The organism is Chromobacterium sp. FG89, assembly GCF_057808735.1.
This window is the reverse complement of sequence record NZ_JBMDIQ010000032.1, coordinates 1-51,871: the sequence shown is the minus strand read 5'-3', so window position 1 is coordinate 51,871 and position 51,871 is coordinate 1. Positions and strand designations below refer to the sequence as shown.

Here is a 51,871-nt window from a genome sequence, read left to right as displayed (position 1 = left end):
AGGCTACCGCGAAGACTACTTGCACCGGCGTGGAAATGTTCCGCAAGCTGCTGGACCAAGGTCAAGCTGGCGACAACGTGGGCGTGCTGCTGCGCGGTACCAAGCGTGAAGACGTTGAGCGTGGTCAGGTGCTGGCTAAGCCGGGTTCCATCACCCCGCACACCAAGTTCCAGGCTTCGGTATACGTACTGAGCAAAGACGAAGGTGGCCGTCACACCCCGTTCTTCGCGAACTACCGTCCGCAGTTCTACTTCCGTACCACCGACGTAACGGGCGCCGTTACCCTGTCGGAAGGCGTGGAAATGGTAATGCCGGGCGACAACGTGGAGATCACTGTTGAGCTGATCGCTCCGATCGCCATGGAAGATGGTCTGCGTTTCGCCATCCGCGAAGGCGGTCGTACCGTCGGCGCCGGCGTTGTTGCCAAGATCATTGCTTAAGGATCGGAGAATCTAATGTCTAGCCAGAAAATCCGCATCCGCCTGAAAGCTTTCGATTACAACCTGATCGATCGCTCCGCTCAGGAAATCGTTGAAACCGCCAAGCGCACCGGCGCCGTTGTTAAGGGCCCGGTTCCGCTGCCGACCAAAATCGAGCGTTTCAACGTTCTGCGTTCCCCGCACGTGAACAAGACTTCCCGCGACCAGCTGGAAATCCGCACTCACCTGCGTCTGATGGACATCGTGGATCCGACCGACAAGACCGTCGACGCTCTGATGAAGCTCGACCTGCCGGCCGGTGTTGATGTGGAAATCAAGCTGCAGTAATCGCTTAAGTTCAAGGGTTTGCGAGCTAAGTTCTTGCGATTCTTGAATTTTCTGTGATACATTAGCGGACTCGCCATTTTGGCGAGTCCGTTTTTGTTTTTTCTGTCGTGTTTTTTATGCCGGTCAATCGTAATCGGCGCCTGAAAAAGGAAATAAACATGAGTTTAGGTCTTGTCGGTCGCAAAGTCGGCATGACCCGCATTTTTGCCGAAGATGGCGCAACCATCCCGGTAACTGTGCTGGACATGTCCGCTAACCGCGTCACGCAAATCAAAACTGCTGAAACCGACGGCTACAATGCCGTGCAGGTTACCTATGGCTCCAAAAAGGCCAGCCGTGTTGTTAAGGCTGCCGCGGGCCACTTCGCCAAGGCTGGCGTTGAAGCAGGTCTGGGTCTGGTCGAGTTTCCGCTGACCGCCTCCGATCTGTCCAACTTCAAGCCGGGCGATGCCATCGCTGTTGAGATCTTCACCGTTGGTCAACTGGTTGATGTAACCGGCACCTCCAAAGGTAAAGGCTTCTCCGGCGTGATCAAGCGTCACAACTTCTCTTCCAACCGTGCTTCCCATGGTAACTCGCGTTCGCATAACACGCCGGGTTCCATCGGTCAGGCGCAAGATCCGGGCCGCGTTTTCCCGGGTAAGCGCATGGCGGGCCAATACGGTAACGTCAAGAGCACCGTGCAGTGCCTGGAAATCGTTCGTGTCGATGCCGAGCGTCAACTGATTCTGGTTAAAGGTGCTGTTCCTGGCGCCAAGAACGGTGACGTTGTCGTTCGTCCTAGCGTGAAGGCAGGTGCGTGATGGAATTGAATGTAATCAATACCCAAGGCAAGGCTGTTGGCAGCCTGCAAGTGTCCGACTCTTTGTTCGGCCGCGAGTACAACGAAGCTCTGGTGCACCAGGTTGTTACCGCATTCCTGGCGAATGCTCGTAGCGCCAACCGCGCCCAGCTGACCCGTGCTGAAGTGAAGCACTCGACCAAGAAGCCTTTCCGTCAGAAAGGTACTGGTAACGCTCGTGCCGGTATGACTTCCACCCCGAACCGTCGTGGTGGTGGCCGTGCCTTCCCGAACAAGCCGGACGAGAACTTCACCCAGAAAGTTAACCGCAAGATGTTCCGTGCAGGCATGGCCGCGATTCTGTCGCAGCTGGTCCGCGACGAGCGTCTGATCGTGGTTGACGAACTGAACGTTGAAAGCCCGAAGACCAAAGAATTCGTCGGCGCCGTTCAGCCCATGGGCCTGGAGCAAGCTTTGTTCATCACTAGCGAGCTGAGCGAAAACCTCTATCTCTCTTCGCGTAACCTGACGAACGTGCTGGTTATCGAAGCGGTTCAAGCTGACCCGTACAGCCTGTTGCGCTTCAAGAAGACCGTGATCACTCGCGACGCTGTGAAGCAACTTGAGGAGCAGTGGGCATGAATCAAGAACGTCTGTTGCAAGTAATTCTTGCTCCCATCGTTTCCGAAAAGAGCACCATGATTGCTGAGAAGAACCAGCAAATGGCGTTCCGCGTTGCTAAAGATGCGACCAAGCCGGAAATCAAGGCTGCTGTTGAAATGCTGTTCAATGTAAAAGTTGAAGGTGTTTCCACTGTCAATGTCAAGGGCAAGGTTAAGCGCTTTGGCCGTTCCATCGGTCGTCGCAGTGACTGGAAAAAGGCCTACGTTAGCCTGGTGGAAGGTCAAGAAATTGATCTGACCGCTACCCCGGCCGCAGCGGAGTAAGGAGATAGAGCATGCCTATCGTTAAGGTAAAACCGACTTCCGCGGGCCGCCGTGCCGTTGTCAAGGTAGTAAACCCTGACCTGCACAAAGGTGCTCCGCACGCCGCCCTGTTGGAAAAGAAATCTTCCACCGGTGGCCGTAACCACAATGGTCACATCACCACGCGTCATCGTGGCGGTGGCCATAAGAAGCACTACCGCATCATCGACTTCCGTCGCAACAAGGATGGCATCCCGGCGAAAGTGGAACGCATCGAATACGATCCGAACCGCACCGCCCACATCGCCCTCCTGTGCTACGCCGATGGCGAGCGTCGCTACATCATCGCCCCGCGCGGTGTGAAGGCCGGCGCCGAGCTGTTGTCCGGCGCGGAAGCTCCGATCAAGGCCGGTAACGCTCTGCCGATCCGCAATATCCCGGTGGGTACCACTATCCACTGCGTGGAAATGCAGCCTGGCAAGGGCGCCCAGATGGTTCGTTCCGCTGGCGCATCCGCGATGCTGCTGGCTCGCGAAGGCGCTTACGCTCAGTTGCGTCTGCGTTCGGGCGAAATTCGCCTGGTGCACGTTGATTGCCGAGCGACTGTTGGTGAAGTGGGTAACGAAGAGCACTCCCTGCGCAAGCTGGGCAAGGCTGGCGCTACTCGCTGGCGCGGTATCCGTCCGACCGTTCGTGGCGTTGCCATGAACCCGGTTGACCACCCGCATGGTGGTGGTGAAGGCCGTACTGGCGAAGGCCGCGTGCCGGTTAGCCCGTGGGGCACTCCGACTAAGGGCTTCCGTACCCGTCGCAACAAGCGTACCGACAATATGATCGTACGCCGTCGCTATTCCAAAAAAGGGTAATTGACAATGGCACGTTCGCAGAAAAAAGGCCCGTTCGTTGATCTGCATCTGCTGAAAAAAGTAGATGCGGTGCGGGCAACCAGCGACAAGCGTCCGATCAAGACTTGGTCCCGTCGTTCGACCATCCTGCCGGATTTCATTGGTCTGACCATCGCTGTGCACAACGGTCGCACCCATGTGCCTGTTTATGTTTCCGAAAACATGGTCGGCCATAAACTGGGCGAATTCTCCCTGACTCGTACCTTCAAAGGCCACGCGGCCGATAAGAAGGCGAAGAAGAGATAAGGTGAAGCGATGAGAGTATCTGCAAATCTGAAAAGCGTTCGCCTGTCGGCACAAAAATGCCGCCTGGTGGCCGATCTGATCCGCGGCAAGTCCGTTGATCAGGCTCTGAATATCTTGGCCTTCTCCCCGAAGAAGGGCGCGGTAATCATCAAGAAAGTGCTGGAATCTGCCATCGCTAACGCCGAGCACAATGAAGGCGCCGACATTGACACCCTGCGTGTCACCGGCATCTTCGTTGACAAAGGCGCTAGTCTGAAGCGTTTCACTGCCCGTGCTAAGGGTCGTGGTAATCGCATCGAAAAGCAGACCTGCCACATCTCGTTGACCGTTGGCAATTAAGGGGTAAGAAATGGGTCAGAAGATTCATCCGACGGGATTCCGTCTTGCCGTTAACAAAAACTGGTCTTCCAAGTGGTTCGCGAATTCGCAGAACTTCCCGGAAATGCTGAAGCAGGATATCGAAGTTCGCGAATTCCTGAAAAAGCGTCTGGGTCACGCTTCGGTTGGCCGTGTGACCATCGAGCGCCCGGCTAAGTCCGCCCGCATCACCATCCACAGCGCCCGTCCGGGTGTTGTGATCGGTAAAAAAGGCGAAGACATCGAGCTGCTCAAGCAAGAACTGCAAAAGCGCCTGGGCGTTCCTGTGCATGTGAACATCGAAGAAGTTCGCAAGCCGGAACTGGACGCTCAAATCATCGCCGACGGCATCGCTTCCCAGCTGGAGAAGCGCGTGATGTTCCGTCGCGCCATGAAACGCGCTATGCAAAACGCAATGCGCATGGGCGCTCAAGGCATCAAGATCATGAGCTCCGGCCGTCTGAACGGTATCGACATCGCTCGTAGCGAATGGTACCGCGAAGGCCGCGTGCCGCTGCATACCCTGCGCGCAGACGTAGACTACGCAACCTCCGAAGCCAAGACCACCTACGGGATCATCGGCATCAAGGTATGGGTATACAAGGGCGAGCTCAAGCCGGGTCAAGTTCAGCCGGCTCCGGTAGCGACCGAGAAGAAATCGAGAAAGGGTGCTCGAAATGCTGCAGCCAACTAGACTCAAGTACCGTAAACAGCATAAAGGCCGCAACACGGGTATCGCTACTCGTGGCAACAAAGTGAGCTTTGGTGATTTCGGTCTGAAGGCGGTTGGTCGTGGTCGTCTGACCGCGCGCCAGATCGAAGCTGCGCGTCGCGCGATGACCCGTCACATCAAACGTGGCGGCCGCATCTGGATCCGCATCTTCCCGGACAAGCCGATCACCTCCAAGCCTGCTGAAGTTCGTATGGGCGGGGGTAAAGGCTCTCCGGAGTACTACGTGGCCGAAATCCAGCCTGGCAAGATGCTGTATGAAATGGATGGTGTTTCCGAGGAACTCGCTCGTGAAGCTTTCCGTCTGGCCGCAGCCAAGTTGCCGATCGCCACTGTGTTTGTAACTAGACAGGTAGGTCAGTAATGAAAGCGTCCGAACTGAAAGCCAAAACTGTTGACGAGCTGAAGGCGGAACTGCTTAGCCTCTTGAAGGCCCAGTTTGCTCTGCGTATGCAGCACGCCACTCAGCAACTCGCCAAGACCTCTGAACTGAAGAAAGTACGTCGCGACATCGCTCGCGTGCGCACCGTTCTGAAAGAAAAGGCAGTTTAAGATGAGCGAAACCAAAGTGGTACGTACGCTGACCGGTACCGTAGTCAGCGACAAGATGGATAAGACCGTGACCGTACTGGTCGAGCGCAAAGTAAAGCACCCGATCTACGGCAAAATTATCCGTCGTTCTAAGAAGTTCCACGCGCACGACGAGAACAACGAGTTCAAGGCCGGCGATATCGTTGTTATCAGCGAGTCCCGTCCGCTCTCGAAGACCAAGACGTGGGTGGTAACTGCCCTGGTAGAGAAATCCCGCCAGGTGTAAAGACTTGCAGGGGGCGAAAGCTCCCTGTATAATGGCCATCTTCCTACTCCTATCGAGTAGGAGTTCCGCCCTTACGGGGTCCAAAACTGGCCGTTGGATACGCCACAGTTTCTGTGGCGTTTCGTCTGTTTGGTCTTGCTCTTATGCGAGAAACCGGCAGGTGAGAGTGACGGATAAAGTTGGATTAGAAAGGTAATCATCACATGATCCAAATGCAGACCATGCTTGAGGTCGCTGACAATACAGGTGCGCGTCACGTTATGTGCATCAAGGTATTGGGCGGTTCCAAGCGTCGCTATGCAAGCGTAGGCGACATCATCAAGGTGACCATCAAGGATGCTGCTCCGCGCGGACGCGTCAAAAAAGGCGACGTTTACAACGCGGTTGTGGTTCGCACTGCCAAAGGCGTGCGTCGTCCGGATGGCTCGTTGATCAAGTTCGACGGCAATGCCGCCGTCCTGCTCAACAACAAGCTTGAGCCTATCGGCACTCGTATCTTCGGGCCTGTTACGCGTGAACTGCGTACCGAGCGCTTCATGAAGATCGTTTCGCTGGCTCCTGAAGTACTGTAAGGAGATCGCATGCGCAAAATTCGCAAGGGTGATGAAGTCGTAGTAATCACCGGCAAAGACAAAGGTAAGCGCGGCACCGTTCTGCGCGTTCTGGACGAGAAACTGGTTGTTGAAGGCGTGAATGTCGCCAAGAAACACCAGAAGCCGAATCCGGTGCGTGGCGTGGCCGGCGGCATCGTTGAAAAGACCATGCCTGTTGACGCATCGAACGTCGCCATTTTCAATCCGGCAAGCCAAAAGGCTGACCGCGTAGGCTTCAAGGTTCTTGAAGACGGCCGCAAGGTACGCGTGTTCAAGTCCAACGGCGAAGTCATTGGCGCGTAAGGAACAAAACATGGCACGTCTCTACGATTTCTACAAAGACACCGTAGTGCCTGAACTGATGAAACAGTTCGGCTACAAGTCGATCATGCAAGTCCCGCGCATTGAGAAGATCACTGTGAACATGGGTGTGGGCGAAGCTGTTGCCGATAAAAAGGTAATGGATTTCGCCGTGGGCGACCTGGAAAAGATCGCCGGCCAGAAGCCGGTTGTCACCACCGCTCGCAAATCCATCGCAGGCTTCAAGATTCGCGATCACTACCCGGTAGGTTGCAAGGTAACTCTGCGTCGCGAACGCATGTACGAGTTCCTGGACCGCCTGGTGACGATCGCGCTGCCGCGCGTTCGCGACTTCCGTGGTGTTTCCGCCAAGTCTTTCGACGGCCGCGGCAACTACAACATGGGCGTTAAAGAACAGATCATCTTCCCGGAAATCGAGTACGACAAGATCGATGCTCTGCGTGGTATGAACATTACTGTTACCACCACCGCGAAGACTGACGAAGAGGCCCGCGCTTTGCTGGCCGCGTTCAAGTTCCCGTTCAAGGGTTAAGCACATGGCAAAACTTGCACTGATTCAGCGCGAAGAGAAGCGTGTCAAGCTGGCTGCAAAATTTGCTGCCAAGCGCGAAGCCCTTATCGCGACTATCAACAATCAAAGCCTCTCGGAAGAAGAGCGCTTTGCAGCTCGCCTGCAACTGCAGCAGCTGCCGCGCAATGCTTCCCCGGTTCGCCAGCGTCGTCGCTGCGCCATCACCGGTCGTCCGCGTGGCGTATTCCGCAAATTCGGTCTGGGTCGTAACAAACTCCGTGAAATCGCTCTGAAGGGCGAGATTCCGGGGGTTGTGAAGGCCAGCTGGTAATAGGAGACACATAAATGAGCATGCACGATCCTATTTCCGATATGTTGACCCGCATCCGCAACGGCCAAATGGCTTCCAAGGTGGCAGTTTCCATGCCGTCTTCCAAGCTGAAAATTGCGCTGGCGCAGGTGTTGAAAGAAGAAGGCTACATCGAAGACTTCGCCGTTGCCGGCGAAGAGAAGAAGCCTGTTCTCGATATCCAGCTCAAGTACTATGCTGGCCGTCCGGTGATTGAGCGCATTGACCGCGTCTCCCGCCCTGGCCTGCGTGTGTACAAGGGCTCCACCGAAATCCCGAAAGTCATGAATGGCTTGGGCGTGGCTATCCTGTCCACCTCCAAAGGCGTTATGACTGATCGCAAAGCGCGCGCGGCCGGCATCGGCGGCGAGTTGCTGTGCGTCGTGGCTTAAGGGGGTCAAATGTCTCGCGTAGCTAAGAATCCCGTAGTCATCCCGGCTGGCGTCGAAGTGAAGTTCGGCGCTGCAGAAGTGACTGTTAAGGGCGCCCTGGGCTCCCTGAGCACCGCTCTGTGCGAAGAGGTAGATGTCAAGCTGGACAACGGCCAACTGACATTCGCCGCCAAGAACGACAGCAAATTCGCTCGTGCCATGTCCGGCACCCTGCGCGCGCTGCTGAACAATATGGTGACCGGCGTGTCCAAAGGCTTCGAGAAGAAGCTGCAGCTGGTAGGCGTGGGCTATCGTGCCCAGGCTCAAGGCGACACCCTGAACCTGTCTCTGGGTTTCTCCCACCCGGTGGCTCATCAAATGCCTGAAGGCGTTAAAGCTGAGACCCCGAGTCAGACCGAGATCCTGATCAAAGGCGCTGACAAACAGCGCGTTGGCCAGGTGGCTGCCGAAATCCGCGCTTACCGCGCTCCTGAGCCGTACAAAGGCAAGGGCGTTCGTTACGCTGATGAGGTTGTGGTTCTGAAAGAAACCAAGAAGAAGTAACTGAGGCACTGATATGGACAAGAAACAAGCTCGACTCCGCCGCGCACGTAAAACCCGTGCCCGGATCGCGGAGCTCAAGATGGTGCGTCTCACTGTGTATCGCACCAATAGCCACATTTATGCCCAGATCGTTGATGAGACCGGCAGCAAAGTACTGGCCAGCGCTTCTTCGCTGGAAGCCGACGTGCGCGCTGATCTCAAAAATGGCGGCAACGTGGCAACTGCAGCCGTGATCGGCAAGCGCATTGCTGAAAAAGCAAAAGCTGCTGGCATCGAGAAAGTTGCTTTCGACCGCTCTGGTTTCAAATACCACGGTCGTATGAAAGCGCTGGCTGACGCCGCTCGCGAACACGGTCTCGTATTCTAATTCGGAGTGAAGAATGGCTAAACACGAAACGGAAGATCGTGGCGACGGTCTGGTCGAGAAAATGATCAGCGTCAACCGCGTCACCAAAGTGGTTAAAGGCGGCCGTATCATGGCTTTCTCCGCCTTGACCGTGGTTGGTGATGGCGATGGCGGAATCGGCATGGGTAAGGGCCGTTCCAAGGAAGTTCCGGTTGCCGTACAAAAGGCAATGGAACAAGCTCGCCACAACATGGTTAAGGTTCCGTTGAAAAACGGCACTTTCCACCACACTGTGGTTGGCAAGCACGGCGCTACTACTGTATTCATCCAGCCCGCTAAAGAAGGTACCGGTGTGAAAGCCGGCGGCCCGATGCGCGCTATCTTTGATGCTATGGGTGTTCATAACGTCTCGGCGAAAATTCATGGTTCCACCAACCCGTACAACGTGGTGCGTGCAACTCTGGATGGTCTGAGCAACATCAACACCCCGGCGCAAATCGCCTCCAAGCGTGGCCTGAGCGTCGAGGACATCCTGGGGGTGAGCCATGAGTAACGCCAAGACTGTAAAGGTCACTCTGGTAAAGAGCCTGATCGGTCGCCTGGAGTCTCACAAGGCTTGCGCCCGTGGTCTGGGTCTGAAGAAGATTCGCCAGACTGTTGAAGTGCTCGATACCCCTGAAAACCGTGGCATGATCAACAAGATCAGCTACTTGTTGAAATTCGAGGGCTAAGCGATGCTGCTGAACACTGTACAGCCGGGTGCCGGCGCCAAGCATGCCAAGCGCCGTGTAGGCCGTGGCATCGGCAGCGGCCTGGGCAAGACTTGTGGCCGCGGTCACAAAGGTCAGAAGAGCCGTGCAGGTGGTTTCCACAAGGTTGGTTTCGAAGGCGGTCAAATGCCGCTGCAACGTCGTCTGCCGAAGCGCGGCTTCAAGTCGCTGAACGCAGGCAAGGTTGCCGAGATTCGCCTGTCCGAACTGAACCTGCTGCCGGTTGATGAAATCGACCTGCTCTCTCTCAAGCAAGCTGGTCTGGCTTCCATCCAGGTGACTTCCGCCAAGGTGGTGCTGTCCGGCAAGATTGAGCGCGCAGTAAAACTGCGCGGCGTTGGCGTAACTGCCGGCGCTCGCGCCGCCATCGAAGCTGCCGGCGGCAGCGTAGAATAAGGCAATAATCTGTGGCGAATACTTCTCTAGTGGCAAATGCCAATAAGTTTGGTGATCTCAAGCGTCGAATCTGGTTCCTGATTGGTGCCCTGATCGTTTATCGCATCGGTGCCCACATTCCGGTTCCGGGTATCAACCCTGCCGAGCTAGCGAAGTTGTTCCACTCATCGCAGACGGGCCTGCTCGACATGTTCAACATGTTCTCGGGCGGCGCCCTCTCGAGGTTTACGGTGTTTGCCATCGGCATCATGCCGTACATCTCCGCCTCCATCATTCTTCAGCTTGCCTCCGAGGTTCTTCCGAGCCTCAAGCAGCTGAAGAAGGAGGGCGATGCGGGACGTCGTAAGATAACCCAGTACACACGTTACGCCACCGTTTTGCTCGCGACTTTCCAAAGTTTCGGCATTGCGGTAATGCTGTACAAGCAGCCTAACCTGGTGGTGACTCCGCAGTGGGAGTTCTACCTGACGACAGTCGTATCGCTGGTAACCGGCACCATGTTCCTCATGTGGCTGGGCGAGCAGATCACCGAGCGCGGAATTGGCAACGGTATTTCGTTGATCATCTGCGCGGGTATCGCCGCAGGCGTTCCGGCTGCGATCGGCAAGACCTTGACTCTGACCAGTCAGGGTTCTTTGCCCATCCTGTTTGCCGTCGTGTTGTTTGTCGGAGTGATCGTAGTGACTTATGTGGTGGTGTACGCCGAGCGCGGCCAACGCAAAGTCCTGGTGAACTACGCCAAGCGGCAGGTAGGCAATCGCGTCATGCAGGGCCAGAGCACGCATCTGCCGCTCAAGCTCAACATGGCGGGGGTGATTCCGCCGATTTTCGCGTCCAGCATCATCCTGTTCCCGGCCACCGTTCTCGGTTGGTTTGGCCAGGGCGAGCACATGGGCTGGTTGAAGGGCATTGCAGACAAACTGCATCCCGGTCAGCCGATCTACGTGCTGCTGTATGCGGCGGCCATCGTCTTCTTCTGCTATTTCTACACGGCGTTGGTATTCAACCCGAAGGAAACGGCTGACAACTTGAAGAAGAGCGGTGCTTTCATCCCGGGTATTCGTCCAGGTGAGCAGACTTCCCGATACATCGAGAAGATCATTCTGCGGCTGACGCTGATTGGTGCGATCTACATCACACTGGTCTGCTTGCTGCCGGAATTCCTGATCTTGAAGTGGAACGTACCGTTCTACTTCGGCGGCACCTCGCTGCTGATCATCGTGGTGGTTACCATGGATTTCATGGCGCAGGTACAGTCTTACGTGCTGTCGCATCAGTACGAGAGCTTGCTGAAGAAGGCCAACTTCAAAGGCAACGCGCTCACGCGCTGACAACTTGAGCTCACGCTGGGTTATTGGCTAAGGAAGACACCATCCAGATGCAGTGCGAAATTCCGAAGTTCGCTTCGGAGTTTTGCTTGTGAATGGACACGTGGTAACCGGGCACTTCAGACGGGGTGCGATTGCGAAGGCATTCGCATCCAATCTGACGGCGGTTTGGGGCGAGGGGAATCCCCCCGCGGTCCTGCCTGTCCCGGATAGTGTTCCGTGCGAAATAACGCACTTGCTCTTTTAGAGGATTGAAAGGAACTGACATGCGAGTACAGCCTTCGGTAAAGAAGATTTGCCGCAACTGCAAAATCATTCGTCGCAATCGCGTAGTTCGCGTGATTTGCACGGATCCGCGTCACAAGCAAAAACAAGGCTAACATTTGTTAGACCTGGATTTGCGTGTTACAATCGCAAACTTTTCAAGGTCTTAAGGCTTAAGGAAAGAGTATGGCCCGTATTGCAGGGGTAAACATCCCCAATCATGCGCATGCCGTTATCGGCCTGCAGGCAATTTTTGGCATCGGTCAGACTCGCGCCCAGCAGATTTGTGCTGCTGCCAGCGTGAACCCTTCCACGAAAGTGAAGGATCTGACGGACGCCGAGATGGAAACTCTGCGTGACGAAGTCGCCAAGTTCACCGTTGAAGGTGATCTGCGCCGCGAAGTCACCATGAGCATCAAGCGTCTGATGGACATGGGCTGCTATCGCGGCTTCCGCCATCGTCGTGGCCTGCCGTGCCGCGGTCAGCGCACTCGCACTAACGCTCGTACCCGCAAGGGACCGCGTAAGGCGATCGCCGGCAAGAAGTAATCAATAGGAACAACAGATAATGGCTAAAGCAAACACAGCAGTTCGTGTACGCAAGAAAGTGCGCAAGTCTGTTAGCGAAGGCATCGTGCACGTGCACGCTTCGTTCAACAACACCATCATCACGATCACCGACCGTCAAGGCAATGCATTGTCTTGGGCTACCTCTGGCGGCGCTGGTTTCAAGGGCTCGCGCAAGAGTACACCCTTTGCTGCTCAAGTAGCAGCAGAGCACGCTGGTAAAGTTGCCCAAGAATACGGTGTGAAGAACCTCGAAGTTCGTATCAAGGGCCCGGGTCCGGGTCGTGAATCCGCTGTTCGCGCACTCAACGCGCTGGGTTTCAAGATCACCAGCATCTCCGACGTGACGCCGGTACCGCACAACGGTTGCCGTCCGCCCAAAAAACGTCGTATCTAATTCGGAGAGTGTGAGAACATGGCACGTTATATCGGCCCTAAGTGCAAACTCGCTCGTCGTGAAGGCACCGACCTTTTCCTGAAGAGCGCACGTCGTGCACTGGATTCCAAGTGCAAACTGGATAGCCCTCCGGGCCAGCATGGCGCTCGTAAGAGCCGCCTGTCTGACTACGGTGTGCAACTGCGTGAAAAGCAGAAAATCCGTCGTATTTACGGTGTACTCGAGCGTCAGTTCCGCAATTACTTTGCGGAAGCTGTGCGTCGCAAAGGCTCCACGGGTGAAAACCTGCTGAAGCTGCTCGAGGCCCGCCTGGACAACGTTGTATATCGCATGGGCTTTGGCTCCACTCGCGCCGAAGCGCGCCAGCTGGTTAGCCACAAGGCTATCGTTGTGAACGGCCAGGTTGTGAACATTCCGTCCTACCAGGTTAAAGCCGGTGACGTAGTGTCCGTCCGTGAAAAAGCCAAGAAACAGGCCCGTATCGTAGAAGGTCTGGCTCTGGCCGAGCAGGGTGGTTTCCCGTCTTGGGTCCTGGTTGACTCCAAGAAAATGGAAGGCACTTTCAAATCCGCTCCGGAACGTTCCGAACTGTCTAGCGATATCAACGAACAACTCGTTGTGGAATTCTACTCCAAGTAATCGCTAGCTCTTAGGGAATGACTATGCAAAACAGCGCTTCGGAATTTCTGAAACCTCGTCTTATCGACGTTCAGCCGGTTTCCGCCACTCACGCTCGTGTGTCGATGGAGCCGTTCGAGCGCGGCTACGCTCATACTCTGGGTAACTCGCTGCGCCGGATTCTGCTGTCGTCGATGCCGGGCTATGCTCCGACCGAAGTGACTATCGCTGGCGTTTTGCATGAGTATTCCGCACTTGATGGCGTGCGCGAGGATGTCGTTGACATCCTCCTCAACCTCAAGGGCGTAGTGCTTAAGCTGCATGGTCGTGACAGTGTCGTTCTGTCCTTGAAAAAGGACGGCGAAGGCGCTGTCTTGGCTGGCGATATCGAACTGCCGCACGATGTGGAAGTGATCAATCCGGACCACGTGATTTGTCACATCTCCTCTGGCGGTAAGATCGACATGGAGATCAAGATCGAAAAAGGCCGCGGCTATCAGCCGGTGTCGGTTCGATCCAATCATGAAGACAACCGTTCCATCGGTACCATTCAACTGGACGCTTCCTTCTCGCCGGTTCGCCGCGTGAGCTTTGCTGTGGAAAGCGCCCGTGTTGAGCAGCGTACCGACCTCGACCGCCTGGTGCTCGATATCGAGACCAACGGCGTAATCGAGCCGGAACAGGCAGTGCGCAATGCTGCCCGTATTCTGATGGATCAACTGTCGATCTTTGCCGATCTCCAAGGCACAGCGGTTGAAGAAGTCGTTGAAAAGGCGCCGCCGATCGATCCGATCCTGCTGCGTCCGGTAGACGATCTTGAACTGACGGTTCGTTCGGCCAACTGCCTGAAAGCTGAGAACATTTATTACATCGGCGATCTGATCCAGCGTACTGAAACCGAGCTTCTGAAGACTCCGAACCTCGGCCGCAAGTCGCTGAACGAGATCAAGGAAGTTCTCGCTTCCAAAGGCCTGACTCTCGGGATGAAACTCGAGAACTGGCCGCCTGCTGGCCTCGAAAAGCCGTAAGGTTTGAGATAAAAGGACATTAACAATGCGTCATCGTTACAGTAATCGTAAACTGAACCGCACGACCAGCCATCGTCTGGCGATGCTGCGTAACATGGCCAACTCGCTGCTGAAGCACGAAGTGATCGTGACCACGCTGCCGAAAGCCAAGGAACTGCGTCGTGTGGCCGAGCCGTTGATCACGCTCGGCAAAAAGCCGTCTCTCGCCAACCGTCGTCTGGCGTTTGACCGCACTCGTGACCGCGATATCGTGGTTAAACTCTTCGACGTGCTCGGCCCGCGCTTCTCCGCCCGCAACGGCGGCTATGTGCGTATCCTGAAGTACGGTTTCCGCAAGGGCGACAACGCCCCGATGGCTCTGGTTGAGCTGGTGGACCGTCCGGAAGATGCCGTAGCGGTTGAAGACAACTCCGCCGAGTAATCGACGAAGTTGAGGAAAAAGCCAGGCGCAAGCCTGGCTTTTTTCATTGCCGTAAAAGAAAAGACCCGCCTAGAGCGGGTTTTTCTTTGTGGGCTTTTATAAAGGCGCGCGCTTAAAAAATCGATAAGCCGGTACGCGTGGTGAAGCGATCCAGCGCTTCCAGGCCCAGCACCGAGTTGCCCTTGCCGTCCAGTTCAGGGCTCCATACGGCGATGCTCATCTTGCCGGGGATGATGGCGAGCATGCCGCCGCCGACCCCGCTTTTCACCGGCAGGCCCACGCGGTAGGCGAATTCGCCGGCGGCGTCGTAAGTGCCGCAGGTCAGCATCACCGCGTTGATCTGCTTGGCCTGGCTGCGGCTCAGCGATTGCCGGCCGTCGCGGGTAATGCCGTGGTTGGCGAGAAAGAGCCCGGCATTGGCCAGTTCCACGCAGTTCATCGCGATGCTGCAGCTGTTGAAGTATTGCTGCAGCACGGTCTCCACCTCGTTGTCGAGGTTGTCGTAGCTTTTCATGAAGTGGGCCAGCGCCGCGTTGCGGTGGCCGTGGGCGCGTTCGGATTCGGCGACGCGGGCGTTGCCGCACAAGGTGGCGTTGCCGGACTCTTGCCGCAGGCGGGCCAGCAGCGCGCCGTGGGCGTCTTCAAAATGGCTGACGGCGCGGTCGGTCACCACGAGGGCGCCTGCGTTGATGAAGGGATTGCGCGGCACGCCGTCCTCGTACTCCAGCTGCACCAGCGAGTTGAACGGGTTGCCGGACGGCTCCTTGCCGACATGGCTCCACAGGGCGTCGCCGTCCGCCTCCAGCGTCAGCGCCAGCATGAAGGCCTTGGAAATGCTCTGGATGGAGAAGGGGACGGCGGCGTCTCCGCAGCGGTAGTGCCGGCCGTCCAGAGTGGTGACGGCCATGCCGAACTGGCGGGGCGGCACTTCGGCCAGCGCCGGGATGTAATCGGCGACGCGGCCCTGGCCGTAATAGGCGAGGACTTCGCCGTGGATTTGATCGAGTAGGTCTTGCAGATTCATTAATCTATTCAGCATAAGGCGGTAAAAACGCCGGCGGACCGGCGTCGGAAAATCAGAACTCGTAGCGGGTTTCCAGCACGCTGAACTCGGCGCCCAATTCCAGCAAGCCTTCATTGCGCGGCACCAGGTTGACGCCGAAGCAGACGCCTTCCGGCAAGGTGCGAATGCTGACCAGGGTGCGCAGCGGCTGTTGTTCCGGCGATTTGATCCCGGTATCCGGATCCACCGTGGTCAGCACGCAGCGCGAGCAGGGCTTGGCGACGTCGAACACCACCTCGCCGATCTGGACCACCTTCCAATCGTCCTCTTCCCAGGCGTAATCGCCGCTGACCACCAGATTGGGGCGGAAGTGGCGCAGCGATACCGGCTGGTCAAGCTCGTCGTTGAGCGCGTCCAGCGAGGCCTGGTTCACCAGCAGATAGGGGTAGCCGTCGGCGAAGGACATCGCGTGCTCGCTGTCCTTCAGCCGGCGATTGGAGCGCATGCCCAGCCACAGCAACTGGCAGGGCTCGCCCAACACCTCGCTGAACCAGAGATCGACGGCGGCGTCGCCGTGATAGGCGGCGAAGTTGTCCTTCCATACCGTAGCCGGCGCTTCTTGCTGGTATTGGGTGCTCATCGCCAGCACCGGCGCCTTGCCCGGAAATTTGAACAGGGCGCCGCCGGGAATCAGGTCCACCTCCACGCGCACCAGCTGCGGGTGGGAGCGGGCGGTGAAGAAGCGGCCGTTGTCGCCGGCCAGCAGCCATTCGCGGTCGTGCAGCAAGCCCTGCTTGGCGGCGAAGGCGCGGCTGTAGGACAGGCCGCGACAGGATTTCAACGGATGGACGAACATTTCGACAAGTTGCATGGAGGGCTCCGCTAAGCTGTGGTCAGGGCATGGTATCACTGCGGCGGGCAACTCAGAAAATCCCACAGCCTACGATCCTGGCTGAAAGCGACGTTGAAGCGCAGCCAATCCGAGGGCATGCCGTAGGCGCGGAACAGATGGCCGGGCGCGAGCAGGATTTTGTGTTGCTGGGCCTGCTCGGCCAAGCGTCTGGCGTCCCGCTCCCCGGGCGGGCGCGCCAGCAGGAACAGGCCGTTGGACGGCCGCGCGAACAACTGCCAGCCGTGTTCCAGAAACAGCTGCTGGCATTGGGCCTGAGCCTCGGACAAGCGCGCGCGCAGCCGTTCCAGCTGGCGGCGGTAGCGGCCCTCGGACACCAGTTCCAGCGCCAGCCTCTCGTTTAATTCCGGCGAGGTCAGCCCGGACATCATCTTGTAATGGACGATGCGTTCGAGCAGATCGGACGGGCCGCATAGATAGCCGACGCGCAGTCCCGGCGACAGCGATTTGGAGAAGCTGTCGATGTAGAGCACGCGTTTGAGGCCGTCCAGCGCCGCCAGCGCGGGTTGGCGGCCGCCGGCGAAGTCCGCGGACACATTGTCCTCCACGATCAGGAAATCGTGCTCCTCGGCCAGGCGCAGCACCTGGTGGGCGACCGACGGCGAGTAGCTGGCGCCGGTGGGGTTTTGCAGCCAGGGATTGGTGAAGAAGGCGCGCGGCCGATGCTGGAGCAGCAGCGCGCGCAGTTGTTCCAAGTCGGGGCCGTGCTCGGTCCAGGGCACCGGCACCAGCTTGAACTCGCGAAACGCCAGGCAGGACAGCAGATTGCAATAGCCGGGATCGTCCACCAGCACGGTGTCCCCGGCCTGCAGCAGCGCGCAGGCGGCCATGTCCAGCGCGCGGCTGGCGCCCTGGGTCAGCGCGATGTCGTCGGCTCGGGCGGGGATGCCGCGCTCGGCCAGCCGGTCCGCCAAATGCTCGCGCAAGGGCAGAAAGCCCTTGGGATCGCCGTAGCCGGGCGCGGCGACGGCGTCGCGGGCCAGCTGCCGCAGCGCTTTTTGCTGGGCCTCGGCGTCGTACCAGTGCGAGGGCAGCCAGCCGCAGCCCGCGAACAGGGTGTTGGCGTCCTGCTGGTAAATCTTGCGCAGCAGCCAGTATTCGTCCACCGGCCAGACGCGCGGTGCGGCGGGCAGATCGGGCGGCCGGCTTTCCCGCCTTCCCTCCACGTAAAAGCCGGAGCCCGGCCGCGCCGCCAGATAGCCCAAGGTCACCAGCCTATCGTAGGCCTCGACCACGGTGAAGGGACTGACGCCCAGCTCCCCGGCCATTCTGCGAATAGATGGGATTTTTGCGCCTTTGCGCCACTGACCGCATTGAATGGCGGAAATAGCTGAATTGACTATATTTTCCACCAGGGTAATGCCTTCCGCGGGCATAAGATTCAGGCTGGCCATTGCGCGTTAATTGAGCATCATTGATATTGGGCCTGTCCGTTGAGAACAGCTTGTGATAAATATCTCGTCATAAGCCGGATGGCATGTTGCAGCCGCCAATCTGTATGTTTTTTGTTGAGCTTTGCAGGCGAAACGGCTAAGACAAGAACAGAGCCTACCGGCATCGAGAATGATCATAACAGCGCTTTGTCGTGAATTGACAAGCAATCGCGGCAAGCCAAGTCGAATTGGGGATGGAGGACGGAAATGCGCTCTTTGCGTGTAAAGTTGATTGTATTCATTGCGGTGCTGCTGGTTCTGCTGGGCGCCATCATTACGACCCTGGTCTACACCCAGATGCGCAACGAGATTGTCCAGGGCGTGGATAACGAGTTGTCCAGCACCTCGCGCGGCTACGCCAACCTGGTCAAGGATTGGTACGGCAGCAAGGTCAAGGTGGTGATCGCCGGCAATCCGGTGGTGGGCACGCCCGAGCCCATGCCAATGCTGGCGCGCCTGAGCCAGGCCGGCGGCTACGACATGACCTATATCGGCACCGCCGATCACAAGATGATCCGTTCCGACTTCAAGCCGCAGCCGGCGGGCTACGACCCGGTGGCGCGGCCCTGGTATCAGCAGGCGCAGGCCAGCGGCAAGCCGGGGGTGTCCGATCCCTATGTCGATTTCGACACCAAGAAACTGGTGGTGACCTTCGTGTCGCCGGTGTTCGACGGCTCCACGCTGAAAGCGGTGGTGGGCGGCGACATCTTCATCGACGACTTGGTCAAAACCGTGCTGTCCGCCAAGCTGCGCGGCAACGGCTACGCCTTCCTGGTGGACAAGGCCGGCAAGGTGATCGCCCATCCGGACACCACGCTGACGCTGAAGCCTCTGGCGGAGAAAGTGCCGGCGCTGACCGGCGAGAAGCTGGTGCAGTTGTCCACCAGCAGCGCGATGGAGGAGATCGAAGTCAATGGCGAAACCAAGCTGGTGCAGGTGGACCCGGTGGAGGGCACCAACTGGCTGCTGGGCGTGATGATAGACAAGTCCGTGGTCAGCGAGCCGCTGGAAAAACTGCTGCTGACCGTGGTGGGCCTGGGCGCGCTGTGCGTGGTGGTGCTGATCCCGGTGGCCAGCGTGATGCTGAGCAAGATGTTGGCCGGCCTGGGCCGCTTGCGCAACGCGATGCTGGAGATCTCTAAGGGCGAGGGCGATTTGACCCGCCGCATCGAGGTGCAGGGCCAGGATGAGATCGCCGAAACCGCGACCGCGTTCAACAGCTTCATCCATCGCTTGCAAAGCATGTTCGTGGCGGTGCGCACCGAGGCGGAAAACGTCACCAACGGCGTGCAGAGCGTGGCCACCACGGTGGATCAGGTGGCGCGCGATTCCCGGCAGATTTCCGACGTGTCCAGCTCCAACGCCGCGACGCTGGAGGAAATCACCGTCAGCATCTCCCATATCGCCGACGCCGCGCGCGAGGCGGATTCGCTGGTCAACCACACCGGCACCGTGTCCAGCGAAAGCGCCGACGAAATGCAGCGCATCTCCCGCGAGATGAACAGCACGGTGGAGGCGGTGAAGGGCTTGTCCGGCATGTTGGTGTCGCTGGATCAACGCTCGCAGCAAATCAGCGGCATCACCAATGTGATCAAGGATATCGCCGATCAGACCAACCTCTTGGCCTTGAACGCGGCGATCGAAGCGGCGCGCGCCGGCGAAATGGGCCGCGGCTTCGCGGTGGTGGCGGACGAAGTGCGCAAACTGGCCGAGCGCACCGGCCAGGCCACGGTGGAGATTTCCAGCATGGTCAGCACCATCCGCGAGGAAACCAGCCAGGCGGTGACCAATATGCAGCGCACCGTCAGCTCGGTGGACGACGGCGTGGAACTGACCGACAGCGCGGTGCAGCGCATCGAGCAGATCCAGCAGGCGATGCAGGAAGTGATGGCCAAGATGAACGAGATCACCTTGTCCACCAGCGAGCAGCACAAGGCCACCACCTTGATCGCGCAGAGCACCGAGCAGATCAACGGCCGCATCGTCGACAGCGACGGCGCTCTGCAGACCGTGCACGACACCTTGAACGATTTGTCGCAGGCGGCCAAGGACATGCGCCAGTTGTTCTCCAGCTTCCGCGTTTAAGCGAGCTGACGCGACACAGAAAACCCGGCTGCGGCCGGGTTTTTTCATGGTCTTGGACTGTATTGGCGATTTGGCCGGTACGGGGTTGGGCAAATCCGCGCAAACTGTACCTGTAATTGTATTGGTGCAGCCGCTAGATTAGTTGTCATCATTCGGCCGAGAGCCAGGGGAGACAACGATGAATCAGCCGCAGATGGACGCGTTCTGGATGCCCTTCACCGCCAACCGCCAGTTCAAGAGCGCTCCGCGCATGCTGGTGAGCGCCGACGGCATGTATTACACCGACGACCAAGGCCGCCAGATCCTGGACGGCAGCGCCGGCCTGTGGTGCGTGACCGCCGGCCACAACCGCAAGCCCATCGTCGAGGCGGTGCAGCGCCAGGTGGCGACGCTGGATTACGCGCCGCCGTTCCAGATGGCGCACCCCAAGGCCTTCGAGGCCGCCGACAAGCTGGTGGCGATGGCGCCCAAGGGCTTGAGCAAGGCCTTCTTCGTCGGCTCCGGCTCGGAGGCGGTGGACACCGCGCTGAAGATGGCGGTGGCCTATCACCGCGTGCGTGGCGACGCCGCCCGCGTCAAGCTGATCGGCCGCGAGCGCGGCTATCACGGCGTCAACTTCGGCGGCGTCTCGGTGGGCGGCATGGCCGGCAACCGCAAACACTTTCCGGTGTCCCTGCCGGCGGTGGACCATTTGCGCAGCACCCATGATCTGGCGCGCAACGCCTTCAGCCGCGGCGAGCCGGAGCACGGCGCCGAGTTCGCCGACGAACTGGAAGCGCGTATTCTGACCCTGCACGACCCGTCCACCATCGCCGCCGTCATCGTCGAGCCGATGGCCGGCTCCACCGGCGTGCTGATCCCGCCCAAGGGCTATTTGCGGCGCCTGCGCGAAATCTGCGACCGCTACGGCATCCTGCTGATCTTCGACGAGGTGATCACCGGCTTCGGACGCCTGGGCGCGGATTGGGCGGCCAACAAGTTCGGCGTGCTGCCGGACATCATCACCTGCGCCAAGGGCCTGACCAACGGCGTGGTGCCTATGGGCGCGCTGCTGGTGAAGCCGGAGATCCACGACGCCTTCATGGCCGCCGCCGGCGAGCGCATGATCGAGTTCCCCCACGGCTACACCTATTCCGCCCATCCGCTGGCCTGCGCCGCGGCGATCGCCTCGCTGGACCTGTACCGCGAGGAGCAGTTGTTCGAGCGCGCCGCCGGGCTGTCCGCTTATTTCGAGGAGCGCGCGCACGCCTTGCGCGGCCAGCCCTACGTCAAGGACATCCGCAACCTGGGCCTGGTGGCCGGCATCGAAATGGACAGCCGCCCCGGCGCGGCCGGGCAGCGCGGTTTCGACGTCTTCCTCAAGTGCTGGGAACAAGGCGTGCTGGTGCGCTTTACCGGCGACATCCTGGCGGTGTCGCCGCCCTTGATCATCGAAAAGCACGAGATCGACCGGCTGTTCGACACCATCGCCTCCGCCTTGCGCGCCTGCGAGTAAGCGCGGCGCCGAATACTCAACTCATTCGAATCGGAACATAAGATGCAAACCATTCCTCATTACATCGGCGGCGAACGCTGCGAAGGCCGGAGCGGCCGCTTTGGCGATGTCTACAACCCGGCGCTGGGCAGCGTCGCCGCCCGCGTGCCGCTGGCGAGCCCGGACGAGGTGCAGGCCGCGGTGGCGGCGGCGCGCAAGGCCTTTCCGGCCTGGGCGGAAACCTCGCCGCTGAAACGGGCGCGGGTGATGTTCAAGTTCAAGGAGCTGCTGGAGCAGAATCAGCAGCGCTTGGCGGCGCTGATTTCCAGCGAGCACGGCAAGGTGGTGTCCGACGCCATCGGCGAAGTCGCCCGCGGCCTGGAAGTGGTGGAGTTCGCCTGCGGCATTCCGCAGCTGCTGAAGGGCGAGTTCACCGAACAGGTGGGCGGCGGCATCGACAGCCATTCCATGCGTCAGCCGCTGGGCGTGGTGGCCGGCATCACCCCGTTCAACTTCCCGGCCATGGTGCCGCTGTGGATGTTCCCGGTGGCCTTGGCCTGCGGCAACTGCTTCATTCTCAAGCCGTCCGAGCGCGACCCGTCCGCCGCGCTGCTGCTGGCCGATCTGTTGCAGCAGGCCGGCCTGCCGGCCGGCGTGTTCAGCGTGGTGCACGGCGACAAGCAGGCGGTGGACGCCTTGCTCGCCCATCCCGACATCGCCGCGCTCAGCTTCGTCGGCTCCACGCCGATTGCTCAGTACATCTACGAAACCGGCGCGCGCCACGGCAAGCGGGTGCAGGCGCTGGGCGGCGCCAAGAACCACCTGGTGGTGATGCCGGACGCGGATCTGGACGGCGCGGTGGAGGCCTTGATCGGGGCCGCTTACGGCTCGGCCGGCGAGCGTTGCATGGCGATCTCGGTGGTGCTGGCGGTGGGCGACATCGGCGACGCGCTGGTGGAGCGGCTGGCCGAGCGCGCGCGCAATCTGAAGATAGGCGTGGGCGACGACGCGGTGGCGGAAATGGGGCCGCTGGTGACGCGCCAGCACTTGGACAAGGTGACGGGCTATGTCGATCAGGGCGTGGCCGAAGGCGCGCAGCTGGTGGTGGACGGCCGCGGCTACCGCCATCCCGGTCACGAGGACGGATTTTTCCTGGGCGGCTGCCTGTTCGACCATGTGACGCCGGAGATGACCATCTACAAGGAGGAAATCTTCGGGCCGGTGCTGGCGGTGGTGCGGGTGCCGGACTTCGACAGCGCGGTCAGCCTGATCAACGCCCATCCCTTCGCCAACGGCACCAGCATCTTCACCCGCTCCGGCGGCGCCGCGCGCGAATTCAGCCACCGCATCCAGGTGGGCATGGTGGGCATCAATGTGCCGATCCCGGTACCGATGGCATTCCACAGCTTTGGCGGCTGGAAAGCCTCGCTGTTCGGCGACCATCATATGCACGGCCCGGAAGGCGTGCGCTTCTATACCCGGATGAAGACGGTGACCAGCCGCTGGCCGGCCAAGATGACCGCCGAATTCGTGATGCCGACGATGAAGTAAGGATGGAATGACGACTCTGGACGCGTGCTCGCGTTCAGTTGAAACCCGGAGCGATCCGGGTTTTTTTTATGCTGTTGATATTTTTCATCGAAATGTATCAAACTGGGATTAATCGCATAAAAAGAGCGATCAGCGCTGTCTAGAATAAGCTAACAAGGTGTGGGGAGATGGAAATGAATAAAACAACAATGAGCCTGCGCGGCCGTTTGCTGCTGCTTTTGGTGGCGATGGCCCTGCTGGTGACGGCGATAGGCGTGTTGTCGGTGATGCGCGAGCGGGACACCATGTTGCTGGACCGCAAGGACAAGACGCGCAATCTGGTGGAATCGGCGGCGGCCTTGGTGACGTCCTACGAGAAGATGGCGGCGGACGGCAAGATGAGCGAGCCGCAGGCCAAGCAACTGGCGGCGGCGGCACTGAGCAGCATGCGTTACGACGAGCGCGAGTATTTCTTCGCCTTCGACAAGGGCCTGACCTATGTCGCCCACGGCGTGAAGCCGGCCTTGATCGGCAAGAATCTGCACGGGGTTAAGGAGGGCAGCGGCCAGGACATGGGCCAGTTGTTCGACCAGGCGCTGAGCGCCGGCGGCGGCAAGGGTTATGCCGCTTATGTCTGGGACAAGCCGGGCTTCGACGCGCCGCAGCCCAAGATCTCCTATTTGATGACCTCGCCCGGCTGGGGCTGGGTGCTGGGCACCGGCATCTATCTGGACGATGTGGCTGCCGCCTATCACAAATCGCTGTTCAACCTGGCGCTGGAAGTCGGCGTGATCCTGCTGCTGCTGGCCGGTCTCGGCGGCTACATCATGCGCAGCGTGCTGGGCCAACTGGGCGGCGAGCCGGCGGTCACCGTGGACATCGTCAAACGCATCGCCGCCGGACAGCTGGATATGGACGTGCCGGTCAAAGCCGGCGACCGCGACAGCCTGCTGGCCAATGTGGCCGGCATGCAGGGGCAGTTGCGGCAACTGGTGGGCGACATCGCCGCCGCGGCCAGCCGGGTGTCGGAGATGAGCGCCGACGTCAGCAGCCACGCCAGCGAAGTGGCCAACGGTTCGGAGAAGCAAAGCGAGGCGGCCACCTCGATGGCGGCGTCAATCGAAGAACTGACCGTCAGCATCAACCATATTTCCGACCGCGCTCAGGACGCCCGCAATCTGTCCGAGCAATCCGGCGAATCGTCGCAGCAGGGCAGCGAGGTGATTTCGCGCGCGGTGGCGGAAATGCGCCGCATCAATGAATCGGTGGAATTGGCCGCCGGCACCATCAACGAGCTGGTGGACAAGGCGCAAGTGATCTCCGGCATCATGCAGGTGATCAAGGACATCGCCGATCAGACCAATCTTCTGGCGTTGAACGCGGCGATCGAGGCGGCGCGCGCCGGCGAGCAGGGCCGCGGCTTCGCCGTGGTGGCGGACGAGGTGCGCAAGCTGTCCGAACGCACCGCCCAGGCCACCGAGGAGATCGCCGGCATGATCGCCGAGATCCAACAAAGCTCCACCCAGTCTCACGGTTCGATGGAAGAGGCGGTGCGGCGCGCCAAGAACGGCCTGGAACTGGCCGAGCAGGGCGGCGAGGCGGTGGGCGAGATCCGTCAGAGCGCCGGCGGGGTGCTGGGCGTGGTCAACGATATTTCCCACGCGCTGAAGGAGCAGGGCACCGCCAGCCAGGACATCGCCCAGTACGTCGAACAGATCGCAATGAGCTCCAGCAAGAACGCGCAGGCGGCGTCCACCGCTTCGGCGGCGCTGGCGGACATGAACCAGCTGGCCGGCAATCTGCGCGGGCTGGTGTCGCGCTTCCGCTGTTGAGCCGGCGGCGCGCTAGGCGGTCTTAGAGCCGATTCGAAATCTCGCGGGCGAGAGCGAGACAAGGTGAAAACCGCTGAGAACGCCGAATGCAGGTTTACTGCATGAGCGTTTCGAAGCGGTACTCACCGTGCAACGCGTCACGACGCGCAGCCGATCGTAAGCAGGTTCTTAGCGGCCGATCTCGGTGCGCACGTCCAGCAACTCCGGGAAGAAAGTCAGCTCCAGCGCCTGCTTGAGGAAGCGCACGCCGCTGGAGCCGCCGGTGCCCTGCTTGAAGCCGATCACCCGCTCCACCGTTTTCATGTGCCGGAAGCGCCACAGGTGGAAGTATTCCTCCACGTCCACCAGTTTTTCCGCCATCTCATAGGCTTCCCAGTGCTGCTGGGGCTGGTCGTAGATCAATTTGAACAGCGGGATCAGTTCCGGGTTGCGCTGATAGGGCTGCGACCAGTCGCGTTCCAGGCTGGAGGCCGGCACCGGCAGGCCGCGCCGCGCCAGATGGCGCAGGAATTCGTCGTACAGGCTGGGCGCATCCAGGATGGCCTTCAGCGAAGCGTGTTTGTCCGCTTCATGGGCGAACACGTTCAGCATCGCCTGGTTCTTGTTGCCCAGCAGGAATTCGATGGAGCGGTATTGATGCGACTGGAAGCCGGAGGAATTGCCCAGCACGTCGCGGAATTCCATGTACTCCGACGGCGTCAGCGTTTCCAGCACCGCCCATTGCTCGAACAGCAGACGCTGGATCTGCTTGACCCGCGCCAGGCATTTGAAGCTGGGGCCCAGCGTGTCCTGCTGGACGAAGCGCACCGCGGCCTGCAGCTCGTGCAGCATCAGCTTCATCCACAATTCCGATGTCTGATGCTGGATCACGAACAGCAACTCGTCGTGATGCGGCGGGTTGGACAGCGGTTTCTGACAGGCCAGCAGCTCGTCCAGGCATAGATAGCCGCCGTAGCTCATGCGCTCGGAAAAGTTGGTGACGATCCCGGCTTCCAGTTTTCTCTCGTTCATGGTGTTTCCCTTGTAGAGGCGGCGCGTCGTTTCTTGGTGTGTGTCCGGTACGGGACCGGTTTCGCGTCGCCGGCGAATGATGATCGGGAATCCGGGGCCGAATGTCAAAACGCGCGATGTTCCTGTGTGGAAACATCGCGCGTTTGCGGTGTGAGGGCTACAAGGCTCAGGGCCGGTGTTTGCGGCCCAGCAGCATGGCCAGCAGCAGCAGCGCCGCGCAGCCTATCAAGACCGGCATATTGCCGTGGCGCATATAGGGCGTCAGCCCCAGGCGGCCCTGGGCGAAGCCCTGCAGCACCTGGCGGGTGTAGGGCGCGGCCACCGCGGCGATTTCGCCGTCCGGGCGGATGATGGCGGTCATGCCGTTATTGGTGGCGCGCAGCATGTAGCGGCCGTTTTCCATCGCGCGGGCCTGGGACAGCTGCAGGTGCTGGCTCATCGCCACGCTCTTGCCGAACCAGGCCAGATTGCTGACGTTGGCCATGATGCTGGCCTGGGAGGCCGGGCCTGTCAGCTCTTCGCCGAAGCTGTCCTCGTAGCAGACGTTGAAGGCGATCTTCTCGCCGGCCAGCGCCAGCGGCGGCTGATTGGCGCCGCCGCTGCTGAAGCCGGACATCGGCATATTCATGAACTGGTAGATCCAGCCGATCAGGCCGGGCACCGGGATGAACTCGCCAAAGGGCACCAGATGGTCTTTGGCGAAGAAGGGCCGGCCCGGCGTGGTCAGCGCCACCACCGCGTTCAAATAACCGCGGCCGTCGTTGGTGCGGCGTGGCACGCCGGTGGCCAGCGCCATGCCGGCGCGTTGGGCCTGGCCTTCCATCATGCTCAGATAGCCGGACGGCAGGTCGTCGAGGAAGAGCGGCAGCGCGGTTTCCGGCAGCAGCATCAGGTCGGCGCGGGTGGTGGCCACTTGCTGGTAATACACGCGCAGCGATTCTTCCAGGTTTTCCGGCGACCATTTCAGTTCCTGAGCGATATTGCCCTGGGCCAGCGCCACGCTGATCGGCTTGCCCTGCGGCTGGGTCCATTCCACGCTCTTGAGCCAGAAACCGTTGCCCCACACCGCCAGCGCGGCGACCAGCAGGCCGGCGCGCATCTTCCAGCCGCTGTGGACCATCAAGGCCAGCGCGCCGGCGGACAGCGCCACCAGGTAGGTGACCAGGTGGGAGCCGCCCAGCGGCGTATAGCCGGCCAGCGGGCTTTCCGTGATCTGCGAGTAGCCGGCGGCGGCCCAGGGGAAGCCGGTCAGCACCCAGCCGCGCAGCCATTCCCCCAGTTCCCACAGCGCCGGGAAGGCCAGCAGCCAGCGCTGCCACGGCTTGGCGGTGACGCGGGCGCTCAGCCACATCGCGAGGCCCGGGTAGAGCGCCAGATAGGCCGGCAGCAAGAGCACCAGCGGCAGGGCGATCCAGGCCGGCAGGCCGGCCACGTCGTGCAGGCTGTTGTAGATCCAGTTGAAGTTGCTGGTGTAGGCGGCCAGACCCCAGACATAGCCGATCCAGAACGCGCGCTGCGGGTGGCGTTGAGTCAGGTCGGCCAGCGCCGCCAAAGACAGCGGCATGATCCAGAATAGCCGATAGGGGGCGAAGGCGAACAGTGTGAGGCTGCCAGCCAAGGCGGCTGCCAGCAGGACCAGTAAAGTGCGCATGGTAGGCATCAGGCGAAGCCGGCCGGCAAAAGCCGGCCGACGGATTGTCAAATAGCTGATCTTCATCTTAGGAGCGGGCGGCGCGGGCTCCAAGCCCAATCCGGCCGCCGGCTTCCGGCAGCGGCGTTCAGCGTCTGTTCACGCTCTTGCGAGCGTGGGCGAGACAAGGCCGAAACGGCTGGGAAAGCGCAATGCGCAGGCGGCGCATGGGCGTTTCTCAGCCGTGCTCAAGCCAGGCCTCCGCCGCGAAGCGGAAGGCGCGCCGCTTCTCAGACCTCGCTGGTTTCCCCGGCCTGAATCCGCTCCACCAGCAGGGTGTCGACGCGGCGGTTGTCGGCGCGCAGCACGGTGAAGCGCAGGCCGGCGGCTTCCACCGCCTCGCCGCGCTTGGGCAGGTGGCCGGTCAGCGAGATCACCAGGCCGCCGACGGTGTCGACGTCGTCGTCTTCGAAATCGGTTTCAAAGTAATGATTGAAGTCCTCGATCTCGGTCAGCGCCTTGACCCGGTAGCGCTGATGGCCGCGCACCGGCAGGATGTCTTCCTCGTCGTCCTCGGTGTCGTATTCGTCCTCGATGTCGCCGACGATCTGCTCGATCACGTCCTCGATGGTCACCAGGCCGGACACGCCGCCGTATTCGTCCACCACCACCGCCATGTGATTGTGGGTGGCGCGGAAATCGCGCAGCAGCACGTTCAGCGGTTTGGACTCCGGCACGAACACCGCCGGGCGCAGCACCGCCTTCAAGTCGAAGCTGGCCGGCGCGTGGAAATAGCGCAACAGTTCCTTGGCCAACAGAATGCCCAGCACGTCGTCCTTGCTGTCGCCTATCACCGGAAAACGCGAGTGTCCGGAGTCGATCACCATCGGCAGGAAGCGGGTGATCGGGTCGTCGCAGCTGATCACGTTCATCTGGCTGCGCGGAATCATCACGTCGCGCACGGTCAGCTCGCTGACTTCCAGCACGCCCTCGATCATGCCGAGCGCTTCCGCGTCCAGCAGATTGCGCTCGAAGGCGTTGTGCAAGAGCTCGATCAACTCTTCGCGATCTTCCGGCTCGCGCAGCAACATGGTGGACAGGCGTTCCAGCCAAGTCGGCCGCGGTTTACTGGGGTCTTCCATTTCTTAGAACTGCTCCTCTCGATAAGGGTCGGGATATCCTAGCCTCTGCATGATGACGGTTTCAAGCGCCTCCATGGTTTCGGCTTCGTCGTCTTGTTCGTGGTCAAAGCCTTGCAGGTGCAGCATGCCGTGCACCAACAGGTGGGCGTAATGCGCTTGCAGCGGCTTGTTTTGCTCGGCCGCCTCTTTTTCCACCACCGGCGCGCACAGCACCAGATCGCCGATCAAGGGCAGGCCGGGCACCGGCTCGCCCTCGTTGAGGGCGAAGCTCAGCACATTGGTGGCGTAGTCCTTGCCGCGGTAGTCATGGTTCATTTGGCGGCCTTCGTCGGCATCCACGATCAGGATGCTGACCTGGGCCTGTTTGACGCCGGCTTGCAGCGCCGCCTGGCTCCAGCGGCGCAGATCGGCGGGCCGCGGCAGCGCGGCGGTTTGACTGCGCACGTCCAGGCTCAGTTCCAGGCGCGCGGCCAGCCGCGCCAGCAGCGGGTTACGCTTGGCTCTTTTCATCTTGCTTGCTTTGGTATTGGTCGTAGGCGTCGACGATTTTCTGCACCAGCGGGTGGCGCACCACGTCGTCGCTCTGGAAATGGTGGAAATGGATGCCGCGGACCTTGTCCAGGATGCGTTCCACTTCGACCAGGCCGCTTTTCTGATGGCGGGCCAGATCGATCTGGGTCACGTCGCCGGTGATCACCGCCTTGGAGCCGAAGCCGATGCGGGTCAGGAACATTTTCATCTGCTCCGGCGTGGTGTTCTGCGCCTCGTCCAGAATGATGAAGGCGTTGTTCAGCGTGCGGCCGCGCATATAGGCCAGCGGCGCGATCTCGATCAGGTTCTTCTCGAACAGCCGGGTCACGCGGTCGAAACCCATCAGATCGTACAGCGCGTCGTACAGCGGCCGCAGATACGGGTCCACTTTCTGCGCCAGGTCGCCGGGCAGGAAGCCCAGCTTCTCGCCGGCCTCCACCGCCGGGCGCACCAGCACGATGCGCTTGACCGCGTCGCGCTCCATCGCGTCCACCGCGCAGCCCACCGCCAGATAGGTCTTGCCGGTGCCGGCCGGGCCGATGCCGAAGGTGATGTCGTGCTGCTGGATGGCCTTGATGTAGCGGCTCTGGCGCGGCGTGCGGCCGCGCAGATCGCCGCGGCGGGTCACCAGCACCGGCGCGTCTTCGTCGTCGGTCGCGGCCGCGGCGCCGTGGGGCGCGTGGCGGCGCAGTTCCACCAGGCACAGTTGCACGTCGTCTATCGACAGCTCCTGTTTTTCCGCCAGCAGATAGAGCCGGGTCAGCGCCTCCACCGCGGTCTTGGCTTGTTCGCCCTGGACGCGGAAACTTTCGCCGCGGCGCTGCACCGTCACGTCCAGGCCGGTTTCTATCTGTTTCAGGTTTTCGTCCAGCGGGCCGCACAGGCGGGCCAGCCGTTCATTGTCGACAGGGTTGAAGCTCAGGGGTTCGGCGTGCGATGTAGTCATGCGGCTCGTAGTCTGGGTCGTTGTCGGCGGCCCGCCGCGGGGCGGGACGGCCGATGGACAAGGGTTAGGGCTGCGGCGCTCATTAAATGTTCCGCAGACAATCCAGTTCCGGCGCGCTCATGCTGGCGTGGAACTCGGTGATTTCGTAGCGGGCGAGGCCGGCGACGGCGAAGGGGTCGCGCGCCAGCAGCGCTTCCAGCTCGGCGCGTTCGCCGCGCGCCAGGATCACGCCGCCGGTGCGCGGCGTCTTGCGGCCGGAGGCCAGCAGCAGGCCGGCGGCGTAACCCTGCCGCAGCCAGGCGACGTGCGCTTCCAGCTGTGCGTCGATGTCGGACAGCGGGGCGATGTAGCTTAGCGAAACAATGAACATGGCGGCGTCAGCGTGAAGGGAAAGCGCCAAGCATACGCCGGCCCGCGGCGGCCGGCGCGAAAAAATGGCGGACGGGCGTCATGCTCAGGCGGTTTCCGCGATCAGCGCCTCGCCCACCAGCGAGTGGGGGCGGGCTTCGGTGATGCGCAGATCGATCATCTGATTGAGCAGGCGCGGGTGGCCGGCGAAGTTGACCACGCGGTTGTTGGCGGTGCGCGCCGCCAGCATGGCGGCATCCTTCTTGGACACGCTTTCCACCAGCACGCGTTGCACCGTGCCCACCATCGCCTGGTTGATGGCGAAGCCCTTGGCCTCGATCACCTCGTTCAGGGCTTCCAGCCGGCGCACTTTCTCCGCGTGCGGGGTGTCGTCCGGCAGATTGGACGCCGGCGTGCCCGGACGCGGGCTGTAGATGAACACGTAGCTGAAGTCGACTTCCATGTCCTTGACCAGCTTCAGCGTCTGTTCGAAGTCGGCCTCGGTCTCGCCGGGGAAGCCGACGATGAAATCGGACGACAGGCACAGATCCGGCCGCAGCGCGCGCAGCTTGCGGATGATGGATTTGTACTCCAGGCCGGTGTAGCCGCGTTTCATCGCGGCCAGCACGCGGTCGGCGCCGCTTTGCACCGGCAGGTGCAGATGGGACACCAGCTTGGGCAGCTTGCCGTAGCAATCGATGATGCGCTGGCTGAATTCGCGCGGGTGGCTGGTGGTGAAGCGGATGCGCTCCACGCCCGGCACTTCGTGCACGTATTCCAGCAGCAGCGCGAAGTCGGCGATTTCGCCGTCGGCCATCATGCCGCGATAGGCGTTGACGTTCTGGCCCAGCAGGGTGATTTCCTTGACGCCCTGGACGGCCAGACCGGCGATTTCGGTCAGCACGTCGTCGAAGGGGCGGCTGACTTCCTCGCCGCGGGTGTAGGGCACCACGCAGAAGGAGCAATACTTGGAACAGCCTTCCATGATGGACACGTAAGCCGCGCCGCCCTCCACCTTGGCCGGCGGGATGTGGTCGAACTTCTCGATTTCCGGGAAGGAGATATCCACCTGGGAGTTGCCGCTGGATTGGCGCGATTTGATCAGGTCCGGCAGTCGGTGCAGGGTTTGCGGGCCGAACACCACGTCGACGTAAGGCGCGCGCTTGACGATGGTTTCGCCTTCCTGCGACGCCACGCAGCCGCCGACGCCGATGATCAGATCGGGCTTGGCCTCTTTCAGCGGACGGATGCGGCCCAGGTCCGAAAACACTTTTTCCTGCGCCTTTTCGCGCACGCTACAGGTGTTGAACAGGATGATGTCGGCTTCTTCCGGCTTGTCCGTCTTGATCATGCCTTCGGAGTCGGACAGCACGTCGGCCATTTTGTCCGAGTCGTACTCGTTCATTTGGCAGCCGAACGTCTTGATGTATACCTTTTTCATTGCAGCTAGATTCCAGCGTGTTTCAGTTCGCCGCCGGGCCGGACCCGACAAGCGCGCCGCGAGCGGCTGAGTTTATTGGGACGGCTGGGCGGCCGCTTCGGCTTCCCTTTGCTTCAGCAAGTCCACTTCCTCGGGGCGCAGCACCCAGATCCGGTTGATCTGGCCTTGCATATTGAAGGTGACCCCCACCGGCCGGCCTTCCAGATTGTCCAGTTGGCCGCGCAGCAGGAAGCGGTTGTTCTCGTCGAAGATGCGCAGACCGGGCGCCAACGGGAATTGGCGCTCGGAGCGGATGAAGATGCCGAGCAGACTTTCCAGCAAGGAGCGGTCTTTCTTGACGAACTCGATGGTGGCGTCGTTAGCGGCGCGGACCGTGCCGGCCTTCAGTTCCATCGGCAGCAAACGGCCGGCCAGGGCCGGGGCGGCGAGCCATGCCGCGCAAAGGGCGACTATGAGTATTTTCATAAGGAATTGAATACGTTGCGCGCGATTCTATCATAGCTTGGCCATGGGGCTGGCCAAATCTTCCTTGCAGCATAGGCGTTTTGGCGCGCCGACGCGGCCCGCGTTCACCCTGCGTTCACAAGGAGCGCCGCATGCCGACCGCGTCTTCGCCGTAAGCCCGGCGGGTGTAATCGTCGCGCGCGCAGGGCTGATAGCCAAAGCGTTTCCAATAGCGCGCGGCGCCCTGAACCGCCACCAGCCGCGCCTGGCGCAGCCCGCGCCGCCGGCCCTGGCCCAGCACGGTTTGCACCAGCCGCGGCCCCAGGCCGTGGCCGCGCGCGTCCGGATGCAGCGCCAGATCGTGGATGAACAGGGTGTCCACCGCGTCCGGCAGCCTCTCCAGCGGGCGGTTGAGGCTGGGCGGCCGGCCGGCGGTCCAGGGATGGGCAAACACATAGCCCAGCAGCTGGCCGGGACGCTCCGCCACCCAACAGGTGTCCGGCGACAGGCGGTGGCGCGAGGCCAGCGCGTCCCGGCTCTCGATCAGCGACGGCGGATAGCAGTGTTGCTGAACTTGCAGCACGGCGGGAAAATCTTGAACTTGCATCGGGCGCAGGACAATGGCGTCCTGCCGGCGACAGACTGCGGACATCGGGTGCGGGCCAATCCATGGAAGACAAAAAGCAAAGCGCGCGGCCGGAGCCGCGCGGTGTCGAAGGCGGCGATTATAGCCTCCGGGAGAGCGGGGGGCCAGCCGGCCCCGGAGAGGATTGCATGGGGGCGGTCCAGGCGCCTATACCACAGCAAGACGCGATGTCAGACGCGTGTGGGCGGGAGCATGATGCGATGACGATACCTGCGCCGGTGCGGCCGCTGGAACAAGATTTCGACGCTTATCTGATCGACGCCTTCCAATGGCGCAGCCTGGGCTTTCAGGGGGTGGGGGTGTTGGCCGCGCTGGGCTTTCTGCTGGTGCGCCGCCTGTACGGCGGCATGGTGCCGGGATGGCTGTTTCTGGTGGTGGGCCTGGGTCTGGGCGGCCTGATCCTGCTGCAGATCTGGGCGCGGCGCGGCCGTTCCCTGCTGTTGTGGCAGGTCTTGTTCGCCATTGGCTATTGCCTGGCGATGAAGCGCGCGCTGGATGCCGGCGGCTACGGCGAATTCCTGTTGTTGCCGACGCTGGGCGTGTCCGCGCTGGTGATGTCGATCAGCATGTCCAGCGTATGGCACACCTTGAGCTTCTGGGGGCTGCTGCTGCTGGTGTTCGACCCGGCGCGGGTGTTTCTGCGTTTGGGCGGCGAACAGACGATTTACGGCTTCGGCTTTCTGGCCCTCATCATCGGCGGCATGGTCTTGGTGCATGTGCAGGTGGTGCAAACCCTGCGCAGCAACCACCTGCTGCTGAACAAGCTGCGGCGGCAGGCCTTTTACGATTCGCTGAGCAGCCTGCCCAACCGGCGCTCCTTTTTGCAACAGGCGGAATACGCGCTGGGGCACGAGGACATCGCCTTCTATCTGGCCATCATCGATATCGATCTGTTCAAGTGCATCAACGACACCCACGGCCACGCGGTGGGGGATCAGACGATACGCGATGTCAGCGCCTTGCTGGCCGAAACCTTCCACGATCAGATTTACGGCCGCATCGGCGGCGAGGAGTTCGGCGTGCTGCTGGCGGCGCGCAGCGACGCGGCGGGGCAGGCGCGGCTGGAGTGTTTCCGCCAGCAGGTGCGCGCCGCGCCTTTTTCCCATGGCCAGGTGACGGTCAGCGCCGGCGTTTGCCAAGTGGGGAACGGCGGGCTGCAGCAGGCTTTTCACCGGGCGGATCAGGCCTTGTACCAGGCCAAGGCCGGCGGCCGGGACCGGGTGATCGCCTGGCAAGCGGCTTGAGGGCCGGCTCCCGATACGCGGCGCGGCATTGAATTTCTGGCGGAAAAATGGTCTATTCCTCATCCGCCTTTTCACCGAGTCGCCCGCTATGTCGCATTGGCTGTCCCAGATCGATCCCGATTCCGTTCGCCGCACCCCGCTGGGCGCGCGCGGCCATAATCTGCTGCTGACGCCGCAGGCCGCGCCGCAGCCGCTGTTGCTGAGCCAGGAGGAGCAGGAACTGGTGGACGGCTGGCTCAAATCGCGCCGCAATCGCATGCGTTGGAGCAGCCTGCTCGCGCTGGCGGACAGTCACGCCCTGGCGGCGAACCTGCTGCGCCGGCTCTTGGAGGCCGGCTGGTGCGAGGTGGAGCTGCACGCCGAAACCGGCCTGCGCCTCAGCCAGCTGGAACCGTTCTGGGTGCAATGGCTGGACATGTACGGCCTGCGCCATTTGCTGGGCATGGCCGACGCGCGGCCCCAGACCGAGGTGGTGGAGCTGTGGCGCGGCTGGCAGCCGCGCCATCCGCTGCTGTTGGGCTTGGCGGAAAGCCTGAGCCCGCATCTGCAATCCTCCACGCTGGAGCGCCGGCTGAAGCTGGCCCAGGCGCTGGACCAATGGCTGCTGGACGGCTGCTGGGGCACCGAGCGCCAGTTTTCGCAGCGCGCGCTGGGACGCAGCAAAGCCTTCGGCGCGGCGGACCGGCAATGGCTGGCGGAATTCGGCATCGATCTGGAAGCCTGCGGCATCGCCCGTCACACCCCGCACGTCTTCCTGTCCGGGCCGCTGGGCCTGTGGGCCGGGCAGCAGTGCCTGCTGTCCGCCGCCTTGCTGCAACAAGGCGTGGCGCTGGGGCCGGAGGCCTTGATGAGCGTGAGCGCGGTGGAGGGCGCGATCCGCAGCGTGCGCATCGTGGAGAATCTCAGCGTGTTTCAGACGCTGAGCCAGCAGGCGCTGCCGGTGCTGACCATCTGGGTGCCGGGCCAGCCGCATCAGCGCTGGCGCGAGGCGGTGCGCCATTTATTGACTCTGCTGCGGGTGCCGGTGCAGATCGCCTGCGACCTGGCCCCGTCCGGCATCGCCGTCGCCATGGCCGCCGGCCAGGTGGCGGAGCAGGCCGGACGGCCGTGGTCGCCGTGGCGGATGCAGCCGGAGCAACTGACCCTGGCCAACGGCGCCCAGCCCTTGAGCGAGGCGGAGCAGGCGCAGCTGGCGCGCCTGATGGGCGGCGGCCTGCCGCCCTTGCTGCACGGCCTGGCGATGGAGATGCAGGAGAAGCAGTGCAAGGTGGAGCAAGAGGCGCTGTTCATCGAGGACTGGGGGGACTGAGCGCCGGCCGTCCGGCCCGCTGAAAACGGGCGCGGAAATCCGGCTTGGCCGACGGGCGGGCGGCGGAAAATACCGGCGGGCGGCGGCGCGCCGGCAATGACATTCGGGCAAATTGGGGCGGGTGTGAAAAAACTGCCCGGCGATGGGTACACAGCGGGAAAAAGCTGCGTTATCATCGCCCCCCAAACCCTTGATGGCAAAGGCAAGATATCAGGGTTTTCAGGAATTGAGAGAGGCTGGCGGGGTGTCAGGCACCCCCGCCGGCCTCTTGCTTTTGGGCCGCCGTTTTGGCGCGTGCGCGCGCCGCCAGAAGAAGAGGAATATCCTTCCCATGTTGATTGGCTTCGTCGTCGTCTATCTGCTGCTGTCCGTGGGCATCGGCCTCTACGCCGCCACCCGGGTGCGCAACGCCCGCGATTTCGCCGTGGCCGGCCGCAGCCTGCCGTTTCCCATCGTCACCGCCATGGTGTTCGCCACCTGGTTCGGCTCGGAGGCGGTGCTGGGCATTCCGGCCACCTTCATCGACAAGGGCTTCGCCGGCATCGTCGAAGACCCGTTCGGCTCCTCGATGTGTTTGGTGCTGGTGGGCCTGTTGTTCGCGCGGCCGCTGTACCGGCTCAATCTGCTGACCATAGGCGACTTCTACAAGCAGCGCTTCGGCCGCAATGTGGAGCTGTTCGTGTCGCTGTGCATCATCGCCTCCTACCTGGGCTGGGTGGCGGCGCAGCTGACCGCGCTGGGCGTGGTGTTCAACGTGCTGTCCCAGGGCGCGATCAGCGCCAACGCCGGCATGTTGCTGGGCGCGGGCATCGTGCTGGTGTACACGCTGTTCGGCGGCATGTGGTCGGTGGCGCTGACCGACTTTTTCCAGATGACGGTGATCGTCGCCGGCCTGCTTTATCTGACCTGGTTGATCGGCGACATGGCCGGCGGCCCGGTCAAGGTGTTGCAGCACGCGGCGGCGCAGGACAAGTTCACCATGATTCCCAGCATGGCGCCCAAGGACGTGGTCGGCTTCGTCGGCGCCTTGCTGACCATGATGTTGGGCTCCATTCCGCAGCAGGATATCTTCCAGCGGGTGATGTCGGCCAAGAACGAGAACGTCGCCGCGCGCGCGTCCATCGTCGGCGGCGGCCTGTATCTGACCTTCTGCATGCTGCCCATCTTCATCGGCTTCGCCGCCACGCTGATCGATCCGACCATGGTGAGCCGCTGGATGCAGCAGGACGCGCAGATGATTCTGCCCAGCCTGATCCTGGAGCGCACGCCGCTGTTCGCGCAGGTGATGTTCTTCGGCGCGCTGCTGTCCGCCATCATGTCCACCGCGTCCGGCACCTTGCTGGCGCCGTCGGTGACCTTTACCGAGAACGTGCTCAGCCGTTTCATCCCGGTGATGTCGGACCGCCAGTTCCTGCTGGCGATGCGGCTGACCGTGGTGGGCCTGGCCATCGTCACCACGGTGTTCGCGCTCTTGTCCGACGCCACCATCTACGAGATGGTGGGCAACGCCTACAAGGTGACGCTGGTGTCGGCGGTGGCGCCGCTGTTCGCCGGTCTGTTCTGGAAGCGCTCCACGCCGCAGGGCGCCTTGCTGGCCATTGCGCTGGGTCTGGGCAGCTGGCTGGCGCTGGACTGGTTCGGCCCGGCGGATCCGTTCTGGCCGCCGCAGCTGGTGGGCCTGGGCTTCAGCATTGTCGGCATGGTGGCCGGCAGCCTGCTGCCGCAGCGGCTGGGGCGGCAGGCTTTGGCGGGGATGGGCCGGGCCTGACCCGGCCTTAGAGCCTGTTTACGATCTCGCGAGCCAAGGCGATACAAGGCGAAAGCGGCCGAGAACGCGGAATGGCCATACGGTAGATGGGCATTTCAAAGCGGTACTCACCGTGTAAGGCGTCCTCGACGCACAGCGGATCGTAAACGGATTATCAGAAGTTGGCCGGGGTGTTGGCGCTGATGATCTCCGCCTCGTCCGGCCCGATATTGCGGAATTTGTGCGGCAGGGTGCTGGGGAAGTAATAGCCGTCCCCGGCGGAGAGGATGCTGATGTGGCCGTCCACGGTCAGCTCCACGCTGCCGCGCACCACTACGCCGCACTCCTCGCCTTCCGGATGGGTGATCATTTCCTTGCCGGTGTCCGCGCCCGGCGAATACAGCTCGCGCAGCATGCGCATCTGGCGATTGGGATTGGACGCGCCGATGATCAGCAGCTTCAGGCCGTCTCGGCCCAGATCCGGCTGTTGTTCGCGGCGGAAGGTGTAAGGGTCGCTGGGCGGCGGTTCGCCAAAGGTCAGGAATTCGGTCAGCGTCATGGGGAAACCCTGAATCAGCTTCAATAGCGAACTGATGGACGGGCTGACCCGGTTCTGTTCTATCAGCGAGATGGTGGCGTTGGCCATGCCGGCCCGTTTCGCCAGCTCGCGTTGAGACAGCGCGAAGTGCTCGCGCACTTGTTTGACGCGTAATCCAATATCCATGCCTGTAACCTCGGTGGCGTGCCCTTGTCGGCCTCTGCTTAGTATTTTCGACAATTTTTCGAATAGCGTCACAGTATACTGATGTCGCCGCCGGCGATGCAGAGCAATTCGCGTTTTCCGGCCGGCGGCGGCGCATTTTCGAAGCCTGGGACCATTCTCCGGGCCGTCGCCGCGTCTGCCCGCGTTCTCAATCCTCCCGTCGCCGTCCCGCCAGGCCCGTCGCCTGCGCCGCTTGCCACAGACTTTCCCGCTTTGTGTTTGATTTTTTAGACAGCGTCGCCGCGCTGCCACAGTATGGTGGCATGCGCGCCGTCCGGCGCGCCGGAGAGACGCATTGAGAGCCTTATTGTGGATGGCGGGATGGGCGGCGCTATGGCTGGCGCCGGCGAGCTGGGCGCTGAGCCTGTCGACGGCGGAGCGGGACTGGCTGAGCCGGCACCCGGTGCTGCGGGTGGGCGTGGTGCCGCAAGCGCCGTACGCGGTGCTGGACGCGCGCCGGCAGGCGCTGAGCGGCGCGCATGTGGAACTGATGAACCGGCTGGCCGCCGAATTGGGCCTCAAACTGGCCTGGACCTTCTATCCGAACAAGACGCAGTTGAGCGCGGCGGCGCGGGCGGGGCGGGTGGATGTCGCGCCCGGCCTGGAACAAACCCCGGCCGGCTTGCGTTACTGGCTGTTTTCCGGCCCCTTCCTGCGCATCCCCTACAAACTGGTCGGGCGCGGCGAGCCGGCGGCGGCGCTGGAACTGGAACAGCTGCCGGACAGCGCGCGGGTGGCGGTGCTCGAACCGGGCGCGGCGGCGGCCTTTCTGACCGCCAATTATCCGGCCTTGCGGCGCTTGCCGGCCGGCTCGGACCGCAACGCGCTGCAGCAGGTGCAGCAGCAGCGGGCGGATTACGCGGTGGTGGACGAGGCGCAGCTGAACCAGCTGCTGCGCGAGCCGGAATTCTCGCACTTGCGCGCGGTGGGCGACAGCGGCGCCACCCGGCTGCTGCGGGTGGCGTCGCGGCAGGACTGGCCGCAGCTGGCGATGCTGCTGGACCGGGCCTTGAGCGCGCTGCCGGCCTCGCAGCGCGGCCATCTCTACACGCGCTGGGTGCAGGCGGAGCCGACGCCGCTGGCCGATAGCCTGCCGTTTTGGCGCAGGCTGAGCCAGGTCTCGCTGCTGCTCATCCTGCTCTTGGCCGGCGCTTTGTTGTGGCAGGGCCGGCAGCAGCGGCAGTCGCGGCAAGCGCTGGCGGCGGCGCGGCAGGCGCTGGCCCAGCGGGAAGCCGGTGCCGAGGCCTTGCGGCTGACCCAGTTCTCGGTGGATCACAGCACGGTGGGCATTCTGTGGCTGAACTGGGAAGGCCGGCTGCGTTACGCCAATCAGGCCGCGCTGGCGATGCTGGGGTGCGCGGAGGCGGAGGCGGTGGGGCAGCCGCTGTCTCGCTTCCAGCCGGGCTTGGACATGGACGGCTGGCTGGACTTGTGGGGCCGGGCGCGGAGCCGGGGCCTGCTGCAGTTTGAAACCGATAGCCTGCGCGCCGACGGCGGCAGCCTGCCGCTGGACGTCTCGCTCAGTTTTCTGCGCTTCGGCGGCGCCGACTACCTGGTGGCCTTTATGCACGACGTCACCGAAAAGCGGCAGGCGCGCGCCGCCCTGCGGGAGAGCGAGGCGCGTTTCAAGGGCATTGCCGGCAATGTGCCGGGCCTGGTGTTCCGGCTGGAGCGCGCCGACGCGGCGGAAGACCCGCGGCTGGCCTTCGTCAGCGAGGCCAGCCTGGCGCTGACCGGCTACCCGGCCGCGGACTTGCTGGCGCGGCCGGAGGGCTTGCAAGCGCTGGCGCACCCTGAGGACGCCGCGGCGCTGCGCGACAGCTGGCGGGCGGCCTGGCGCGAGCAGCGCGACTGGAGCTGGCAGGGCCGGATTCTGACCCGGGACGGCGCGGAGCGCTGGGCCGATCTGCGCGCCAGCGCCCGCCGCCACGGCGCGACGGGCATGGTGTGGGATGGCATCCTGTGGGATATCAGCGCCGGCAAGCGCAATGAACTGGAGCTGAGCGCGTCGCGCGCCATGCTGCGCGATCTGGCCGCCCACCTCGAAACGGTGCGCGAGGAGGAAAAAGCCCATATCGCGCGCGAGGTGCACGACGAGCTGGGCCAGGTGCTGACCGTGCTCAAGCTGGAAACCTCGATGCTGGAACTGAGCCTGGGGCGGCCGGAGGGCGCGGCGGCGGAGCGGCTGGCCAGCATCAAGAAGCTGATCGCCCAGACCTTCGCCCTGGTCCGCGACGTGGCCACCGCGCTGCGGCCGCCCATCCTGGACGCGGGCCTGGCCTCGGCGGTGGAATGGCAGGCGCGCCGCTTCGAGGCCCGCAGCGGCATACCCTGTCTGGTGCTGGTGCCGGACACGCCGCTGCGCCTGGACGACGCCAAGGCGGTGGGCCTGTTCCGGGTATTGCAGGAGGCGCTGACCAATGTGATGCGCCACGCCGAGGCTCACACGGTGACGCTGCACTTGCAGGCCTTGCCGGGAGAACTGGTGCTGAGCATTATCGACGACGGCAAAGGCTTCGAGCGGCGGCCGGGGGAAGCGGGCAGTTCCTACGGCCTGGTGGGCATGCGCGAGCGCCTGCTGATGTTCGGCGGCGGCCTGGACGTGGCCAGCGCGCCGGGACAGGGCTGCAGTTTGACGGCCCGGCTGCCCTTGCGGCCGGATGAAGGGGAGGAGAAGACATGATTCGAGTGATTGTGGCGGAAGACCACACCATCGTGCGCGAAGGCATCAAGCAGTTGATCGGCCTGGCCGACGATTTGCAAGTGGTCGGCGAAGCCGCCCACGGCGCCGCGGTGTTCGACGCCTTGCGCGCCGCCGCCTGCGATGTGCTGCTGCTGGATATTTCCATGCCGGGCCTGAGCGGCCTGGACGTGATCCCGCGCTTGCGGGCGCTGGCGCAGCCGCCGGCCATCCTGGTGCTGTCCATGCACGACGAGGTGCAGATGGCGGCGCGTGCGCTCAAGGCCGGCGCCGCCGGCTACGCCACCAAGGACAGCGATCCGGCGCTGCTGCTGACCGCGATCCGCAAGGTGGCCGGCGGCGGCCGCTACATCGACCCGCAACTGGCGGACCGGCTGGTGTTCGAAGTCAATCTCAGCGACGAGCGGCCGCCGCACGCCCAGTTGTCCGAGCGCGAGTTCCAGGTGTTCCAGCGCCTGGCGCAGGGGGCCAACGTCAACGAGGTGGCGCAGCTGCTGGCGATCAGCGCCAAAACCGTCAGCACCCACAAGGTCAGGCTGATGCAGAAGCTGCGCGCGCAGTCGCTGGCGGATTTGGTGCGCTACGCGATCGAGCATCAGCTGTTTTAACGCGCTTGGCTGCTGCGGCGCACTAAGAATTTCCCTACAGCGCGCGCCGTTTATCCCGACGGCAAAATCCGCCGCCCGCCGATGGCGGGCGCGCGCCGCGCTCCCTAGCATGGTTGGCGTACGCATTCACTTTCAGGTGTCGCCGCCATGTCCGCAGCCAGCGATGTGCTTGTCCGCTTCCTCAACGTCCAGAAAAGCTATGACGGCGAAAACCTCATCGTCAAAAACCTGAACCTGGACATCCGCCGCGGCGAATTCCTCACCCTGCTGGGGCCGTCCGGCTCCGGCAAGACCACCAGCCTGATGATGCTGGCCGGTTTCGAAACCCCCACCGGCGGCGAGATCCAACTGGCCGGCCGCTCCCTCAACCGGGTGCCGCCGCACAAGCGCAACATCGGCATGGTGTTCCAGAACTACGCCTTGTTCCCGCACATGACGGTGGCGGAAAACCTGGCCTTCCCGCTGTCGGTGCGCGGGGTGTCCAAGGCGGACATCCAGGACAAGGTGAAGCGGGCGCTGGCCATGGTGCAGCTGGACGCCTTCGCCGGCCGCTATCCGGGCCAGATGTCGGGCGGCCAGCAGCAGCGGGTGGCGCTGGCGCGCGCGCTGGTGTTCGAACCGCAGCTGGTGCTGATGGACGAACCGCTGGGCGCGCTGGACAAGCAATTGCGCGAACACATGCAGATGGAGATCAAGCATCTGCATCAGCGGCTGGGCGTCACCGTGGTCTACGTCACCCACGATCAGGGCGAGGCGTTGACCATGTCGGACCGGGTGGCGGTGTTCCATCAGGGCGAAATCCAGCAGATCGACGCGCCGGCCCAGCTCTACGAGCGGCCGGACAACGCCTTCGTCGCCAACTTCATCGGCGAGAACAATCGCTTGCCAGGCACCCTGCTGAGCCAGGACGGCGAGCGCTGCCTGGTGGAACTGGAGCGCGGCGAAAGGGTGACGGCGCTGGCGGTGAAGGTGGGCGAGGCCGGCAGCCCGGTGTCGCTGTCCATCCGCCCCGAACGCATCCTGCTCAACGGCCATAGCGAGCGCTGCGACAACCGCTTCTCCGGCCGGGTGGCCGAATTCATCTACCTGGGCGACCACGTGCGCGTGCGCATGGAGGTGTGCGGCAAGCCCAACTTCTTCGTCAAACAAGCCATCGCCGAACTGGACGCCACGCTCGCCGTCGGTGACGTGGTGCCGCTGGGCTGGCAGGTGGAGCATGTGCGCGCGCTCGATCCGCTGGTTCACGAATAGCAAGGCGCGACGCCGCTCCCTTTGCACAGGAGGACCTGGAATGTCTGCAAGCATCAAGCTGGCCGTCACGGCCCTGGGTTTGGCTTTCGCGGGCCAAGCCATGGCGGCCGCTCTGACCGTGATCTCGTTCGGCGGCGCGGGAAAGTCCGCCCAGGACAAGGCGTATTACCGCCCCTTCCAGCGGGAGACCGGCATCAAGGTGATCGGGGCGGAATACAACGGCGAGATGGCCAAGATCAAGGCCATGGTGGATAGCCGCAGCGTGTCGTGGGATGTGGTCGAAGTCGAGCCGGCGGCGCTGGCGCGCGGCTGCGACGAAGGCCTGTTCGAAAAGCTGGATTACAGCAAGATCGGCAAGCCCGCGGATTTTCTCGCCGGCGCGGTGCAAAGCTGCGGGATAGGCATGAACGTCTGGTCCATCGTCCTGGCCTACAACGCCGACAAGCTGAAAACGGCGCCGGCCGGCTGGAAGGATTTCTGGGACGTGAAGACCTTCCCGGGCAAGCGCGGCCTGCGCAAGGGCGCGCAGGACAATCTGGAGTTCGCGCTGATGGCGGACGGCGTCGCCCCGAAGGACGTTTACAAGGTGCTGGCCACGCCGGCGGGCGTCGATCGGGCCTTCCGCAAGCTGGACCAGCTCAGGCCGAACATCCAGTGGTGGGAAGCCGGCTCCCAGCCGCCGCAGTTTCTGGTTTCGGGCGATGTGGTGATGAGCTCGGCCTATAACGGCCGCATTTCCGAAGCGAGGAAGGAAGGCAAGAACCTGAAGGCGGTCTGGAACGGCTCGGTTTACAACTACGACTACTGGGCGATTCCCAAGGGCAGCCCGCGCAAGGACGACGCGCTGAAGTTCATCCGCTTCGCCACGCAGCCGGCCAATCAGAAAGTCTATGCCGACACCATCGATTATGGCGTCACCCACCGCAAGGCGATCCAGATGCTGGACGCGACAAGGAGCCGGGATCTGCCGACCTCGCCGCGGAATCTCGCGGTGGCGTTGAGCGAGGACACGGCGTTTTGGGTGGACAGGAGCGAGGAGCTCGAGCAGCGCTTCAACGCCTGGGTGGCCAAGTCCAAGTAAGCGCGGTTGCCGCGGCGCCCGCCGGCGTCGCCAGTTGGCCCCCCGGATGGGGGCGGATGCACAACACACCGAGGTCATGATGGAACGCTCAGCAAAGCTCAGCCCTGCCCCGCAGCAAGCCGCCCAGCCCGTGGAGTCGGAAGGGGAGCGGCAACTACGTCGAGAACTGGCGGCCTGTTATCGGCTGATCGCGCACTTTCGCATGAGCGATCTGATCTCGACGCATATCTCGGTGCGCTTGCCAGGGCCGGAACACCATTTCCTGATCAACCCCTACGGGCTGATGTTCGACGAAATCACCGCGTCCAGCCTGGTCAAGATCGGTCTCGACGGCCGGGCGCTGGACGAGAACGACGCCCTGGTCAATCCGGCCGGCTTCGTCATCCACAGCTCCATCCACTCGGCAAGACCGGATGCCCAGTGCGTGCTGCACACCCATACCCGGGCCGGCTGCGCGGTGGCGGCGCTGGCGGAGGGCTTGTTGCCGGTGAACCAGATGTCGATGGAGTTCTACGGGAAGGCGGCGTACCACGATTACGAAGGCATCGCCCTGGACCTCAACGAGCAGGCGCGCCTGGTGCGGGATCTGGGCGACAAGCCGGTGCTGATCCTGCGCAACCACGGCTTGCTGACCGTGGGGGAGACGGTCAAGCAGGCTTTCCTGCGTATGTACTACCTGGAGAAGGCCTGCGACATCCAGCTGAGCGCGCAGGCGGCCGGAGCCTTGCGCCTGCCGTCCGTGGCGGTTTGCCGGCGGACCGAGCGCCAGTTCAACGAGCCGGAGCGCGAGGTGGGCGAGCGGGAGCTGAAGGACGATATGTTCGTCGACCTGGCCTGGGCGGCGCTGCTGCGCCTGCTGGACCGGCTCGATCCCGGCTACAAACTTTGACCGGGACGGGCGGCTGCCGCGGCCCGGCCAGCGGGCAAGCGGCGTTGACATAAAGGAGGTAGGGGTCATGGCGATACACGGTAAATCCTTGCTTCTGGCTTGCGCCGCGCTGGCGGCCAGTCAGGCGCAGGCGCTGACCATCGTGTCATTCGGCGGCGCCAACCAGGCGGCCCAGGTTCAGGCCTATTACCAGCCCTTCCAGCGCGCCACCGGCATCAAGGTGCTGGCCGGCGAGTACAACGGCGAAATGGCCAAGGTCAAGGCGATGGTGGCGGCGCGGAGCGTGTCCTGGGACGTGCTGGAGGTGGAAGCGCCGGAACTGGCGCGGGGCTGCGACGAAGGCTTGTTCGAAAAGCTGGACCCGGCGCTGGCCGGCGCGCGCGCAGAGGTGGTTGATGGCGCGCTGCAACCCTGCGGCATCGGCCTCTTCGTCTGGTCCAATGTGCTGGCTTACAGCGCGGACAAGCTGAAGACCGCGCCGCGCGGCTGGGCCGATTTCTGGGACGTGAAGCGCTACCCGGGCAAGCGCGGCATGCGCAAGAGCGCCAAATACACTTTGGAGATCGCTCTGCTGGCCGATGGCGTTGCCGCCAAGGACGTGTATCGCCTGCTGGCCACGCCGGCCGGCGTGGAGCGCGCCTTCAAGAAGCTGGCCCAGCTCAAACCTTATATCCAGTGGTGGGAGGCCGGCGCGCAGCCGCCGCAATACCTGGCCTCCGGCGATGTGGCGATGAGCTCGGCCTACAACGGCCGCATCGCCTCGGCCCAGCAAGAGGGCCGGAATCTGAAGATAGTTTGGGACGGCAGCCTGTATGACTTTGTCTACTGGGCCATCCCCAAGGGCGCGCAACAGGGCGCGGCGGCAAGGCGTTTCATCGCTTTCGCCAGCCGGCCGGAAGCCCAGGCGGCGTATTCGCGACAGATGGCCTATGGCCCGATCAATCGCCAGGCGATGGCGTTGTTGGCGCCGGCGCGACAACTCGAACTGCCCACCGCGCCGGCAAACCTGCAAAGCGCGGTACGGGTGGATTCCAACTTTTGGGCCGATCACGGCGAAAGCCTGGAGCAGCGCTTCAATGCCTGGGCCCTGCGTTGATGGTCGGTTTTGAAAGCCGCGCCGGCCTGGCCGGCGTCACGATGCAGCCAATAAGGAGAATGAGGATGGCAGTTGGACAAGGGTTCATCCTGCTGGGCGCCGCGCTGGCATTGGCCGGCGCCGCCCAGGCCCGGGATCTGACCGTGATTTCCTTTGGCGGCGCCAGCAAGGCGGCGCAGACCAAGGCCTATTACCAGCCGTTTCAGCAAGCCACCGGCATCAAGATCCTGGCCGGCGAGTACAACGGCGAAATGGCCAAGCTCAAGGCCATGGTGGACACCAAGAGCGTGTCCTGGGACGTGCTGGAAGTCGAATCGCCGGAGCTGGCGCGCGGCTGTGACGAAGGGCTGCTGGAGCGGCTGGATTACGCGCGCATCGGCAATAAGGCGGATTTCCTGCCGGGCGCGGCCCAAGCCTGCGGCATCGGCACCCTGGTCTGGTCCACCGCGCTGGCTTACAACGCGGACAAACTCAAGACCGCGCCGCGCGGCTGGGCCGATTTCTGGGACGTGAAGCGTTATCCCGGCAAGCGCGGCATGCGCAAGGGCGCCAAATACACTTTGGAGATCGCTCTGCTGGCCGACGGCGTTCCGGCCAAGGACGTGTATCGCCTGCTGGCCACGCCGGCCGGCGTGGAGCGCGCCTTCAAGAAGCTGGCCCAGCTCAAGCCGCATATCCAGTGGTGGGAAGCCGGCGCGCAACCGCCGCAATACCTGGCCTCCGGCGACGTGGTGATGAGTTCCGCCTACAACGGCCGCATCGCCGCGGCGCAGAAAGAGGGCAAGAAACTGAAAATCGTCTGGGACGGCAGCCTGTACGACTTCGACTCCTGGGCCATTCCCAAGGGCTCGCCCAACAAGGACGCCGCTTACCGCTTCATTGCCTTCGCCAGCAAGCCGGAAAACCAGAAAGTGTATTCCCAGAACATCAGCTACGGACCCAGCAATCAGAAAGCCTTGGCGCTGCTGGACAAGGCGGAAGTGTCGGAGCTGCCCACCGCGCCGCAGAACATGAGGAATGCCTTGAAGGTGGATATAGAGTTTTGGGCCGACCACGGCGAAAGCCTGGAGCAGCGCTTCAATGCCTGGGCCCTGCGCTGATGGTTGGTTTTGAAAGCCACGCCGGCCTGGCCGGCGTCACGATGCAGTCAACAAGGAGAATGAGGATGGCGTTTAAACAAAAATGCATGCTGCTGGGCGCCGCGCTGGCTTTGGCCGGCGCGGCTTCGGCCAAGGATTTGACGGTGATTTCCTACGGCGGCGCCAACAAGGACGCCCAGGCCAAGGCTTATTACGCGCCCTTCCAGAAGAGCAGCGGGCTCAAGCTGGTCAGCGGCGAATACAACGGCGAAATGGCCAAGCTCAAGGCCATGGTGGACACCAAGAGCGTGTCCTGGGACGTGTTGGAAGTGGAGTCGCCGGAACTGGTGCGCGGCTGCGACGAAGGTCTGCTGGAGCGGCTGGATTACGCGCGCATCGGCAATAAGGCCGACTTCGTGCCCGGCGCGGCCCAGCCCTGCGGCATCGGCATCTTCGTCTGGTCCACCGCGCTGGCCTACAACGCCGACAAGCTGAAGACCGCGCCGGCCGGCTGGAAGGATTTCTGGGACCTGAAGAAATTCCCCGGCAAGCGCGGCCTGCGCAAGGGCGCCAAGGGCACGCTGGAGATTGCGCTGCTGGCCGACGGCGTGGCCGCCAAGGATGTCTATCCGGCGCTGGGCACGCCGGCCGGCGTGGACCGCGCCTTCAAGAAGCTGGACCAGATCAAGCCCTATCTGCAGTGGTGGGAGGCCGGCGCGCAGCCGCCGCAGTACCTGGCCTCCGGCGATGTGGTGATGAGCTCCGCCTTCAACGGCCGCATCGCGGTGGCGCGCAAGGAGGGCAAGAATCTGAAAGTGGTGTGGAACGGCAATCTCTACGACTTCGATTACTGGTCGATTCCCAAGGGCACGCCCAAGCGCGACCAGGCTTACCAGTTCATCGCCTTCGCCAGCAAGCCGGAAAACCAGAAGGTTTATTCGCAGAACATCGCCTACGGTCCCAGCAACAAGCGGGCGATTCCGCTGCTGGACAAGAACGAGCTGCCGGATTTGCCGACCGCGCCGCAGAACATCAAGGACGCGCTGAAGATCAATCTGGAGTTCTGGGCCGACCACGCGGAGAACCTAGAGCAGCGTTTCAACGCCTGGGCGGCGAAGTAGGGCGCTCATCCTTCATTTAGCGGAGGCCGCCTTTCGGCGGCCATAACGGAGTAAGGCCATGACGGCTTCCACGGTATCCCATTCCCGCGCGTCCGCGCCGGACGAGCGGCCTCTGAAGGCGCGGCTGGCCCGGGCGGAGCGGCTGGGCAAGCTCAAGTCGCTGGCGCTGGTGTCGCCGCTGCTGCTGTTCTTGCTGCTGACTTTCATCGTACCCATCGGCGCGCTGCTGTTGCGCAGCGTGGACAACCCGGAAGTGGCGGGTTCGCTGCCGCGCACGGTGCGGGCGCTGGCGGCCTGGGACGGCAAATCGCTGCCGCCGGAGGCGGCTTACCGCGCGCTGGTCGACGATGTGCGGCTGGCCGGCGAGCGCCAGACGCTGGGCGATCTGGGCAAGCGGCTGAACATGGAGGTGCCCGGCTACCGCAGCCTGCTGGGCAAGACCTCGCGCGCCTTGCCGCTGGAGCCGGCGCCGGCCTCATTCAAGCAGGCGCTGACCGAGCTGGACGAACGCTGGGGCGACCCGGCCTACTGGCTGGCGATACGCCGCAACCAGTCCGCCTACACGCCGTATTATCTGCTGGCGGCGCTGGATCACCGCATCGACGACCTGGGCGAACTCAGCCGCGCGATGCCGGATCAGGGCATTTACCTGAGCGTGTTCGCCCGCACGTTCTGGATGAGCCTGGTGGTGACCGCGCTGTGCCTGCTGCTGGCCTATCCGCTGGCCTATCTCTTGGCCAGCCTGCCCACGCGCCGCAGCAATCTGCTGATGATCATGGTGCTGCTGCCGTTCTGGACCTCGGTGCTGGTGCGGGTGGCCGCCTGGATCGTGCTGCTGCAGTCCGGCGGCCTGATCAACGCCGCCTTGCTGAGCCTGGGCCTGATCGAGCAGCCGCTGCAGCTGGTGTTCAACCGCGTCGGCGTCTACATCGCCATGGTGCACATCCTGCTGCCCTTCATGATTCTGCCCATCTACAGCGTGATGAAGGGCATCTCTCCCAGCTATCTGCGCGCGGCGATCTCGCTGGGCTGCCACCCCTTCGCCGGCTTCTGGCGGGTGTACGCGCCGCAGACCGTGGCCGGGGTGGGCGCCGGCTGCCTGCTGGTGTTCATCCTGTCCATAGGCTATTACATCACCCCGGCCTTGCTGGGCAGCCCCAACGACCAGATGGTCAGCTATTTCGTCGCCTTCTACACCAACACCACCATCAACTGGGGCATGGCCACCGCGCTGGGCGGCCTGCTGTTGGCGGCCACCTTGCTGCTGTACGCGGTCTACCACCGGCTGGTGGGCAGCGAACGGCTGCGGCTGGGCTGAACCGCCGCCTGGACCCAACCGATACTGGAGAGCCAAACCGATGCCAAGCCATCACACCTTGCCGGAAGAACGGCTGTGGTTTTACCTGCACCGCCTGCTGGGCGGCCTGACGCTGCTGTTCCTGGTGCTGCCGGTGCTGGTGATCATCCCGCTGTCTTTCAACGCCAGCGCCTTCCTGGTCTATCCGCTCAGCGGCTTTTCCCTGCGCTGGTATCAGGAGTTCTTCTCCTCGGCGGAGTGGATGCGCGCCTTGCAGAACAGCCTGATCGTCGCGCCGCTGGCCACCGTGCTGGCGATGACGCTGGGCACGCTGGCCGCCGTCGGTCTGACCCGCGCCGAATTTCCCGGCAAGGGCCTGCTGATGGCGGTGTTGATCTCGCCCATGGTGGTGCCGGTGGTGATCGTCGGCGTGGCTGGCTATCTGTTCTTCGCGCCCCTGGGCATGGACAACAGCTATCTGACGCTGGTGCTGCTGCACGCGGCGCTGGGCGTGCCCTTTGTGGTGATCACCGTCAGCGCCACGCTGCAGGGCTTCAACCGCAATCTGGTGAGGGCCGCCGCCAGCCTGGGCGCGTCGCCGCTGCGGGTGTTCTTCAAGGTGACGTTGCCGCTGATCGCGCCGGGGGTGATTTCCGGCGCGCTGTTCGCCTTCGGCACCTCCTTCGACGAGGTGGTGGTGACGCTGTTCGTCGCCGGGCCGGGCCAGGCGACGCTGCCGCGGGCGATGTTCGGCGGCATACGCGAAAACCTCAGCCCCGCCATCGCCGCGGCGGCCACGCTGTTGATCGGGTTTTCGGTGCTGATGCTGCTGACGCTGGAGTGGCTGCGCGGCCGTGCCGAGCGGCTGCGCAGCCGGCCCGGGGTCTGAATACCGGCTTGGCCCTACTTTGGGAGGGGTTGAATTTCAGCCAAGCTGCCGCACACTAGGAGGCATTCACCCCCTGAAACCAAATGAGGAATTCCCACATGGCTACCGTTACTCTGCGCGGCAATCCGGTTGAAGTGGCTGGCGCGCTGCCGGCCAAGGGCCAGCAAGCCCCGGCCCTGACCCTGACCTCCGCCGATCTGGCCGAAGTCAAACTGGACAACTACGCCGGCAAGAACAAGGTGCTGAACATTTTCCCGAGCGTGGACACGCCGACCTGCGCGATGTCGGTGCGCAAGTTCAACGAACGCGCGGCCAAGCTGGCCGACACCGTGGTGCTCTGCGTTTCCGCCGACCTGCCGTTTGCGCAGAAGCGCTTCTGCGGCGCCGAGGGCATCGACAATGTGGTGACCCTGTCCACCTTCCGCAACCCGCAGTTCGCCGCCGACTACGGCGTCAAGCTGGCCTCCGGCCCGCTGGCCGGCCTGACCGCCCGCGCGGTGGTGGTGCTGGACAAGGACAACAAGGTGCTGCACAGCGAGCTGGTGGCCGAGATCGGCGAAGAGCCGAACTACGACGCCGCGCTGGCCGCGCTGTAAGCGACGTTGCCGCAGACCAAACCCGCCGGTGTGAATCGGCGGGTTTTTTGCGTCCCGGCTCCGGCGCCAATCCGCCATCAGGTCAAAATAATCCTATAGTGGATCCATCACAGCGGTTTTAAATCTTTATCTTCACAAGATTCGACCTTAAGCCCTGTGACAAAGGCGCTGCCCATCCCGCTTAACGGCCCACGTTCTTATGCCCCCCATGCTCAAACGACACAAGGCGTCATGCTTGCTTGCATTACGGAATGCCTCTGGAGGACTCATGGCTAAGCGGCTGCTCTTTACCCTCTTATTGCTGGGGGGCGCGCCATGCTGCTTGGCGGAGCAGCTTCTATCCCTGCAGTATCGGGACAAACCGCCCTACAGCTATAGCCAAAATGGAAAACCGGCCGGTTTTTTATTGGAGCGGACCATTGAAATTTTACACCGCGCGGCTGTGCCGGCGGAGTTTGAGGAAGTGCCTGCCAAACGCATTCTCAGTAATATTCAAGCCAATAAGAAATTGATTTGCTCCCCAGGCTGGTATAAAACCCCTGAGCGCGAGGCCTTTGCCTTGTTTTCATCGGCCATTCACCAAGACAAGCCGCACCTGATATTGGCGAACGTCAAATCCGCGAAAAACATCCAGAAATTGGGCACGTTAAAAGCGCTGTTCGCCAGCCATGAATTCAAGCTTGGCAAAGTTTCCGGCGTGTCTTACGGCACAGAATTGGATGCGATGATTGATCATGCCGCCGCTGCCGTGATGGATTCGACGGTGACACCGGGCGAACTGGCTCAAATGATCGTCTCTCAGCGTGCCGACTATATGCTGATCGATGTCGAGGATTACAAATTTCTGCTGCAGAAAAAAGAAATCGATTCAACAAAGTTGACGATTTTGACATTCAAGGACATTCCCGAGGGGCTTAAGCGCTACATTATGTGCAGCAAGCAGGCCAGTCCCGAGCTTATGCAGCGGATTGATCAATCCATACACCTCCCTCCCTGATCCTGCCTGCGGCTATCCCGCGCGCGCTGTTTCCTGCCGGCGTCCTCCCTTGACGGTCTTCACCAGCCTGTTTAGGCTTGGTCCCGCGTCGTGCCCAATCACACGGCGCAGGGTTTGCAGGCCCATCATTTAACTCTCCCGCAGACACAACGGTCCGCTTTGGCGCCGTTACGTCTGCTGCCACGCCGTACCCATTCGGGGCGGGCCGTGGCAGGGAGCCTTCGGGCTGCCGGTTTTGGTAGAGTTAGCCGGTCCTGCAACCTTGTCACGTGCCTGCCTCAGCCTCGTCTGAGCAGGTTTCCAAAGCTGACATGGAGACCGTGATGACCTTTTCCACCTTTCCCCCCGCGATGCCCCCTCCCGCCTGTTCCCATGGCGCAGGAGAACGCCCCGAGCCCGCCGCCGCGCCGGTGATGGAGCAACT

General features: G+C 62.6%; 61 protein-coding genes. 48 read left to right on the top strand and 13 right to left on the bottom strand.

Annotation, left to right across the window (positions count from 1 at the left end; all coding sequences use genetic code 11):
• The 29 genes from ACODRW_RS22465 to rplQ all read left to right on the top strand — a co-directional run.
• Positions 1–440, top strand: a 440-nt coding sequence (locus ACODRW_RS22465) for an EF-Tu C-terminal domain-related protein (protein ID WP_488906716.1), incomplete at its 5' end; no start/stop codon positions are given.
• Positions 441–455: 15 nt separating this feature from the next.
• Positions 456–767, top strand: coding sequence for a 30S ribosomal protein S10 (rpsJ, locus tag ACODRW_RS22460; RefSeq protein ID WP_011137734.1), 312 nt, complete (start codon positions 456–458; stop codon positions 765–767).
• A gap of 158 nt (positions 768–925) precedes the next feature.
• On the top strand, positions 926–1,570 hold the full coding sequence (gene rplC, locus ACODRW_RS22455; RefSeq protein WP_107797928.1) for a 50S ribosomal protein L3: 645 nt from the start codon (positions 926–928) through the stop codon (positions 1,568–1,570).
• A complete protein-coding gene (rplD, locus tag ACODRW_RS22450; protein WP_048413700.1) occupies positions 1,570–2,190 on the top strand; it encodes a 50S ribosomal protein L4 in 621 nt (206 codons plus the stop codon). Before rplC ends, rplD begins: the two co-directional genes overlap by 1 nt.
• Entirely contained in the window at positions 2,187–2,495 is a 309-nt protein-coding gene (gene rplW / locus ACODRW_RS22445) for a 50S ribosomal protein L23 (protein ID WP_019100830.1), read from the top strand. The genes rplD and rplW overlap by 4 nt, the downstream gene beginning before the upstream one ends.
• 11 nt (positions 2,496–2,506) lie before the next feature.
• Positions 2,507–3,340, top strand: a complete 834-nt coding sequence (gene rplB / locus ACODRW_RS22440) for a 50S ribosomal protein L2 (RefSeq protein WP_082158849.1) — start codon at positions 2,507–2,509, stop codon at positions 3,338–3,340.
• Between the two features lie 6 nt (positions 3,341–3,346).
• On the top strand, positions 3,347–3,625 hold the full coding sequence (gene rpsS / locus ACODRW_RS22435; RefSeq protein WP_019099947.1) for a 30S ribosomal protein S19: 279 nt from the start codon (positions 3,347–3,349) through the stop codon (positions 3,623–3,625).
• Positions 3,626–3,634: 9 nt separating this feature from the next.
• Entirely contained in the window at positions 3,635–3,964 is a 330-nt protein-coding gene (gene rplV, locus ACODRW_RS22430; RefSeq protein WP_019099946.1) for a 50S ribosomal protein L22, read from the top strand.
• Positions 3,965–3,974: 10 nt separating this feature from the next.
• On the top strand, positions 3,975–4,676 hold the full coding sequence (gene rpsC / locus ACODRW_RS22425; RefSeq protein WP_043594108.1) for a 30S ribosomal protein S3: 702 nt from the start codon (positions 3,975–3,977) through the stop codon (positions 4,674–4,676).
• Positions 4,660–5,076: a 50S ribosomal protein L16 gene (rplP, locus tag ACODRW_RS22420; protein WP_019101458.1), complete on the top strand. Its 417-nt coding sequence runs from the start codon at positions 4,660–4,662 to the stop codon at positions 5,074–5,076. The genes rpsC and rplP overlap by 17 nt, the downstream gene beginning before the upstream one ends.
• Entirely contained in the window at positions 5,076–5,264 is a 189-nt protein-coding gene (rpmC, locus tag ACODRW_RS22415; RefSeq protein ID WP_011137725.1) for a 50S ribosomal protein L29, read from the top strand. Before rplP ends, rpmC begins: the two co-directional genes overlap by 1 nt.
• 1 nt (position 5,265) lies before the next feature.
• Positions 5,266–5,529 carry a 30S ribosomal protein S17 gene (gene rpsQ / locus ACODRW_RS22410; protein WP_043594104.1) on the top strand — a complete coding sequence of 88 codons (264 nt, stop codon included), beginning with the start codon at positions 5,266–5,268 and terminating at the stop codon, positions 5,527–5,529.
• A 203-nt stretch (positions 5,530–5,732) separates the two neighbouring features.
• Positions 5,733–6,101 (top strand): 50S ribosomal protein L14, encoded by a 369-nt coding sequence (gene rplN, locus ACODRW_RS22405; protein ID WP_019104491.1) that lies wholly within the window; start codon positions 5,733–5,735, stop codon positions 6,099–6,101.
• A gap of 9 nt (positions 6,102–6,110) precedes the next feature.
• Positions 6,111–6,425 (top strand): 50S ribosomal protein L24, encoded by a 315-nt coding sequence (rplX, locus tag ACODRW_RS22400; RefSeq protein WP_048413703.1) that lies wholly within the window; start codon positions 6,111–6,113, stop codon positions 6,423–6,425.
• A gap of 10 nt (positions 6,426–6,435) precedes the next feature.
• Positions 6,436–6,975, top strand: coding sequence for a 50S ribosomal protein L5 (gene rplE / locus ACODRW_RS22395; RefSeq protein WP_019104493.1), 540 nt, complete (start codon positions 6,436–6,438; stop codon positions 6,973–6,975).
• 4 nt (positions 6,976–6,979) lie between these two features.
• The gene (gene rpsN, locus ACODRW_RS22390; protein ID WP_081546296.1) at positions 6,980–7,285 is read left to right on the top strand and encodes a 30S ribosomal protein S14; all 306 of its coding nucleotides are present in this window, start codon (positions 6,980–6,982) and stop codon (positions 7,283–7,285) included.
• A gap of 14 nt (positions 7,286–7,299) precedes the next feature.
• The gene (gene rpsH, locus ACODRW_RS22385; RefSeq protein ID WP_019104495.1) at positions 7,300–7,695 is read left to right on the top strand and encodes a 30S ribosomal protein S8; all 396 of its coding nucleotides are present in this window, start codon (positions 7,300–7,302) and stop codon (positions 7,693–7,695) included.
• Between the two features lie 9 nt (positions 7,696–7,704).
• Complete coding sequence (rplF, locus tag ACODRW_RS22380; RefSeq protein WP_019104496.1) at positions 7,705–8,238, top strand: 50S ribosomal protein L6; 534 nt, start codon at positions 7,705–7,707, stop codon at positions 8,236–8,238.
• A gap of 13 nt (positions 8,239–8,251) precedes the next feature.
• Positions 8,252–8,605, top strand: a complete 354-nt coding sequence (gene rplR / locus ACODRW_RS22375) for a 50S ribosomal protein L18 (RefSeq protein ID WP_048411919.1) — start codon at positions 8,252–8,254, stop codon at positions 8,603–8,605.
• Positions 8,606–8,618: 13 nt separating this feature from the next.
• On the top strand, positions 8,619–9,137 hold the full coding sequence (gene rpsE / locus ACODRW_RS22370) for a 30S ribosomal protein S5 (protein WP_043594101.1): 519 nt from the start codon (positions 8,619–8,621) through the stop codon (positions 9,135–9,137).
• Complete coding sequence (rpmD, locus tag ACODRW_RS22365; protein WP_011137715.1) at positions 9,130–9,315, top strand: 50S ribosomal protein L30; 186 nt, start codon at positions 9,130–9,132, stop codon at positions 9,313–9,315. Before rpsE ends, rpmD begins: the two co-directional genes overlap by 8 nt.
• A gap of 3 nt (positions 9,316–9,318) precedes the next feature.
• Positions 9,319–9,750: a 50S ribosomal protein L15 gene (gene rplO, locus ACODRW_RS22360; RefSeq protein ID WP_048413704.1), complete on the top strand. Its 432-nt coding sequence runs from the start codon at positions 9,319–9,321 to the stop codon at positions 9,748–9,750.
• Positions 9,751–9,761: 11 nt separating this feature from the next.
• The gene (gene secY, locus ACODRW_RS22355; RefSeq protein ID WP_039755684.1) at positions 9,762–11,081 is read left to right on the top strand and encodes a preprotein translocase subunit SecY; all 1,320 of its coding nucleotides are present in this window, start codon (positions 9,762–9,764) and stop codon (positions 11,079–11,081) included.
• A 263-nt stretch (positions 11,082–11,344) separates the two neighbouring features.
• Entirely contained in the window at positions 11,345–11,458 is a 114-nt protein-coding gene (gene rpmJ, locus ACODRW_RS22350; RefSeq protein ID WP_011137711.1) for a 50S ribosomal protein L36, read from the top strand.
• Positions 11,459–11,528: 70 nt separating this feature from the next.
• Positions 11,529–11,891: a 30S ribosomal protein S13 gene (gene rpsM / locus ACODRW_RS22345; protein WP_048411917.1), complete on the top strand. Its 363-nt coding sequence runs from the start codon at positions 11,529–11,531 to the stop codon at positions 11,889–11,891.
• Positions 11,892–11,910: 19 nt separating this feature from the next.
• A complete protein-coding gene (gene rpsK / locus ACODRW_RS22340) occupies positions 11,911–12,306 on the top strand; it encodes a 30S ribosomal protein S11 (RefSeq protein WP_008955659.1) in 396 nt (131 codons plus the stop codon).
• Between the two features lie 18 nt (positions 12,307–12,324).
• Entirely contained in the window at positions 12,325–12,945 is a 621-nt protein-coding gene (rpsD, locus tag ACODRW_RS22335) for a 30S ribosomal protein S4 (RefSeq protein ID WP_043594097.1), read from the top strand.
• A gap of 23 nt (positions 12,946–12,968) precedes the next feature.
• Positions 12,969–13,952, top strand: coding sequence for a DNA-directed RNA polymerase subunit alpha (locus ACODRW_RS22330; protein ID WP_039755788.1), 984 nt, complete (start codon positions 12,969–12,971; stop codon positions 13,950–13,952).
• A gap of 25 nt (positions 13,953–13,977) precedes the next feature.
• Positions 13,978–14,373, top strand: a complete 396-nt coding sequence (gene rplQ / locus ACODRW_RS22325; RefSeq protein WP_048411916.1) for a 50S ribosomal protein L17 — start codon at positions 13,978–13,980, stop codon at positions 14,371–14,373.
• 112 nt (positions 14,374–14,485) lie between these two features.
• Here rplQ and ACODRW_RS22320 read toward each other — a convergent pair whose 3' ends face one another.
• The 3 genes from ACODRW_RS22320 to ACODRW_RS22310 are packed head-to-tail and all read right to left on the bottom strand — an operon-like array spanning position 14,486 to position 17,662.
• Complete coding sequence (locus tag ACODRW_RS22320; protein ID WP_235084818.1) at positions 14,486–15,397, bottom strand: glutaminase; 912 nt, start codon at positions 15,395–15,397, stop codon at positions 14,486–14,488.
• Positions 15,398–15,449: 52 nt separating this feature from the next.
• Positions 15,450–16,247: an MOSC domain-containing protein gene (locus ACODRW_RS22315; RefSeq protein WP_488906715.1), complete on the bottom strand. Its 798-nt coding sequence runs from the start codon at positions 16,245–16,247 to the stop codon at positions 15,450–15,452.
• 35 nt (positions 16,248–16,282) lie between these two features.
• A complete protein-coding gene (locus tag ACODRW_RS22310; protein WP_488906717.1) occupies positions 16,283–17,662 on the bottom strand; it encodes an aminotransferase-like domain-containing protein in 1,380 nt (459 codons plus the stop codon).
• Between the two features lie 285 nt (positions 17,663–17,947).
• Between ACODRW_RS22310 and ACODRW_RS22305 the strand changes: the two genes are divergently transcribed.
• From ACODRW_RS22305 to ACODRW_RS22290, 4 genes are all read left to right on the top strand, one after another.
• Positions 17,948–19,804, top strand: a complete 1,857-nt coding sequence (locus tag ACODRW_RS22305) for a methyl-accepting chemotaxis protein (protein ID WP_227106585.1) — start codon at positions 17,948–17,950, stop codon at positions 19,802–19,804.
• Positions 19,805–19,982: 178 nt separating this feature from the next.
• On the top strand, positions 19,983–21,299 hold the full coding sequence (gene aptA, locus ACODRW_RS22300; RefSeq protein ID WP_227106588.1) for an omega-aminotransferase AptA: 1,317 nt from the start codon (positions 19,983–19,985) through the stop codon (positions 21,297–21,299).
• A gap of 42 nt (positions 21,300–21,341) precedes the next feature.
• Positions 21,342–22,829: a CoA-acylating methylmalonate-semialdehyde dehydrogenase gene (locus ACODRW_RS22295; protein WP_488906714.1), complete on the top strand. Its 1,488-nt coding sequence runs from the start codon at positions 21,342–21,344 to the stop codon at positions 22,827–22,829.
• Between the two features lie 173 nt (positions 22,830–23,002).
• Positions 23,003–24,640, top strand: coding sequence for a methyl-accepting chemotaxis protein (locus tag ACODRW_RS22290; protein WP_107797935.1), 1,638 nt, complete (start codon positions 23,003–23,005; stop codon positions 24,638–24,640).
• Positions 24,641–24,808: 168 nt separating this feature from the next.
• On the opposite strand, the gene kynA is transcribed toward ACODRW_RS22290, so the two are convergent.
• From kynA to ACODRW_RS22245, 9 genes are all read right to left on the bottom strand, one after another.
• The gene (gene kynA / locus ACODRW_RS22285; protein WP_227106592.1) at positions 24,809–25,651 is read right to left on the bottom strand and encodes a tryptophan 2,3-dioxygenase; all 843 of its coding nucleotides are present in this window, start codon (positions 25,649–25,651) and stop codon (positions 24,809–24,811) included.
• 166 nt (positions 25,652–25,817) lie between these two features.
• On the bottom strand, positions 25,818–27,302 hold the full coding sequence (gene lnt / locus ACODRW_RS22280; protein WP_488906713.1) for an apolipoprotein N-acyltransferase: 1,485 nt from the start codon (positions 27,300–27,302) through the stop codon (positions 25,818–25,820).
• Between the two features lie 269 nt (positions 27,303–27,571).
• Complete coding sequence (locus ACODRW_RS22275; protein ID WP_019102982.1) at positions 27,572–28,423, bottom strand: CorC family transporter; 852 nt, start codon at positions 28,421–28,423, stop codon at positions 27,572–27,574.
• A gap of 3 nt (positions 28,424–28,426) precedes the next feature.
• The gene (gene ybeY, locus ACODRW_RS22270; RefSeq protein WP_107797937.1) at positions 28,427–28,933 is read right to left on the bottom strand and encodes an rRNA maturation RNase YbeY; all 507 of its coding nucleotides are present in this window, start codon (positions 28,931–28,933) and stop codon (positions 28,427–28,429) included.
• Positions 28,914–29,900, bottom strand: a complete 987-nt coding sequence (locus tag ACODRW_RS22265) for a PhoH family protein (RefSeq protein WP_107797938.1) — start codon at positions 29,898–29,900, stop codon at positions 28,914–28,916. Before ACODRW_RS22265 ends, ybeY begins: the two co-directional genes overlap by 20 nt.
• An 82-nt stretch (positions 29,901–29,982) precedes the next feature.
• On the bottom strand, positions 29,983–30,270 hold the full coding sequence (locus ACODRW_RS22260; RefSeq protein WP_107797939.1) for a YciI family protein: 288 nt from the start codon (positions 30,268–30,270) through the stop codon (positions 29,983–29,985).
• A gap of 84 nt (positions 30,271–30,354) precedes the next feature.
• Positions 30,355–31,689, bottom strand: a complete 1,335-nt coding sequence (gene miaB / locus ACODRW_RS22255) for a tRNA (N6-isopentenyl adenosine(37)-C2)-methylthiotransferase MiaB (RefSeq protein WP_107797940.1) — start codon at positions 31,687–31,689, stop codon at positions 30,355–30,357.
• Between the two features lie 72 nt (positions 31,690–31,761).
• Positions 31,762–32,154: a hypothetical protein gene (locus ACODRW_RS22250; protein WP_107797941.1), complete on the bottom strand. Its 393-nt coding sequence runs from the start codon at positions 32,152–32,154 to the stop codon at positions 31,762–31,764.
• A gap of 115 nt (positions 32,155–32,269) precedes the next feature.
• Complete coding sequence (locus ACODRW_RS22245) at positions 32,270–32,740, bottom strand: GNAT family N-acetyltransferase (RefSeq protein WP_488877509.1); 471 nt, start codon at positions 32,738–32,740, stop codon at positions 32,270–32,272.
• A gap of 239 nt (positions 32,741–32,979) precedes the next feature.
• Here ACODRW_RS22245 and ACODRW_RS22240 point away from each other — a divergent pair, with 239 nt between their 5' ends.
• The 3 genes from ACODRW_RS22240 to ACODRW_RS22230 all read left to right on the top strand — a co-directional run bounded on the left by ACODRW_RS22240 (position 32,980) and on the right by ACODRW_RS22230 (position 37,100).
• A complete protein-coding gene (locus ACODRW_RS22240) occupies positions 32,980–34,023 on the top strand; it encodes a GGDEF domain-containing protein (RefSeq protein WP_486636441.1) in 1,044 nt (347 codons plus the stop codon).
• Between the two features lie 88 nt (positions 34,024–34,111).
• Positions 34,112–35,332: a DUF2399 domain-containing protein gene (locus ACODRW_RS22235; protein WP_107801597.1), complete on the top strand. Its 1,221-nt coding sequence runs from the start codon at positions 34,112–34,114 to the stop codon at positions 35,330–35,332.
• 331 nt (positions 35,333–35,663) lie between these two features.
• Positions 35,664–37,100: a high affinity choline transporter 1 gene (locus tag ACODRW_RS22230; protein WP_227106598.1), complete on the top strand. Its 1,437-nt coding sequence runs from the start codon at positions 35,664–35,666 to the stop codon at positions 37,098–37,100.
• 154 nt (positions 37,101–37,254) lie between these two features.
• Here the strand turns inward: ACODRW_RS22230 and ACODRW_RS22225 are convergent, their stop codons facing one another.
• Positions 37,255–37,803 carry a cupin domain-containing protein gene (locus ACODRW_RS22225; RefSeq protein ID WP_107797945.1) on the bottom strand — a complete coding sequence of 183 codons (549 nt, stop codon included), beginning with the start codon at positions 37,801–37,803 and terminating at the stop codon, positions 37,255–37,257.
• 334 nt (positions 37,804–38,137) lie between these two features.
• Between ACODRW_RS22225 and ACODRW_RS22220 the strand changes: the two genes are divergently transcribed.
• From ACODRW_RS22220 to ACODRW_RS22165, 12 genes are all read left to right on the top strand, one after another.
• Positions 38,138–40,525 (top strand): PAS domain-containing sensor histidine kinase, encoded by a 2,388-nt coding sequence (locus ACODRW_RS22220; protein WP_488906712.1) that lies wholly within the window; start codon positions 38,138–38,140, stop codon positions 40,523–40,525.
• Positions 40,522–41,151, top strand: a complete 630-nt coding sequence (locus ACODRW_RS22215) for a response regulator (protein WP_107797947.1) — start codon at positions 40,522–40,524, stop codon at positions 41,149–41,151. Before ACODRW_RS22220 ends, ACODRW_RS22215 begins: the two co-directional genes overlap by 4 nt.
• Positions 41,152–41,298: 147 nt before the next feature.
• Positions 41,299–42,402: an ABC transporter ATP-binding protein gene (locus ACODRW_RS22210; protein WP_107797948.1), complete on the top strand. Its 1,104-nt coding sequence runs from the start codon at positions 41,299–41,301 to the stop codon at positions 42,400–42,402.
• 40 nt (positions 42,403–42,442) lie between these two features.
• Entirely contained in the window at positions 42,443–43,483 is a 1,041-nt protein-coding gene (locus ACODRW_RS22205; RefSeq protein WP_488906711.1) for an ABC transporter substrate-binding protein, read from the top strand.
• Between the two features lie 79 nt (positions 43,484–43,562).
• Complete coding sequence (locus ACODRW_RS22200; protein ID WP_488906710.1) at positions 43,563–44,372, top strand: class II aldolase/adducin family protein; 810 nt, start codon at positions 43,563–43,565, stop codon at positions 44,370–44,372.
• Positions 44,373–44,439: 67 nt separating this feature from the next.
• The gene (locus ACODRW_RS22195; RefSeq protein WP_253315379.1) at positions 44,440–45,468 is read left to right on the top strand and encodes an ABC transporter substrate-binding protein; all 1,029 of its coding nucleotides are present in this window, start codon (positions 44,440–44,442) and stop codon (positions 45,466–45,468) included.
• Positions 45,469–45,533: 65 nt separating this feature from the next.
• Positions 45,534–46,568 (top strand): ABC transporter substrate-binding protein, encoded by a 1,035-nt coding sequence (locus tag ACODRW_RS22190; RefSeq protein WP_488906709.1) that lies wholly within the window; start codon positions 45,534–45,536, stop codon positions 46,566–46,568.
• 65 nt (positions 46,569–46,633) lie between these two features.
• On the top strand, positions 46,634–47,668 hold the full coding sequence (locus ACODRW_RS22185) for an ABC transporter substrate-binding protein (RefSeq protein ID WP_107797952.1): 1,035 nt from the start codon (positions 46,634–46,636) through the stop codon (positions 47,666–47,668).
• Between the two features lie 58 nt (positions 47,669–47,726).
• Positions 47,727–48,986: an ABC transporter permease gene (locus ACODRW_RS22180; protein ID WP_235084782.1), complete on the top strand. Its 1,260-nt coding sequence runs from the start codon at positions 47,727–47,729 to the stop codon at positions 48,984–48,986.
• Between the two features lie 40 nt (positions 48,987–49,026).
• Positions 49,027–49,854: an ABC transporter permease gene (locus ACODRW_RS22175; RefSeq protein WP_227106607.1), complete on the top strand. Its 828-nt coding sequence runs from the start codon at positions 49,027–49,029 to the stop codon at positions 49,852–49,854.
• A 98-nt stretch (positions 49,855–49,952) separates the two neighbouring features.
• Positions 49,953–50,450: a thiol peroxidase gene (tpx, locus tag ACODRW_RS22170; protein WP_043594076.1), complete on the top strand. Its 498-nt coding sequence runs from the start codon at positions 49,953–49,955 to the stop codon at positions 50,448–50,450.
• Positions 50,451–50,718: 268 nt separating this feature from the next.
• Complete coding sequence (locus ACODRW_RS22165; protein ID WP_488906708.1) at positions 50,719–51,447, top strand: substrate-binding periplasmic protein; 729 nt, start codon at positions 50,719–50,721, stop codon at positions 51,445–51,447.
• Positions 51,448–51,871 lie beyond the last annotated feature (424 nt).

Bases quoted from the DNA above. Each gene is read 5' to 3' on its own strand.
- rpsM (WP_048411917.1), top strand. From the start codon at position 11,529: ATGGCCCGTATTGCAGGGGTAAACATCCCCAATCATGCGCATGCCGTT.
- ACODRW_RS22210 (WP_107797948.1), top strand. From the start codon at position 41,299: ATGTCCGCAGCCAGCGATGTGCTTGTCCGCTTCCTCAACGTCCAGAAA.
- ACODRW_RS22185 (WP_107797952.1), top strand. From the start codon at position 46,634: ATGGCGTTTAAACAAAAATGCATGCTGCTGGGCGCCGCGCTGGCTTTG.
- ACODRW_RS22295 (WP_488906714.1), top strand. From the start codon at position 21,342: ATGCAAACCATTCCTCATTACATCGGCGGCGAACGCTGCGAAGGCCGG.
- ACODRW_RS22275 (WP_019102982.1), bottom strand. From the start codon at position 28,423: ATGGAAGACCCCAGTAAACCGCGGCCGACTTGGCTGGAACGCCTGTCC.
- ACODRW_RS22245 (WP_488877509.1), bottom strand. From the start codon at position 32,740: ATGCAAGTTCAAGATTTTCCCGCCGTGCTGCAAGTTCAGCAACACTGC.
- ACODRW_RS22200 (WP_488906710.1), top strand. From the start codon at position 43,563: ATGGAACGCTCAGCAAAGCTCAGCCCTGCCCCGCAGCAAGCCGCCCAG.
- rplE (WP_019104493.1), top strand. From the start codon at position 6,436: ATGGCACGTCTCTACGATTTCTACAAAGACACCGTAGTGCCTGAACTG.
- rpsS (WP_019099947.1), top strand. From the start codon at position 3,347: ATGGCACGTTCGCAGAAAAAAGGCCCGTTCGTTGATCTGCATCTGCTG.
- ACODRW_RS22310 (WP_488906717.1), bottom strand. From the start codon at position 17,662: ATGCCCGCGGAAGGCATTACCCTGGTGGAAAATATAGTCAATTCAGCT.
- rplD (WP_048413700.1), top strand. From the start codon at position 1,570: ATGGAATTGAATGTAATCAATACCCAAGGCAAGGCTGTTGGCAGCCTG.
- ACODRW_RS22215 (WP_107797947.1), top strand. From the start codon at position 40,522: ATGATTCGAGTGATTGTGGCGGAAGACCACACCATCGTGCGCGAAGGC.
- rpsC (WP_043594108.1), top strand. From the start codon at position 3,975: ATGGGTCAGAAGATTCATCCGACGGGATTCCGTCTTGCCGTTAACAAA.
- rpmC (WP_011137725.1), top strand. From the start codon at position 5,076: ATGAAAGCGTCCGAACTGAAAGCCAAAACTGTTGACGAGCTGAAGGCG.
- rpsJ (WP_011137734.1), top strand. From the start codon at position 456: ATGTCTAGCCAGAAAATCCGCATCCGCCTGAAAGCTTTCGATTACAAC.
- aptA (WP_227106588.1), top strand. From the start codon at position 19,983: ATGAATCAGCCGCAGATGGACGCGTTCTGGATGCCCTTCACCGCCAAC.
- rpsH (WP_019104495.1), top strand. From the start codon at position 7,300: ATGAGCATGCACGATCCTATTTCCGATATGTTGACCCGCATCCGCAAC.
- ACODRW_RS22290 (WP_107797935.1), top strand. From the start codon at position 23,003: ATGAATAAAACAACAATGAGCCTGCGCGGCCGTTTGCTGCTGCTTTTG.
- ACODRW_RS22235 (WP_107801597.1), top strand. From the start codon at position 34,112: ATGTCGCATTGGCTGTCCCAGATCGATCCCGATTCCGTTCGCCGCACC.
- rplW (WP_019100830.1), top strand. From the start codon at position 2,187: ATGAATCAAGAACGTCTGTTGCAAGTAATTCTTGCTCCCATCGTTTCC.
- rplX (WP_048413703.1), top strand. From the start codon at position 6,111: ATGCGCAAAATTCGCAAGGGTGATGAAGTCGTAGTAATCACCGGCAAA.
- ACODRW_RS22330 (WP_039755788.1), top strand. From the start codon at position 12,969: ATGCAAAACAGCGCTTCGGAATTTCTGAAACCTCGTCTTATCGACGTT.
- rplC (WP_107797928.1), top strand. From the start codon at position 926: ATGAGTTTAGGTCTTGTCGGTCGCAAAGTCGGCATGACCCGCATTTTT.
- rplN (WP_019104491.1), top strand. From the start codon at position 5,733: ATGATCCAAATGCAGACCATGCTTGAGGTCGCTGACAATACAGGTGCG.
- rpmJ (WP_011137711.1), top strand. From the start codon at position 11,345: ATGCGAGTACAGCCTTCGGTAAAGAAGATTTGCCGCAACTGCAAAATC.
- ACODRW_RS22250 (WP_107797941.1), bottom strand. From the start codon at position 32,154: ATGAAAATACTCATAGTCGCCCTTTGCGCGGCATGGCTCGCCGCCCCG.
- rpsQ (WP_043594104.1), top strand. From the start codon at position 5,266: ATGAGCGAAACCAAAGTGGTACGTACGCTGACCGGTACCGTAGTCAGC.
- rplQ (WP_048411916.1), top strand. From the start codon at position 13,978: ATGCGTCATCGTTACAGTAATCGTAAACTGAACCGCACGACCAGCCAT.
- rpsK (WP_008955659.1), top strand. From the start codon at position 11,911: ATGGCTAAAGCAAACACAGCAGTTCGTGTACGCAAGAAAGTGCGCAAG.
- ACODRW_RS22165 (WP_488906708.1), top strand. From the start codon at position 50,719: ATGGCTAAGCGGCTGCTCTTTACCCTCTTATTGCTGGGGGGCGCGCCA.
- rplV (WP_019099946.1), top strand. From the start codon at position 3,635: ATGAGAGTATCTGCAAATCTGAAAAGCGTTCGCCTGTCGGCACAAAAA.
- ACODRW_RS22315 (WP_488906715.1), bottom strand. From the start codon at position 16,247: ATGCAACTTGTCGAAATGTTCGTCCATCCGTTGAAATCCTGTCGCGGC.
- rplO (WP_048413704.1), top strand. From the start codon at position 9,319: ATGCTGCTGAACACTGTACAGCCGGGTGCCGGCGCCAAGCATGCCAAG.
- ACODRW_RS22175 (WP_227106607.1), top strand. From the start codon at position 49,027: ATGCCAAGCCATCACACCTTGCCGGAAGAACGGCTGTGGTTTTACCTG.
- ACODRW_RS22180 (WP_235084782.1), top strand. From the start codon at position 47,727: ATGACGGCTTCCACGGTATCCCATTCCCGCGCGTCCGCGCCGGACGAG.
- rplP (WP_019101458.1), top strand. From the start codon at position 4,660: ATGCTGCAGCCAACTAGACTCAAGTACCGTAAACAGCATAAAGGCCGC.
- ACODRW_RS22205 (WP_488906711.1), top strand. From the start codon at position 42,443: ATGTCTGCAAGCATCAAGCTGGCCGTCACGGCCCTGGGTTTGGCTTTC.
- rplF (WP_019104496.1), top strand. From the start codon at position 7,705: ATGTCTCGCGTAGCTAAGAATCCCGTAGTCATCCCGGCTGGCGTCGAA.
- ACODRW_RS22240 (WP_486636441.1), top strand. From the start codon at position 32,980: ATGACGATACCTGCGCCGGTGCGGCCGCTGGAACAAGATTTCGACGCT.
- rpsE (WP_043594101.1), top strand. From the start codon at position 8,619: ATGGCTAAACACGAAACGGAAGATCGTGGCGACGGTCTGGTCGAGAAA.
- kynA (WP_227106592.1), bottom strand. From the start codon at position 25,651: ATGAACGAGAGAAAACTGGAAGCCGGGATCGTCACCAACTTTTCCGAG.
- ACODRW_RS22195 (WP_253315379.1), top strand. From the start codon at position 44,440: ATGGCGATACACGGTAAATCCTTGCTTCTGGCTTGCGCCGCGCTGGCG.
- ACODRW_RS22225 (WP_107797945.1), bottom strand. From the start codon at position 37,803: ATGGATATTGGATTACGCGTCAAACAAGTGCGCGAGCACTTCGCGCTG.
- rpsN (WP_081546296.1), top strand. From the start codon at position 6,980: ATGGCAAAACTTGCACTGATTCAGCGCGAAGAGAAGCGTGTCAAGCTG.
- ACODRW_RS22260 (WP_107797939.1), bottom strand. From the start codon at position 30,270: ATGTTCATTGTTTCGCTAAGCTACATCGCCCCGCTGTCCGACATCGAC.
- rplR (WP_048411919.1), top strand. From the start codon at position 8,252: ATGGACAAGAAACAAGCTCGACTCCGCCGCGCACGTAAAACCCGTGCC.
- tpx (WP_043594076.1), top strand. From the start codon at position 49,953: ATGGCTACCGTTACTCTGCGCGGCAATCCGGTTGAAGTGGCTGGCGCG.
- rpmD (WP_011137715.1), top strand. From the start codon at position 9,130: ATGAGTAACGCCAAGACTGTAAAGGTCACTCTGGTAAAGAGCCTGATC.
- rpsD (WP_043594097.1), top strand. From the start codon at position 12,325: ATGGCACGTTATATCGGCCCTAAGTGCAAACTCGCTCGTCGTGAAGGC.
- ACODRW_RS22230 (WP_227106598.1), top strand. From the start codon at position 35,664: ATGTTGATTGGCTTCGTCGTCGTCTATCTGCTGCTGTCCGTGGGCATC.
- lnt (WP_488906713.1), bottom strand. From the start codon at position 27,302: ATGCGCACTTTACTGGTCCTGCTGGCAGCCGCCTTGGCTGGCAGCCTC.
- miaB (WP_107797940.1), bottom strand. From the start codon at position 31,689: ATGAAAAAGGTATACATCAAGACGTTCGGCTGCCAAATGAACGAGTAC.
- ybeY (WP_107797937.1), bottom strand. From the start codon at position 28,933: ATGAAAAGAGCCAAGCGTAACCCGCTGCTGGCGCGGCTGGCCGCGCGC.
- ACODRW_RS22190 (WP_488906709.1), top strand. From the start codon at position 45,534: ATGGCAGTTGGACAAGGGTTCATCCTGCTGGGCGCCGCGCTGGCATTG.
- rplB (WP_082158849.1), top strand. From the start codon at position 2,507: ATGCCTATCGTTAAGGTAAAACCGACTTCCGCGGGCCGCCGTGCCGTT.
- ACODRW_RS22320 (WP_235084818.1), bottom strand. From the start codon at position 15,397: ATGAATCTGCAAGACCTACTCGATCAAATCCACGGCGAAGTCCTCGCC.
- ACODRW_RS22265 (WP_107797938.1), bottom strand. From the start codon at position 29,900: ATGACTACATCGCACGCCGAACCCCTGAGCTTCAACCCTGTCGACAAT.